Consider the following 57296-nt stretch of genomic DNA (forward strand, 5'->3'; position numbering starts at 1 on the left):
GTTTCTCGGCGGCCGGCAGGTCGAGGGTCGCGTTGCCCTTGGCGTCGGTGGTCAATTCGGTGCTGGTCAGCTCCACCGGGAATTGCCCGAGGTATTGCAGTTCGTTGTCGACCATCGACAGTTGCTGGGCGCGCAGGCTCAGGCTCAACTTGGCGTTGGCCACCGGTTTGCCGTCCGGGTACAGCAGCACCAGGCTGCCCTTCACCGGTTCGCCGGTGCGGTAATCCTGCTTGGCCAGGTTCAGCGAGATTTCGAAGTGCGGCTTGATGTATTCGGCCACGCGGAACGCACTGCTGTAGGCCTGATCCTTGTAGCTGAAACGCAGTTCATAACCGCCCGCCACCGCATTGTCCGGCAACTGGTATCGGCCTTGGGTGCCGGCCTTGGAATCCAGTTTCAGTGCCAGCGATTGCAGCGCCGTGCCGGTGGCATCGAGCACGGTTACGTTGACGTCGGCCGCAGTCGGTGCGACGGAATCCCGGGCGTTCTTGAACTCGCGCCCGACGATTTTCAACGACACCCAATCCCCCGGCCGGTATAGCGGCCGGTCGGTGAAGGCGTAAAGTTTGGTGTCGTAGATTTCGCTGTCGTAATAGAAGTTCTCGGAGACAAACACCCCGCCCTCTTCATCCTCGCCGATCACGAACGAACGCTCCGGGCTGACGTGTTTCAGGCGCAGCAAACCATCGCTATCGGTGGCGCCGCTGCTCATTACGCCGAGGCCATCGGTCCACAACACATTCACTTTCGGCACCGAACTGCCTTCGTGTTTGCGCGCGGCCCAGACCACCAGTTCATCACCGGCGATTTTGCTCACGGCCACGGTGTTCGAGACGAAGACCATGGTGGTCGCGCGGTACTTGCCGATCAGCGCTTCCACCAGGTACAGACCCGGTTTCAGGTTACCCAACGGGATGTAGACGTTACCCGGCGCGACGCTGACGAACTCACTGGAAGAGCCGGCCAGGTTCACGCCTTCAGGCGGCTGGATCGGTTTGGCTTGCCACAGCGGATAGCGGAATTGACTGACCACCGGCAGGCCCGGGATCAGGGCGAATTGCGGCTGTGCGTCGTAAGGCGTTGGCGCAGCAATCGCGGTGCCCATCTTCAGTTCCGGTACTTCCTCGGTGACTTGCTGACGGGACTCGTAGGAAAACGCCCGTTGCATCACGCGACGGGATTTGCGGTACCAGTTGTCCCACAGGTACGCGAGGGTATTCGACAGCCCTTCACCCTTGAACTGGCCATCGCTGACCACACGGTGCAGGTTCTTCTGGCGCTTGAGGAAATCCAGCGGCTTGTCGATGCGGTACACGCGAATGTCGGCACCGCCATAAGGCTCCATGCGGAAACGGCGATAGTCACGGCCCGGCGCTTCGAGGCGCACCATCGCCTGTTCGTCACTGGCGAAACTGCTGTCGGCCAGCAGGAAAAAGCTTTCACCGGCCACCGGCGTATAGCCGCTCGGCTCGACGGTGTCTTCGGCGTTGACCGCCGAAAACGGCAGCACCAAAACCAACAGCAGAGGCAAAAAACGCAACATGCGGGCACCGATCATTGGGAGAGAAAATTCAGTCGATAGACGCCGATGAAGTTGGGGTTGGCTGCGTCGGGTATCCATCGGGTGTCCTTCCATGTCATGAGTTGCTGCAGGCTCGCGGATCGCATGCCGTTGTCAGTGGGGGTGGTGGTGCCGGTGTGATAGGCAATGTAGCGGCCCATCCAGATCATCAGGTGCTGGTCGTCGCCCTGATCGAAAAACATCAGGTCGCCGGGCCGGGCTTGCGCCACGTCTCGACTCACCAGATGGCTGTTGAACTGAATCAGCTTGATCGCGTTGACGTACGGCCCGACCTTGCCGCCGCCCTGTTGCCACTGCTGGGCGAGACCGCGTTGCGCCTCGCTCAACTGCAGTTCCGGTGGCAGGTAACGATTGGACAGGCCGTTGTTGCGCAGCCATTTATCGTCGTGGACTTTCAACGCTTCGTTGGCAGCGAACCGCACCAGCCCCGCGCAGTCCTGCTGATACCAGCGCGGGCTCGGGCCTTGGGTCAGTTGTTCCTGGGCGATGCGCACGAACCAGGCGCGGAACACCTGGGATTGCTGCGGATCCAGTGGCGCGGCCTCAGTGGCAAAGGCGCGACTGCCCAGCAACAGCGCCAGCAGGCCGAGGCCGCGGATGAGTGCGGTCACAGGGCTTTCCATTCCAGTGGCAGCCATTGCCAATGGCCATCGGGCTCGCTGCCTTCAGGCAAGGTCAGGGCGTATTTGCCGTAACCGCCGAGCTTGCGCAGTTTCGGGATCAGGTAGGTTTGCGCGGCGTTGTAAAACACCGGTTCCATGTCCTGCGGCAGGCTGTCGAGGGTTTCCTGTTGCATCAGTTGCGCCATCGCATCCGGGCCGAAATACACCGGCATCAACAGGTCTTTCGGCACCACGTCGGCCATCGGCGGGAAGCGCTTGTCGAGGGTGCCGAGGGCCTTGTCCACGAGTTTGTCGTCGAGGGAAAACAGCAGCGTCGAGCCGTGACGGGCCAGACTGACTTTCATGAAGGCCTTGCCGGAGATCGCGTCCGGATCTTCAGCGTCCTTGGCTTTGTAGGGACCGAAGTTGGAGCTGACCTGCCGCTGCCACTGGTGAGTCGGGCCGTCCTGTTTCTCGATCACCGGGAACGCGTGCTCTTCGACGTTGGGCTCATAGGCGCCGACCATCGAACCGAACAAACTGCCGAGGTCGCCATCGAGTTTGGCGCTGTCCTTGTCATTCAGGCTGGCCACCAGCAACGGCGTGTAGAGACGCGAATCGGCGTACCAGCACAGGCCCGCCGCACCGGCCATGTGTTCGGTCAACGCTTGGGCCACCGGCTCTTCGGCGCCGAGTTTCACCAGCAACGGTTTCTGCTGTTCAGCGGCCAGCGGCAAGGCCACGCAGGCACTGGCGCCCATCGGCATGGCTTGCCAGATCGGTTTGAAATCGAAGTCCGGCTGATCGTCCAGTTCATCCATCGCAAGGAAGCTGTGCCAGCCCTTGTCGTCCATGTCGAAACGCAGCCCGGCGAAATTCGGGATAAAGCGCTGGTAACCCATGGCCAACACGCTCGAATTGACCGACAGGCGTTGCTTCACTTCCGGCGCGCGCGGTGGCAGGCCGAATGCTTCGGGGAACAGTTTGTCGCCGTTGAGCAACGCGGCGATGGCCGTGGTCGAGACACTGCCGCGCTCGTCGCTCGGGCCGCTGCTCGGGTCGTAGAGTTTGACGGGATTGGACAGTACCACCAGTTTGTCGCCGTGGGAGGCGAACACCAGCGCTTTGTTGTTGTAGGTGAGCTGATACAGCGCCACGTCGTCGGCGCCGACTTTCACCACACTGAGCTGGGTCAGCTGCGAATCGTCCAGCGCCACTTTGGCCAGCGGTTCCAGCACTTTGGCCAGACCACCGCGATCCATCACCAACAGGAAATCCTTGAGCCGACCATCCGCCCCGCGCCACAGCGCCACGTCGGCCGGTTGATCGAAAAGTTGCTCGATCAGGCTGTCCTGCAGTTTCAGGTCATGTTCGTAGATGATCCGCCGCAGACTGCCGATCAAGCCGAGGCGATCAACGTGCGCTTCGTAATAGAAGACGAAATCTTCGGTCAGGGTTTCCTTGAGGAACGGCACCGCCAGCAGATCCTTGGGCAATTGGCTCAGGGAATGGGTTTCGAGCAGACCGTCCGGCCGGCTCATGCCCAGTTTGTCGCTGGCCAATTGCGCTGGCGGAGCCTTGGGTTTGTGCATGAACCACCCCAACCCGCCCGCGACGCCGGCGACCAGGGCCAGGCCGACCAGCAGCGCCGGCCAGCGGCGAGGAGTTTTGGCGGCCGGTGTTTGCGCAGCCGGAGATACAGTGTTATCGCTCATGTTCACAACGCCCAATTCATCCGTGGTGCGGGATGCTTAATAGTTGAAAGTCTTGACCAGCAACAGGTCACCGATGGCCCGCAGGGGCACGATGAAGGTCTCGCGTTTTTCGTCGACGGTGTTTTCGTTGAGTACCAGGTTGATTTGCGAGGTGATGACCTCGTTCTGGTTGCTGGTCTCATCGAAGTTATAGCCTTCGCTGCCGAAGTTGCCCCAATAGTTCACGTAAACCAGATAGGTGCCATGCAGCGGCGCGGTCATGGTGAACATTTCCGGGCCGGGACCATCGACGCCATCCGGGTCGAGGCCGCCGCCATTGGTCAACGCCGTGTGGGCGAAAAACGCATGCTGGCCGTCGGGGGTGATGATGTGCAGGTCGAGCTCGGCTTTCGGGTCGTCCCAACCGAGCACCACGCGAATCCGTGCCGGCGTGCGCAGGTCATTGGCTTCATAGAATTGAACGCGCTTGAGCGACTTGCCTTCGGCACTGCGCACTTCGACGCTGTTGGAACCCGCGCCAAAGGCATACGGCCGGGCGAAACGCCCTTCGTCGTCGGTGTACAGGTTCAGTGGATTGCCGTTGACGGCGAGGGTGTGCGGCCCGCGTTGCGTGCCTATCGCCTTGAGCTGGCCTTCGATCATCGTGCGATTGCGCTGCACACCGCGGTCGATGGGCGGCGTGGGATAGGCGACCTGCGGGTTTTCGCTGCGGTCGAGCAGGCCGTTATAGCGCCAGCCGCCGACCGGCTCCGACAGCTCAGCCGTCGGCTCGGCCCAGGCGGCGCTCGCGCAGGCCAGCCCCATCAACAGTATAAGAAGTGAACGCATGTGACGCCTCCTGCCATGCATAACGAAACCTTGCGCCCGATCCTCGGCGCGTTACAGATCCAAATACTGCGTTTCGTCAGAAAGACCCGTGACTATTGGGTCGTAGAAGGCGCGAAGGTTAGCGATTCGGCAGTTTTTTAACAATCGTATACCTCTTGATTTGCTGTAGGCATCACGAAGAAGTGGGGACGTGAGCCGAATAGCGACCTTATTCGGCTCACAAGATGAGCCGAATAAGGCTATTATTCGGCTCATTCACTCTGGAGTTACCCGTGGTCATGGCACCTCACTGGATTTGGCAACAGCCCGACTGGCCGAATTTCACCTGGCAATCCGAACGCCTGACGCCGCTATTGCGTGAGTGCGTACAGGCGCAAGGCCGGTTGATGGGCATGGCCAGTTCCGTGGATCGCTCACTCAGCGCACAGAACGAACTGGACGCGCTGTTACAAAACATCGTGACGTCTTCAGCCATCGAGGGTGAACAGCTCAACGTGGACTCGGTCCGCTCATCACTGGCGCGGCGCCTGGGCCTGGAGGTGGTCGATGGCGATAAAGTCAGCCAACGCAGCGAAGGGCTGGCGCAGTTAATGCTCGACGCCACTCAGCGCTTCGCACAACCGCTGACACTGCCGCGGTTGCTGGAGTGGCATACATGGCTGTTTCCCGATCAGGACATGAATGTTGCCGCCCGTTCGATCCATATCGGCGAGCTGCGTGGCGATGAGCCCATGCAGGTGGTGTCCGGGCGACTGGACAAACCGACCATTCACTACGAAGCACCGCCACGCCTTGGGCTTGAACAGCAGCTCGATACGTTTCTTGCCTGGTTTGCAGCCAGCCAGAAGCAGGACGGGCTCGATCCCTTGTTGCGGGCCGGCATCGCGCACTTCTGGTTCATCACCCTGCACCCCTTTGACGACGGCAATGGTCGCCTCACGCGAACCCTTACCGATCTCGCCCTGGCTCAGGGAGAGGCGCAGGCGATCCGCTTCTACGCCATGTCAGCGAGCATTCTGGACGACCGCTCCAGCTATTACCGAGTGCTGGAAACCAGCCAGAAAAGCGCCACGGACATCACCGAGTGGCTGCAATGGTTTCTGCAAACCCTGCTGCGCAGCTTGCAGCAGGCCATGACGCGGATCGAAGCGGTACTGGGCAAGGCGCGCTTCTGGCAGGCGAATCGGGACGCAAAACTGTCAGCCGAGCAGATCAAGGTACTGAATCGCATGCTGAACGGTGGGAAGCGAGGCTTCGCGGACGGGATCAGCGCGGCTCAATATCAAGCCGTGGCGAAAGTATCGAAAGCCACCGCCACCCGCCATTTGGCAGAGTTGCTGGAGAAGGGTTGCCTGCAACGCCTGCCCGGTGGCGGGCGTAGTACTCGCTATCAGGTCAGCTATCCGGATGACTCAGCATAATTAAGCCATAGGGTGAGCTTTAGCAGCTGGCGAAGCCTGCGTCCGGCTGCTACAAAGAGCTCGGTGCAGGTGATCCGGTTGCCGCCGGTGCTGTGGCCGAAATGCCCGGCCCATTTGCCCATAACCCCCATGTCTGCTAGTGTCGCGCCGGTTTAACGTCAACCGGAAATAGCCGCCATGGCCCGCAAAAAAGCTGCACTGGATTTCGAACAATCTCTCGCTGACCTGCAAACGCTGGTAGAGCGTCTGGAGAACGGCGAACTGTCGCTGGAAGACTCGCTGACGGCTTTCGAGCAAGGCATCGGTCTGACCCGCGATTGCCAGGCGGCGCTGGCCCAGGCCGAGCAAAAGGTTCAAGTGCTGCTCGAGCGTGATGGCGAGCTGGCCGAGGAACCCTTCGACGCGGATCAGCCAGAATGATTGCAGCGTATTCGGCGACCAGCCAGGCCCGTGTCAACGCGGCACTGGAAACCCTGTTCAACGCACCCAGCCCCGAGCTCGCCCGTCTCTATGAAGCCATGCGCTACAGCGTGATGAATGGCGGCAAACGTGTACGTCCGTTACTGGCTTACGCGGCTTGCGAAGCGCTGGGCGGCAAGGCCGAGCAAGCCAACGGCGCGGCCTGCGCAGTGGAGCTGATTCACGCGTATTCCCTGGTACACGACGATTTACCGGCCATGGACGACGACGATCTGCGTCGCGGCCAGCCGACGACTCACAAGAAATTCGATGAAGCCTGCGCCATCCTCGCCGGTGACGGCTTGCAGAGCCTGGCGTTCAGCGCCCTGCTCGACTCGCGCCTGAACGCAGCTGACGCCGAGATCCGCCTGCAGATGGTCAGCGCCCTGGCCGTCGCGGCAGGCCCGGCGGGCATGGTCGGCGGGCAAGCCATCGACCTCGGTTCGGTCGGCCTCAAGCTCGATCAAAAAGCCCTTGAGTACATGCACCGGCACAAGACCGGCGCGCTGATTGAAGTCAGCGTTAAACTCGGCGCCCTGGCCAGCGGCCGTGCCGAGAAGGACGAACTGAAAGCGTTGCAGACTTATGCACAGGCCATTGGCCTCGCTTTTCAGGTGCAGGACGACATTCTTGACGTCGAAAGCGATACCGAAACCCTCGGCAAACGCCAGGGCGCGGACATCGCTCGCGACAAACCAACCTACCCGGCCCTGCTCGGCCTCGACGCGGCCAAGGCTTACGCCCTGGAACTGCGCGATCAGGCCCTGCACGCGCTGCGACCGTTTGACGCGGCCGCCGAGCCTTTGCGCGACCTCGCCCGCTATATCGTCGACCGGCGTAGCTGACAGCGTATCGGCCAAGTTAAAAGCAACGCGTGGGCAGGGGGCGATGCATCAGGTAAACTGCCGCATCTTTTATACCTATAACGATTCGCCTGATGCCCACGACGTTTCATGAGATTCCCCGCAAGCGCCCGACCACGCCCCTGCTCGACCGTGCCAACACGCCGGACGGTCTGCGCCGGTTAGGCGAAGCCGAGCTGGAAACCCTGGCCGATGAGTTGCGCCTGGAATTGCTCTACACGGTCGGTCAGACCGGCGGGCATTTCGGTGCCGGCCTGGGCGTCATCGAGCTGACCATCGCGCTGCATTACGTCTTCGACACCCCGGACGACCGGCTGGTGTGGGACGTGGGTCATCAGGCTTATCCGCATAAAATCCTCACCGGCCGTCGCGAGCGCATGGGCACCCTGCGCCAGAAGGACGGTGTTGCGGCCTTCCCGCGTCGTTCCGAGAGCGAGTACGACACCTTTGGCGTCGGCCACTCCAGCACTTCGATCAGCGCAGCGCTGGGCATGGCCATTGCCGCCCGCCTGCAAAACAGTGATCGCAAAGCCATTGCCGTGATCGGCGACGGCGCGCTGACCGCCGGCATGGCCTTCGAAGCGCTGAACCACGCGCCGGAAGTGAACGCCAACATGCTGGTGATCCTCAACGACAACGACATGTCGATCTCGCGCAATGTCGGCGGCCTGTCGAATTATCTGGCGAAGATCCTTTCCAGCCGCACTTACGCCAGCATGCGTGAAGGCAGCAAAAAGGTCCTGTCGCGCCTGCCCGGGGCCTGGGAAATCGCCCGGCGCACTGAAGAATACGCAAAAGGCATGCTGGTTCCCGGCACGCTGTTCGAAGAACTGGGCTGGAACTACATCGGTCCTATCGACGGCCATGACCTGCCGACCCTGATCGCGACGCTGCGCAACATGCGCGACCTGAAAGGCCCGCAGTTCCTGCACGTCGTCACCAAGAAAGGCAAAGGCTTCGCTCCGGCGGAAGTCGATCCGATCGGCTACCACGCCATCACCAAGCTCGAACCGCTGGACGCTCCGGCCGCCGCCCCGAAAAAGGCCAGCGGACCGAAGTATTCCGGTGTGTTCGGTGAATGGCTGTGCGACATGGCCGCGTCTGATCCGCGTCTGGTAGGCATCACCCCGGCGATGAAAGAAGGCTCCGACCTGGTGGCGTTCAGCGAGCGTTTCCCGCTGCGCTATTTCGACGTGGCGATTGCCGAGCAACACGCGGTGACCTTCGCCGCCGGCATGGCCTGCGAAGGCGCGAAACCGGTGGTGGCGATTTATTCGACGTTCCTGCAACGCGGTTACGACCAACTGATTCATGACGTCGCGGTGCAGAACCTCGACGTGCTGTTCGCCATCGACCGCGCCGGCCTGGTGGGCGAAGACGGCCCGACTCACGCGGGTAGCTTCGACCTGTCGTTCCTGCGCTGCATCCCCGGCATGCTGGTGATGACCCCGAGCGATGAAAACGAACTGCGCAAAATGCTCACCACCGGTCACCTCTACAACGGCCCGGCGGCGGTGCGTTATCCGCGCGGCGCGGGTCCGAATGCGACCATCGAGAAAGACCTGCAACCGATCGAAATCGGCAAAGGCATTGTTCGTCGTCAGGGCAGCAAAGTCGCCTTCCTGGTGTTCGGCGTGCAATTGGCCGAGGCGCTGAAAGTCGCCGAGACGCTGGACGCGACGGTGGTCGACATGCGTTTTGTCAAACCGCTGGATGAAGCGCTGGTTCGCGACATCGCTGGCAGCCACGAGCTGCTGGTGACCGTCGAAGAAAACGCAATCATGGGCGGTGCTGGCGGCGCGGTCAGCGAATTCCTCGCCCGCGAGAACATCCTCAAGTCGATCCTGCACCTGGGCTTGCCGGACCTCTATGTCGAACACGCCAAGCCTGCACAGATGCTGGCCGAGTGCGGGCTGGACGAGGCAGGGATCGAAGCGGCGGTGCGCGAGCGCCTGCAACTGCTCAAGATTTAACCTGCTGGATACACGCAATCCCCTGTGGGAGCGAGCCTGCTCGCGATGACGGACTGACAGTCAACAATTCCCTGACTGACACACCGTCATCGCGAGCAGGCTCGCTCCCACATTGGTTTTTTGTGATCTTCACATTTTGTTCGCTACAACGCGCCACAACGGACTGCCGATGAAACTCTCCCCCCTCGCCCTGACGCTGACCCTGCTGCCGGCCGGCCAACTGCTGGCCGACTCCTTCGAACGCGATCAAGCGTTGAAACTGCCCGACGTACTGATCACCGCCAACCGTCAGGTCGAAGCGCGCAACGACAGCAGCGCCGCCAACACGGTGTTCACCCGAGAAGACATCGACCGCCTGCAACCGAACAGCATCACTGACCTGCTCAGCCGGGTGCCGGGCGTGCAAGTCGCGCAAACCGGTGGGCGCGGCAGTCTGCCAGGGGTTTACATCCGCGGCACCCAGTCAGCGCAAAGCCTGGTGCTGGTGGACGGTCAGCGCATCGGCAACTCGACCTCAGGCGACAGCAACCTGCAGCACATCAACATCGAACAGGTCGAGCGCGTGGAAGTGCTGCGCGGCTCCCGTTCGGTGATTTATGGCAGCGATGCGATTGGCGGGGTGATTCAGATTTTCACCCGCCGTGGCGACGAGCAAGGTCTGCAACCGCGGTTGCACGTGGGATTTGGCAGCAACCAGACCTGGGAGCGCAGTCTTGGGCTGTCCGGCGGCGATGACAAAACCCGCTTCAACCTCGGCACCAGCCTCAATGAAACCGCCGGGATCAATCGCACGCACCAGTCGTACCCCAGCGACAGCGATCACGATGAATACCGCAACCAATCGGTCAGTTTCAGCATCAGTCACGCGCTCACCGATGACCTGGAAATCGGCGCCAACGTGCTGGATAACCGGGGTAAAAGCGAGTTCGACAACCCGTTTGGCCGCTTCGACTCCACCACCTTCGAGTCCGTGCAGCAACAGCCTTACAGCGATTTCGAGGTGAGCAGCGTCAGCAGTTACCTCGATGCGCGGGTTAACGACATCTGGAAAACTCGCGTCGAGTTCGGCCACAGCGAAAACCGCGAGAAGACCCTCGACAAGCTCAGCGATGAACGCAGCGTCTTCAACACCTACCGCGACTCAGTGAACTGGCAGAACGACCTGACGCTCAACGACCGCAATAGCCTGCTTCTGGGCGGCGACTGGTACGAAGACCGGATCAACAGCACTACAGCGTTCGATGAAGACAGTCGCTGGAACCGTGCGGCGTTTGTCCAGCATCACTATCGGGCGGACAGTTTTTCCACTGAGCTGGGCTTGCGCCACGACGAGAACCAACAGTTTGGCGGCCAGAACAGTTGGAGTGGCACCCTCACTGTGCCGGTGAATCCGGACAACGACGTGCTGCTGACCTACAGCGAAGGCTTTCGAGCGCCGACGTTCAACGACTTGTACTACCCGGACTTCAGCAACCCGGATTTGAAACCCGAAACGTCGAAAAGCTATGAACTGCAATGGCGCAGCCAGCTAACCGAAAACAGTCGCCTGGAAGCGTCGCTGTACCGCACTGACCTTGAAGACGCGATTATTTTTGGCAGCAACTCGCGGCCAGAGAACGTGGCGTCGGCGCGGATCAACGGTTTCGAAGCCGCACTGAAACAGGAACTGTTCGGCTGGCAAAGCAACCTTGGCGTGGCGATCATCGACCCGCGCGACCGCGATACCGGCCATACCCTGGCGCGTCGTGCACGGCGGACATTGAGCCTGGACCTGGATCGACAATTTGATCGCCTGGGCCTTGGTGCGAGCTGGCAAGCAGTCAGCAGCAGCTATGACGACCTGAACAATCAACAGCCGTTGGGTGGATACGCCTTGTTAGGGTTGCGCAGTAGCTGGGAGCTCGACCGTGAAATCAAGCTTGAGCTGAAGCTCGATAACCTGCTGGATAAAGGCTATAGCCGGGCGCTGTATAGCCATGACGGCAGTGAATATGGGTATCGCGAGGAAGGTCGGGCGTTGATGTTCGGGGTGACCTGGACACCGGAAATCTGATCTGAAGTCAGTGGTGTCAAGGCTTGCCCATGATGGCCGCGCCTCGGTCTCAGCGGTCCGGTGCGATAAGCTGGCAAAGCTTCGCAGTGGCCTCGACCATCTGCCCACTCGGCCGCTCCAGCCCCTTGTCCGACACCAGCAGCAATTGCCCCCGCGTCACCGCCGCCACCTGCGGCCACGCCTTCCACGCGTCGAGCTGGGCCTGATCACTGGCCAGAATCACCTCGGGATTGCGCTGCAACACCGCCTCGACACTGACCTGCGGCGCCGGCAATGTCTGGTCGGCAAACACATTGCGCGCCCCACACACTTCCAGCGCATCACTGATGATCTGCCCCCCCCCCACGGTGTACAGCGGCCGATCCCAGACCTGATAAAACACCCGCAGAGGCTCGTCCCGCCGATAACGCTGGCGCAGGTTATCCAGTTTTTGCCGCAGGTCAGTCGCCAACGTCACGCCCCGTTCGGGCCGGCCGAGTTGCGTGGCGATGGCTTCGATTTGTGCAGCGAGTTGGTCGAGCGTGTGGGGTTCGGCGACGTAGGTGGGAATGTTCAAGTGCTTGAGCTGCTCACGCTGCGCGGGGCCAACACTGCCCGGCCAGAGCAGCAGCAAATCGGGTTTGAGACTGAGCAAACGCTCCATGTCCAACTGACCATAGCGGCCAACGGAAGGAAGGTCTTGCAGTTCGGCCGGGCGTTCACCAGCATCCAGCACCCCGACCAGCAGGTCGGCTGAGCCCAGTTCAACCACGATTTCAGAGAGGGACGGCGCCAGACTGACGACCCGTTCGACGGCAACCGCCGAGCCGCTGGCGGCCAATAGCAATACCGCCAGCCAGGCCCGGCGCATCAGCCGAGTTGACGCGGAATACGGTAGAGGTAGAACAGCACCGTGGTCGACAGCGCCAGCAACACCAACGGCACGGCTTCGAGGCCGACGAACACCGCCAGCGCGCCAATCCAGGCCGGCAATGCAGCCGCCAGGAACGCGGTACGTCGCTTGGCGGCCAGGACGATCCAGGCGGCGGGTTCTTCGGGCGTATCGAGGGCTTTTTGCGTCGCGATCAGGGCGTGCTTGTAGCCACCGAAAAACTTCAGGCTGACAAACATCGACGCCACACCTGCGATGAACAACGGCATCGCCAGCACCGGCAGGATCGCCTCGCCTTGGCCGAACACGCCATTGATCACGAACAACGGCAACAAGGCCAGCGCCAGGTATTGCCACCAACTGAACGACAACCGCCGCCGAACCTGACCGCGGGTCACGCCCGATCCGCCTCGCCCTGATGCTCGTTGCCCATCATGTGGTCGAGCTTGCTGGCCTTGGTCGCCAGGTAGAGTTTGTTGTGCGGGTTGTGACCGGTGTGCAGCGGCACGCGCTCGGCGACCACTATCCCCATGTCGGTCAAGGCTTTGACCTTACGCGGGTTGTTGGTCATCAGACGCAGGGATTTCACGCCCAGGTGCTCAAGCATCGGCAGGCACATGGCGTAATCACGCTGGTCGGCAGCAAAGCCCAGGCGCTCGTTGGCTTCAACGGTGTCGGCACCGCCGTCCTGTAACTCATAGGCGCGGATCTTGTTCAGCAGGCCAATGCCACGGCCCTCCTGACGCAAGTACAGCAACACGCCACGGCCTTCACGGGCGATGGCCTGCAACGCGGCTTCAAGTTGCGAGCCGCAGTCGCAACGCTGGCTGAACAAGGCATCACCCGTCAGGCATTCGGAGTGCAACCGGCCGAGTACCGGGGCACCGTCGGCGAACTCACCCAGACTCAGCACGACGTGCTCGCGCCCGTTTTCTTCATCGAGAAAGCCGTGCATGGTGAATTGCGCAAAAGGCGTTGGCAGCTTGGAAGCGGCGACGAAAACGACAGGCACCGGTGTGCTCCTGATCAATAAGTACTGGAGATTCGCAGACGCGGCATTGTAACAGCAGGTTCCTACAGACGCTTAGGCTGAATTATGGGGCATAACGATCAAAATGTTAGATCTCAGGCCACTGACGCCAGCGGCTACAGGGTCCGTGTTCAGTTCGCGTCGAACGGGTAAGGCTGCTTCCAGCGTTCGAAGATGGGTTTCAGTGAACCGTTTTTAACCAACAGGTCCATGCGCTGGTCGAACAAGGCCATCAACGTTCGGGCCTTGGGCGTATTGGCGAAGCACAAGTACAGCGGCAATTCAGCGATATGGGTGCGACGGAACTGGGCAGGATCCTTGGCCCGTTTGACGATGTAATCAATCTCGGTCAGCGCGTCGATGTAAAAGTCGGCGCGGTTGTGCATCAGCATCGACAAAATGCCAGTGCGTCGTACGACCTCGTTGTAACGCCGCACATTAGGCAGGTATTTCTGGTATTCGTAACCGCGAACCCAGGCCAGACGATAGTTGCCGAGGGTCTGCGGGTTCGGTGCCGGATTACTCGCCAGGCCCAAGGCATAGATGTGATCGGTGTCGTAATTCCAGCGTGGATAAAGCACATCGCTGGCCTCGTCACGGTAAGCACCGACACAGGCATCCACTTCACCGCGCTGGGCCAGGCCCACGGCGCGGGTGTACGGCTCGGTACGGAAGTCGAGTTTGACCCCGGCCGGTTCGAAGATGGCCCGCATCACGTCCCAGCCCAGGCCATGCCCGTCAGCGGCGGTGTAGTCTTCCCATTCTTCGCTGGCCAGATGGATCACGGACGGCGTCGGCGCGGCGTCCCCCGCCTGGGCGAGTGAGCAAAGCATTGCGAAAATCACCGCCAACCAGCGCCGAACCATCCAAGTCCCCTGCTTCGCCCGTCAGGCGAGAATCCTTACCAACCCTTGCATCGCCAACCACGCAAATACACCGGCCAGCACGTCGTCGAGCATGATCCCGACGCCGCCATGGACATGCCGGTCGATCCAGCGAATCGGCCACGGCTTGAGAATGTCAAAGAAGCGGAACATCAGGAAACCCGCCAGCAACCAGTACCAACCTTCCGGCACCAGCCACAGGGTGATCCACATCCCGACCATTTCATCCCAGACGATGCCCTCGTGGTCATGCACGCGCAAATCGTCGGCCACCTTGCCGCACAGCCAGAAGCCGAACAGCATGGTGATGCCCAGCATCAGCCAGTAGGCCCAATCGGGCATCATTTGCCACAACGGGATAAAGGGTAGCGCAACTAACGAACCCCAGGTGCCCGGTGCCTTCGGAAGGGTTCCCGAGCCGAAGCCGAACGCCAGGAAATGCCAGGGATTGCGCCAGACCGAAGGCGGTACGAACTCCGCCGGGACCTGTTTGGGATGATCTGTCACGGTGTCTCCCGAAAATGTTGATAGCCCCGGGTTTGCGGGGTGATGTCTTGTCCATCGGCATCCAGCAGCGCCACGCCCTGCCCCGTCACGACACACCCGACCACATGGATTGGCCAGCCTTCTGCCAGCAATGCCGGCAACTCGACGGACGGTAGGGTGAAGGCGAGCACATAATCATCGCCGCCGCTGAGGGCTGCGGTTTCGGCAGCGGATTGTCCGAGAAAGGCCACTAACGCAGCCGACACGGGCAGCTTACTCCGCTCAAGCTGAATGCCGACCTTCGACGCCAGCGCGATGTGACCGCAGTCGGCGAGCAGGCCGTCGGAGATGTCCAGCGCCGAGGTGGCCTTACCACGCAGAGCCTGACCCAGCGCCAGTTGCGGCTGCGGTGACCAGTAATGCGCCAGCAGCGGCTCGGCAACGGCGGCGTCAGCCATTCGCTGCCCCAACACCAGTGGCAAAGCCCCGGCCGCATTGCCCAACTCGCCACCCACGCACAACAAATCGCCGGGCTGCGCGCCGCTACGGGTCAGCGCCTGAGCGGCCGGCACACGACCGAACACGGTCATGGTCAGGCTCAGCGGCCCTCGGGTGGTATCGCCGCCCACCAGCGCCACGCCGCAGCGTCGCGCCATCAGGTTCAAACCACGGGAGTACGCCTCCAGCCAATCGGCGGTCACCGTCGGCAAGGTCAGGGCAAGGGTAAAGGCAATGGGGGTGGCGCCCATGGCAGCCAGGTCACTGACGGCCACAGCCAGCGAGCGCTGACCGAGCAAAAACGGGTCGCAGGGGTCTGCGAAATGCACACCGGCCACCAGGGTGTCGGTGGAAATGGCCAACTGCTCCCCGGGGGGAACAGCCAGCAAGGCGCAGTCATCGCCGATCCCGAGGGCAACGCCTTCGCCGCCTTGCGCACAGGGCGCGGCGGCGAAAAAATTGCGGATCAGCTCAAACTCGCCCATCGCGATATCAAGCGCAAATCAGCGCTTGAACGCCTTCACTTCAGCTTCACGCAGACGTGGGGCCAGCTTGTCGAGTACACCGTTGACGAACTTGTGGCCGTCGGTGGAACCGAAGACTTTCGCCAGCTCGATACCTTCGTTGATCACAACGCGGTAAGGAACGTCGACACGCTCCAGCAGTTCCCAGGTGGACAGGCGCAGAACGGCCAGTTCAACCGGATCCAGCTCTTCGATGGTGATGTCCAGGCAAGGCGTCAGGGCTGCATCGATCTTGTCCTTCTTCGCCGGAACCCCGTGAAGGATTTCGCGGAAGTAGGCACCGTCGACATCACTGAAATCGTTATCGACCCGGAACTGCGCTTCGATCTCGCTCAAAGACTGCTTGGCCATGTGCCATTGGTACAGCGCCTGGGTCGCGAGCTGACGGGCTTCGCGACGCTTGACGCTTTTCGATGGCTTGCCGGCATCCGCAGGCTTTGGATCGCGCGGGTTGAAACGATCGCTATCGTCGCTAATCACTTGGCCTCCAACTGCGCCAGCAGGCTGACCATTTCCAGAGCGGACAGGGCTGCTTCGGCACCTTTGTTACCGGCCTTGGTGCCGGAACGTTCGATGGCTTGCTCGATGGAGTCAACGGTCAGCACGCCGAAAGCGACCGGAACGCCGAACTCCATGGACACCTGGGCCAGGCCCTTGGTGCATTCGCCTGCCACGTATTCGAAGTGCGGAGTGCCGCCACGAATGACCGCGCCCAGGGCGATGATTGCCGCGTACTCGCCTTTTTGAGCGACTTTCTGCGCAACCAGCGGAATTTCGAAGGCGCCAGGTGCGCGGATGATGGTGATGTCGCTTTCGCTTACGCCGTGGCGAACCAGGGCATCCACTGCACCGCTGACCAGACTTTCAACGACGAAGCTGTTGAAACGGCCCACTACCAAAGCGTAGCGGCCTTTAGGGGCGATGAAGGTACCTTCGATGGTCTTCAGGGTCATTCGTTAGATCTCTTAAAGAGCCGGGACGCGCTTTCTACGCGTCCCTCAGTGATTTGTTAGCCGCGAATCAAAGACTGGAAACAACCGGTCATTATTCGGAGGGCACGTATTCTACAACTTCCAGATCGAAACCGGATATCGCATTAAATTTCATTGGCGCACTCATCAGGCGCATTTTGCGTACGCCCAGGTCCCGAAGGATCTGCGAACCGGCACCGACGATGCTGTAGGTGGTCGGTTTTTTCACGGCCGCCTGGTCGGCGGTTTCGCGAATGTGCGCCAGCAACACGTCGCCATCGAGCGGGTGACCGAGCAACAGCACCACACCGCTGCCAGCCTCGGCAACCGCAGCCATGGCGGCGCGCAGGCTCCAGCGGCCGGGTTGCTTGACCATCAGCAGGTCGCGCAGCGGGTCCATGTTGTGCACGCGAACCAGGGTCGGTTCTTCGGCACACACATTGCCCAGCGTCAGGGCCATGTGCACGTCGCCTTCCACGGAATCACGATAGGTCACCAGGTTGAATTGGCCCAGTTCGCTGTCCAGTGGCTGCTCGGCAATCCGCTGAACGGTACGTTCGTGGATCATCCGGTAGTGAATCAGGTCGGCGATGGTGCCGATCTTGATGCCGTGTTCAGCGGCGAAAGCTTCCAGTTCAGCGCGACGGGACATGGTGCCGTCGTCGTTCATCACTTCGCAGATCACACCGCTCGGCTCGAAACCGGCCATGCGTGCCAGGTCGCAAGCGGCTTCAGTATGGCCTGCGCGAGCCAGGGTGCCGCCGGCCTGGGCCATCAGCGGGAAGATGTGGCCGGGGCTGACGATGTCTTCAGCCTTGGCGTCTTTGGCTGCGGCCGCTTGCACGGTGCGTGCGCGGTCGGCGGCGGAGATGCCGGTGGTCACGCCTTCAGCCGCTTCGATCGACACGGTGAACTTGGTGCCGAAGCCGGAACCGTTGCGTGGCGCCATCAATGGCAGCTTCAGCAGTTCGCAGCGCTCGCGGCTCATCGGCATGCAGATCAGGCCACGGGCGTGCTTGGCCATGAAGTTGATGTGCTCGGGCTTGCAGCACTCGGCGGCCATGATCAGGTCGCCTTCGTTCTCGCGGTCTTCGTCATCCATGAGGATGACCATCTTGCCTTGGCGGATGTCTTCAACCAGTTCTTCGATGCTATTGAGCGCCACAAGGCACCCCCTTGAGTCAGGATTTGAGGTAGCCGTTGGCGGCCAGAAAGCTTTCGGTAATGGTGCTGCCGGCAGTCGACTCTGCGGCCTTGTCACCCAGCAACAGACGCTCCAGATAACGCGCCAGCAAGTCGACTTCCAGGTTTACCCGGCGACCTGGCTGGTACGACGCCATGATGGTTTCGCTCAGGGTGTGCGGAATGATCGTCAGCATGAACTCGGCGCCATCGACCGCGTTCACGGTCAGGCTGGTGCCGTCGACAGTAATCGAGCCTTTATGGGCGATGTACTTGGCCAGTTCTTTCGGCGCGCGGATGCGGAATTCCACGGCACGCGCGTTTTCGGTACGGGCAACCACTTCGCCCACGCCATCGACATGACCGCTGACCAGATGCCCGCCGAGGCGAGTGGTCGGGGTCAGGGCTTTTTCCAGGTTCACCGGACTGCCGCTCTTGAGGTCGTTCATGGCGGTGCAGTCGAGGGTTTCGCGGCTGACGTCGGCGGCAAAGCCGTTGCCCGGCAGTTCTACCGCGGTCAGGCACACGCCGTTGACCGCGATGCTGTCGCCCAGTTTGACGTCGCTCAGGTCGAGCTTGCCGGTTTCTACGTGGACCCGCACATCACCGCCCTTTGGGGTCAATGCACGAATACTGCCGATGGATTCGATGATGCCGGTAAACATGAGGTTCTCCTCGAGAACAAAGCCAGCGCTGTAGCGATGGCCGGGAATTATACGCTCGCTACTGGCGAAGGAATGGCAGTGACCCGCCAGTCATCGCCAACCGCGCGAATTTCGGTGATTTTAAGTTCGGGAGCATCCTTCATTTGCGCGAGCGGCCAGTCGAGCAGCGGCCGCGCCGAAGAACCGAGGAACTTGCCGGCGATGAAAATCTGGAATTCATCCACCAGGCCTTGCTGCGCGAAAGCACCGGCCAGACGCGGCCCGGCTTCGACCAGCACCTCGTTGACGTCACGGGCGGCGAGCACGACCAGCAGTTGGCGCAGATCAACCTGACCGTCAACGCCAGGCACGATCAGGCATTCAGGGCCATTGGCGTACTGCTCCTCTACCGCAACGCAAGTGGCGACCAACGCCGGGCCAGCCTTGAAAAACGGCGCATTCAGCGGCACCCGCAGGCGACCGTCGACCAACACGCGCAGCGGCGGACGGCTCATGGCCAAAGCGGTTTGCTCCGCATCCAGGCCTAATTCGTCAGCGCGCACGGTCAACCGGGCGTTGTCCGCCAGCACCGTGTCGGCGCCGGTCAGCACGACGCTGGCCTGGGCGCGCAGGCGTTGCACCGCCGAACGCGCGGCCGGACCGGTGATCCATTGGCTTTCGCCACTTTCCATCGCGGTGCGGCCGTCCAGGCTCATGGCCAACTTGACGCGCACGAACGGCAAGCCGTGTTCCATGCGTTTGAGGAAGCCCTGATTGAGCTTGCGCGCCTCGCCTTCCAGCACGCCGCTTTCGGTGGCAATTCCGGCCTGGGCCAGGCGTTGCAGACCGCGACCCGCGACTTCCGGGTTCGGGTCCTGCATCGCCGCGACCACCCGGGCGACCCCGGCATTCACCAGCGCATCGGCGCAGGGCGGCGTGCGGCCGTGGTGGCTGCAGGGCTCAAGGGTTACGTAGGCCGTAGCGCCACGGGCCTTGTCGCCCGCGGCGCGCAGGGCATGGACTTCGGCATGCGGCTCGCCGGCGCGCACGTGCCAGCCTTCGCCGACAATCTGCCCGTCCCGCACAATCACGCAGCCCACCCGAGGGTTGGGGTGCGTCGTGTAATGACCCTTGCGCGCCAGTTCCAGCGCGCGGGCCATGTAATGAGCGTCGAGGATGGCGTGTTCGGCGGGCGTATTCATTCTTTCACCGGCTCACGGGCCAGGCGATCGATCTCTTCGCGGAACTCGTTGAGGTCCTGGAAGCGGCGATACACCGAAGCGAAGCGGATATAGGCGACTTCGTCGAGCTTCTGCAGCTCGGCCATCACCAGTTCACCGACCACGAGGGATTTGACCTCGCGCTCGCCGGTGGCGCGCAGTTTGTGTTTGATGTGTACCAGCGACGATTCGAGGCGCTCGACACTCACCGGGCGCTTCTCCAGCGCTCGCTGCATGCCGGCACGCAGTTTTTCTTCGTCGAAGGGCTGACGGCTGCCGTCGGTTTTGATCAGGCGCGGCAACACCAGTTCGGCGGTCTCGAACGTCGTGAAACGCTCGCCGCAGGCCAGGCATTCACGCCGGCGGCGCACCTGTTCGCCCTCGGCGACCAGACGCGAGTCGATGACCTTGGTGTCGTTGGCACCGCAGAAGGGACAGTGCATGGTGGCAGGCAACAAAAAAAGGGAGGGCCATGGTAGCGCATCCCGGTGGCAAGACAAGCCATAGGGTTTACGGTATACAGACGCCTATAGAGCTTGATCCATGGATTTCACCTTGCTGGAGCCGTAAATGTCCTTAAGACCGCTCGTTTTGCTCAGTCTTTTCAGCCTGCTGGTGGCCTGCAGCAGCGATGCGCCCAAGCCCCAGCCACCGACGCCAGGGCCCGCCCCGCAGGCAGCGCAGAAAAAAGCCCAGGAGTCGGCCAATCTTGGGCCGCTGCCCGCGTACCAGCGTGAATTGAGCGGCACCTTGCAAGGCGTGCCGGCCGGCGCCGAAGTCGAACTGGCGCTGCTGGTGATCGATGAAAAGGATCGCCCACAGCAATTGCTTGCCAGTTCCACCTTGATCGGCACCAATCAAGCGCTGCCGTTTCACCTGCGCTTCAACCCGGATTCATTCCCGGTCGGTGCCCGCGTTGAACTGCGCGGCCGCGCCAGCCAGTCCGGTCAGCTGATTCTGCATCTGCCGTCGCAGTTCATTTCCCAGCCCACCACCCAGGCCCTGGGTCAGCTGCAATTCGTCAAAGCGCCATGATTGCACCGCTCGACCTGCAACAGGCCTTGGGTGAACTGCTCGGTGATGCGCAGCTTGTGCCTGTGGCATTGCCCGAGACCGACCTGAAACTCTGGCTGATCGACGGCGACAACATGGACCGCGCGTTCAGCCCCGAAGAAACCCGACGGATCCTGCATGAACCGCCCTACTGGAGTTTCTGCTGGGCCAGTGGTCTGGCGGTGGCGCGTTATCTGGCCGAATTCCCGCAGTGGGTCAAAGGCAAGAGAGTCCTGGATTTCGGTGCCGGTTCGGGGGTGGCGGGGATTGCCGCCGTGAAGGCCGGCGCGCTGGAAGTGGTGGCCTGTGACCTCGACCCGCTGGCGATTGCCGCGTGCCGGGCGAATGCCGAACTCAATGACGTACCGCTCACCTACTCGACCGACTTTTTCGCCGAGGCCGACCGGTTTGATCTGATTCTGGTCGCCGACGTGCTCTACGACCGGGCGAACCTGCCATTGCTCGATGAGTTTTTGACCCGTGGCAAGGAGGCACTGGTGGCGGATTCGCGGGTCCGGGATTTTCGTCACCCGTTGTATCAGCGCATTGAAATGCTGGAAGCGATGACCCTGCCGGATCTGGCTGAACCTGAAGAGTTTCGGCATGTGAGCCTGTACCACGCCACCCGGACATGATCGCTCCCACGCTCTGCCTGGGAACGATCAGTGCTCCGACTTCCGGCCACCCCCCGCCAAGCCGTATAGTTGCCCCATTCACGCTTCCAAGAGATCCCCCATGAGTCAGGAAACGCCGTACATCTTCGACGCCACGACTGCTGATTTCGACCAGTCGGTGATCGAGAACTCTTTCCACAAGCCGGTGCTGGTGGATTTCTGGGCCGAATGGTGTGCGCCCTGCAAAGTGCTGATGCCATTGCTGCAGACCATTGCCGAAAGCTATCAGGGCGAATTGCTGCTGGCCAAGGTCAACTGCGACCTGGAACAAGACATCGTCGCCCGTTTCGGCATTCGCAGCCTGCCCACCGTGGTGCTGTTCAAGGACGGTCAACCGGTCGACGGCTTTGCCGGTGCGCAACCGGAATCCGCCGTGCGGGCGATGCTTGAGCCCCACGTTCAGATGCCGCCACCGGCAGCGGCCGACCCGTTCGAACAGGCCCAGGCGTTGTTTGACGGAAGCCGTTTCGCCGACGCCGAAGCCGTGCTCAAAGTGCTGTTGGGCGAAGACAACACCAACGCCAAGGCACTGATCCTCTACGCCCGCTGTCTCACCGAGCGCGGTGAATTGGCTGAAGCGCAAACCGTGCTCGACGCGGTCAAGAGCGATGAACACAAAGCGGCGCTGGCCGGTGCCAAGGCGCAGATCCAGTTTCTCGGTCAGGCCAAGGATTTGCCGGATGCGGCAGACCTGAAAGCGCGCCTGGCGAAAGACCCGCAGGACGATGAAGCGGTGTATCAACTGGCGATTCAGCAACTGGCTCGCCAGCAATACGACGCGGCGCTGGATGCATTGCTCAAGCTGTTCATCCGCAATCGCAGCTACAGCGAAGGTCTGCCACACAAGACCTTGCTGCAGGTGTTCGAACTGCTGGGCAATGACCATCCGCTGGTGACCACGTACCGCCGCAAGCTGTTTGCTGCGCTGTACTAAGCCGGTTCGATCCAGCGATAGAGCGGCGTATCCCCGCCGCTCGACACCTTCACATCGGCGCTATGGCGCAAGCGCACCAACAGGCGCTTGCCCGACACCGCGCTACCCGTCAGCCCTTCCAGCTGATCGAGCAAATCCGGCCCGCTCAATTGCCCGGCCTTGCGCAGCAGGTCCTTGGCGATCTGCCACAACGCCTCATCCTGAGTCACCGGTTTGGCCGGGGCGACACTGGCCTCGGGCTTGCTCACCTGCAACTGCGCGCCGAGCTTCGCCCAGTCACCGTCATCCATCTCCAGCGTCAAATCCACCGGCCAGTCGCCGATGCTCCCGCGAATTCGCAACATAGGTCTGCTCCTGCACATTTCTGACCGGCATGCTCCCATGGGACTTGTGCAACGCCAAGCAGGCGGTCAAACTCTTCGCACTTACGTTATAAGATTACATAACAAATTATTCATTTTACTTTTCGGAGACCCGCCATGCGCCGTCTGCTGCTCGCTTTGCCGTTTGCCTTGTTGCCGTTGGCCGTCGCCCACGCCGCCGATGAACATGATCATGAGCACGGCAGCCTTGGCGCCCATGAACATGGCGTCGGTCGCTTGAACGCAGCGCTGGACGGCCAGACCCTGGAGCTGGAACTGGAAAGCCCGGCGATGAACCTGGTGGGCTTCGAACACGCAGCCACCACGGATGCCGACAAAGCCAAGGTCGCCGCCGTCCGCGCCCAGCTGGAAAAACCGCTGGCGTTGTTTAATCTGCCGAAAGCCGCTGGCTGTGTGGTCGCCATGCAGGAACTGGAGAGCCCGCTGTTCGGTGACAAGCCGGACGCCGACGATGATCACGATGAAGATGCCAAGGACGAACATCACCACGATCACAGCGAAATCCACGCACACTATCAATTCACCTGTGCAGCGCCCGGCGCCCTGAAAACCCTGGACCTGGCGACTATTTTCAACACGTTCCCGGCCACCCAGAAAATTCAGGTACAACTGATCGGCCCGAGCGGGCAGCAAGGTGTTGAAGTGACCGCCAAGGCGCCCGCCCTGAAATTCTAAATCCACCGAAGATCCCTGTGGGAGCGAGCTTGCTCGCGATGAGGCCATAACATTCAACATCTGCATTAACTGTTACACCGCCCTCGCGAGCAAGCTCGCTCACACAGGTAAATCAACACCCATGAAATCGGCGCTATGACCCAAGCACTCATCGAACTGTCCGACCTGGGCTTCAGCTGGCCCGGTCACCCGCCGTTGCTGGATATCCCGGCGTTTCGCCTGGAGCCTGGCGAAACCCTGTTCCTCAAAGGCCCCAGCGGCAGTGGCAAAACCACCCTGCTCGGCCTGCTCGGTGGCGTGCAGAAACCTGATCGCGGCAGCATTCGCCTGCTTGGCCAGGAATTGACCGAACTCGGTGCCGGTGCCCGCGACCGCTTCCGCGTCGACCACACCGGCTACATCTTCCAGCAATTCAATTTGCTGCCGTTCCTGTCGGTGCGCGAGAACGTTGAACTGCCCTGCCACTTCTCCAAATTACGCGCCGAACGGGCGAAACAGCGCCACGGCAGTGTCGATCAGGCCGCGGCCACCCTCCTCGCCCATTTGGGCCTGAAGGATGAAAGCATCCTCAGCCGCCGCGCCGACTCGCTGTCCATCGGTCAACAACAACGCGTGGCCGCTGCACGAGCGCTGATTGGTCAGCCAGAACTGGTCATCGCCGATGAACCAACGTCGGCGCTGGACTACGACGCTCGGGAAAACTTCATTCGCCTGTTGTTCGCCGAATGCCGTGAAGCCGGGTCGAGCCTGTTGTTTGTCAGCCATGACCAGAGCCTGGCGCCGCTGTTCGATCGCAACCTGTCGCTGGCCGAACTCAATCGCGCCGCCACCCCGTCCGAGGTCTGAGATGTATTTGTTTCGTCTAGCCATGGCCAGTCTGGCTAACCGGCGCTTCACCGCGATTCTCACCGCGTTCGCCATCGCCCTGTCGGTGTGCCTGCTGTTGGCGGTGGAGCGCGTGCGCACCGAAGCCAAAGCCAGTTTCGCCAGCACCATCAGCGGCACCGACCTGATCGTCGGCGCGCGTTCGGGGTCGGTGAACCTGTTGCTGTACTCGGTGTTCCGGATTGGCAACGCCACCAATAACATCCGCTGGGACAGCTTCGAACACTTCGCCAACAACCCGAAAGTGAAGTGGGCGATTCCGATGTCCCTCGGCGATTCCCATCGCGGCTATCGGGTGATGGGCACCACCGAGGCCTACTTCGAGCATTACCAGTACGGCCATCAGCAACACCTGGAACTGGCCGACGGCCGCGCCTTCGCCACCGATCCTTTCGAAGTGGTACTCGGTGCCGAAGTCGCCGACGCGCTGCACTACAAACTCGGCGACAAACTGGTGCTGTCCCACGGCGTGGCGGTGATCAGCCTGGTCAAGCACGACGACAAACCGTTCACCGTGGTCGGCATCCTCAAGCGCACCGGCACCCCGGTGGACCGCACGTTGCACATCAGCCTCGGCGGCATGGAGGCGATTCACATCGACTGGCACAACGGCGTGCCGGCCCGAGGCGAAGGCCGGATCAGTGCCGATCAGGCGCGCAACATGGACCTCACGCCGCAAGCGATCACCGCATTCATGCTCGGCCTCAACAGCAAGATTTCGACGTTCGCGGTGCAACGCGAGATCAACGAATTCCGCGGTGAACCGATGCTGGCGATCCTCCCCGGCGTGGCACTGCAAGAGTTGTGGAGCCTGATGAGCACGGCGGAAAAAGCCTTGTTCGTGGTCTCGCTGTTCGTGGTGCTGACCGGGTTGATCGGCATGCTCACGGCGATTCTCACCAGCCTGAATGAACGTCGGCGGGAGATGGCGATTCTGCGTTCGGTGGGGGCCCGACCGTGGCACATCGCAACGTTGCTGGTGCTGGAGGCATTTGCGTTGGCGTTGGCCGGCGTGATTGCCGGCGTGGCGTTGCTGTATGTGTGTATCGCCGCCGCCCAGGGCTACGTGCAAGCCAATTACGGCTTGTACCTGCCGCTGGCGTGGCCGAGCGAGTATGAATGGACGCTGCTCGGTGGCATCCTGATCGCCGCTTTGCTGATGGGCAGCGTGCCGGCCTGGCGCGCGTATCGCCAATCGTTGGCCGATGGCCTGTCGATCCGACTATGAGGACGTTGAACATGCCCCGCGCCGTACTAGCGCTGCTAATGCTGGTCGCCTTGCCCCTGTGGGCGGCTGAGCCGAAAGACCTGACCTGGTCAGAAATGATCCCGCCGGACGCCGCGCCGGAAGTGCCGAATATGACGCCGCTGCACGACTTGTCGCAGATGAGCAGCACCCTGGCGGCCGAGTCGGCACCCGCCGCCAAGCAGGACATGCCGAATGCGCCGGTGGTGAAGAGCCTGGATGGCCAGAACATTCGCCTGCCGGGCTACATCGTGCCGCTGGAAGTCAGTGAAGACGGGCGGACCACGGACTTTCTGTTAGTGCCGTATTTCGGCGCCTGCATCCACGTGCCGCCACCGCCGTCGAACCAGATCGTGCATGTGAAAAGCGAAGTCGGCGTGAAGCTGGATGAGCTGTATCAGCCGTACTGGATCGAGGGGGCGATGCAGGTCAAGGCGTCCACCAGCGAGCTGGCGGATGCCGGGTATCAGATGGAGGCGGACAAGATTTATGTGTATGAACTGCCGGAGTGAATCCGGTGGTCATGTGTGATCTGACAGATCGCTATCGCGAGCAGGCTCACTCCTACAGGGATCACCTAAATCCTGTAAGAGTGAGCCTGCTCGCGAGGGGGCCCTCAGAGCCAACACAAAAACCAACCCCATCACCGTTTCATTGAGCTGAATCAAAAGACCGTATTAGAGCGCTTTGTACCATTGGACATCGAAAATTTTTAACGTCCTTTGGAGCCCTCCATGCACAAGTCCTTGCTCAGCGCTTCGCTGTTTGCCTTAGCGCTCACAGCCCCGCTCGCCCATGCCTTCGAGGCTGGCGACATCCTCATTCGTGCCGGTGCCATCACCGTCAACCCGAAAGCCGACAGCTCCAGCGTCAAGGTCGACCAAGGCCCGCTGGCCGGTACCAACCTGGGTGGCAAAGCCACCATGGACAGCGACACGCAGCTGGGCCTGAACTTCGCGTACATGATTGACGCCCACTGGGGTATCGAGCTGCTGGCGGCTACCCCGTTCGAGCATGAGGTGAAACTCAAAGGCACTTCTTTGGGTTCCGCGGCCAACGGTAAACTCGGCACCCTGAAACACCTGCCGCCAACCTTGAGCGTCGTGTACTACCCGCTCGACTCGAAGTCGGATTTCCAGCCGTACCTCGGCGCCGGTATCAACTACACCGTGATCTATGACGAACACGTCGGCAGCGAAGCCCAGGCCAAGGGCTTCAGCAATTTCGAGGCTGAAAACTCATGGGGCCTGGCGTTTCAGGTTGGTGCTGACTACATGATCACCGACAACATCCTGCTCAACGCCCAAATGCGCTACATCGACATCGACACCCGCGCGACCGTCGAAAACGACTCGCTGGCGCCTGGCACACGTGCCAAGGTCAATGTTGACGTAGACCCATTCGTTTACATGGTTGGCCTGGGTTACAAGTTCTAAGCCCCCATAAAAAAAGGCGCCTCAACCGGCGCCTTTTTTGTGGCTATAAAAAACTCAGCGTCCCAGCAGTCGTGCCAAACCAACACTCATCGGTGTCTGCCCGCAAAAGCTGAAGCGCTGCAGCAAACGCTGGTTGTTCGCCCGGGAATGGCGGATGTCGCCAGAACGCGCCGGGCCGTAGCTGATCGGCGGCAACTCGCCCACCACCGCTTCCAGCGCCTGGAGCATTTGCTTGAGGCTGGTCGCCTGGTTCCAGCCGACATTCACCGCGCCGACTTCAACCTGTGGTTTTTCGATGGCTTGCACCAGCAGGTCCACCAGATCCTCGACGTAGACGAAGTCGCGCGTTTGTTCGCCATCGCCGAACACGGTGATCGGCAGGCCTTTCTGTGCCCGCTCGCTGAAAATGCTGATCACCCCGGAATACGGCGAGGACGGGTCCTGTCGGGGGCCGAAGATGTTGAAGAAGCGGAAGATCACCGGTTCCAGTGCATGCTGGCGCCGGTAGAAATCGAAGTAGTACTCGCTCGCCAGTTTGTCCGACGCGTACGGCGTCAACGGCGCTTTGGCGGTGTCTTCATCGATCGACTCACCTTCGCCATTGTTGCCATAAACCGCCGCACTGGAGGCGAACAGCACGCGCTTGACGCCAGCCTGGCGCATGGCTTCGCAGACATTCAGCGAACTGATGAAGTTGCTCTGGTGCGTCTTCACCGGATCATCCACCGAGGCCTGTACCGACGCCACCGCGGCCAGGTGCGCCACCGCGCTGCAACCGAGCATCGCCTGAGCCACCAGCGCAGCATCGGCGACGTCGCCGACGATCAATTCAAGGTGGGGGTTATCCAGTGGCAGGTTGCTGCGTTTGCCAGTGGACAGGTCATCGAGAATGCGCACCGAATGGCCCTTGGCGAGCAAGGCGTCGGTCAGGTGCGAGCCGATGAAACCGGCGCCGCCGGTGATTAAAACGGGTCCGTCAGCCATGGCGATAAAACCTGTCCAGTAAGCCCGGGAGCGCGGCGCGCCAGGCGCGAGGCTTGATCCCGAACGTGTGCAAAATTTTCTTGCAGGCCAGCACTGCGTGCTGCGGCTCTTCGGCGGCATCCGGACGCGCGGCGTGAGCCTGGGCGGTCGGTGCTTCGATGGCCAGCGGATGCAGACTGCGTGCTTCGGTCAGGATGGCCTGCCCCAGTGCCAGCGGCGTGGTCGCCTCATGCCCGGCGTAATGATAGGTGCCCCACAGCGGCGCTGCACAATCGAGTTGCTTGAGCACCGAGATGATGACCCGGGCCGCGTCGTCGACCGGGGTCGGGTTGCCCCGGCGGTCATCGGCCAGCAGCAGTTCGTCGGGGGTTTCGGCCCGCGCAAGGAAACGCCCGAGCGTGCCTTCAGGGCTGTCATCGAGCAGCCAGCCGAAACGCAGCAAGACGTGCTGCGGGCAGGTCGCGCGAACGCTTTGTTCGATGCGCCACAGCGCCTGACCGCGTAGCCCCAGCGGCACCGGTTCGTCTTTTTCGCTGTAGGCGGTGGCGCGGGAGCCATCGAACACTCGATAGCTCGAAGGTTGCAGCAGCACGATGTTGTGATGCTGGCACAGTTCGGCCAGACGCTCGACCGCGCGCTCCTGCCCGGCCAGACGCCCTTCGCTGACCGTCTCCGCCTGAAACCAGTCGAAGTAGTAGGCGAGGTTGATCAGCGCGTCCGGGCGGGTGTCGTCGAGCAGTTGCGTCAGGCTCGCGGCATCCCAGCCGTCTTGCGGGGGGCGGGGGGCGAGGAAACCGATGTCTTCCTCCGCACCGAGGCGAATCAGCGCCTGCCCAAGGGCATTTCCGCCGCCCAGTAACATAAGGCGCATTCGCATAGAGTCAGCAGGCCCAGTCTGATTGGAACGATGGCTTTATCGACACGGCCCGCGGGCAATGCCGTTGATAGTTGCCGGAATCGTTGCATTTTGCGGGTTTAGTGCGCAACCGTCATCCGTAAAGTGTAGATCCTCCGGATTTGTGGTGCGGCTACTGGCCCTATCGCGGGCAAGCCCGCTCCCACAGGTTTATCGGATGGTCACAGAATATTGGCTCAACACATAACCTTGTGGGAGCGGGCTTGCCCGCGATAGGGCCCTGAAGTACAGCGCAGATCCCGAGCGGTACTTGCAACTTCATTTCCCCACCCGCATAACTGACTTCATGAATCTGCCAATCCCCATGGACAGCGCCCTGGCAGGCTTCCACCCTGCCGTCAGCGCCTGGTTCAGCAGCACCTTCCCGACGGTCACCGCCGCCCAGGCCCGGGCGTGGCCGTTGATTCGTCAGCGCCGCTCGACCCTGATCGCTGCGCCCACCGGCTCCGGTAAAACCCTTACCGCCTTCCTCGCCGTCATCGACGACCTGGTTCACCGCGGCCTGGAAACCGACGACGGGCTGCCAGACGAAACCCTGGTGGTCTATGTCTCGCCGCTCAAGGCCTTGTCCAACGACATCCAGATCAACCTGCAAAACCCGTTGGCTGGAATCACCACGCAATTACGGGCGATGGGCTTGCCCGAACTGCAGATCAACACCGCTGTGCGCACCGGCGACACCCCGCAAAAAGACCGCTCGGCCATGCGCAAGACCGCGCCGCACATTCTGGTGACCACCTCGGAATCCCTTTACGTGCTGCTCGGCTCCGATTCTGGCCGGCAGATGCTCGGCACCACGCGCACCGTGATCGTCGATGAAATTCACGCCATCGCCGCGAGCAAACGTGGCAGCCATTTGGCCCTGAGCCTTGAACGGTTACAGGCGCTGTGTGCAGAACCGCTGATGCGCATCGGCCTGTCCGCCACGCAAAAACCCATCGAAGCAGTGTCGCGTTTTCTGGTGGGCCGCGACCGTCCCTGCGCCATCGTCGACATCGGCCACGCCCGCCCACGGGACCTGGACATCGAAGTACCGCCCGTGCCGTTATCGGCGGTCATGGCCAATGACGTCTGGGAACAGGTCTACGACCGCCTCGCCGCCCTCGCCCGCGAACACCGGACCACGCTGATTTTCGTCAATACCCGGCGCCTCGCCGAGCGTCTGAGCCGGCACCTGAGCGAACGCCTCGGCAAAGACGCGGTGGCCGCGCACCACGGCAGTCTGGCCAAAGAGTTTCGCCTGGACGCCGAACAACGGCTCAAGCGCGGCGACCTGCAAGTGCTGATCGCCACCGCTTCGCTGGAGTTGGGCATCGACATCGGCGACGTCGATCTGGTGTGCCAAATTGCCTCGCCGCGCTCGATTTCCGGGTTCCTGCAAAGAGTGGGTCGCTCCGGACACCAGGTCGGCGGTACGCCCAAGGGCCGCTTGTTCGCCACCACCCGCGACGACCTGATCGAATGCGCCGCGCTGCTCGATTGCGTGCGGCGCGGCGAACTCGACACGCTGCAGATTCCTACCGCGCCGCTGGACGTACTCGCGCAGCAAATCATCGCCGAAGTCAGTTGCCAGGAATGGTCGGAACAGGCATTGCTGGAGACATTCCGCAACGCCTCGCCGTATGCCGGACTCGACGAAAAACATTATCAGGCGCTGCTGCACATGCTCGCCGAGGGTTACAACGGGCGTCAGGGCATCCGCAGCGCTTACCTGCACCGTGATGCAGTCACCCGCACCCTGCGCGGCCGCCGGGGCGCCAAACTGACGGCCGTGACCAGCGGAGGCACCATTCCGGACAACGCCGACTACAGCGTGTTGCTGGAACCCCAAGGACTGAACATCGGCAGCGTCAACGAAGACTTTGCGGTGGAAAGCATCGCCGGGGATGTGTTCCAGCTGGGCAATACCTCCTACCGGATCCTGCGGGTCGAAACCGGCAAGGTCCGGGTCGAAGACGCTCAGGGCCAGCCGCCGACCATTCCTTTCTGGCTCGGCGAAGCGCCGGGGCGCAGCGCGGAACTGTCATTTGCCGTTGCGCGCTTGCAAGCGCACCTCGACGACCTGCTCGGCGCCACACCGGGCAACCTGCAACCGGCCCTCGACTGGCTGACCGACACCCTCGGCCTGAATCTCGCCAGCGCCGAGCAACTGGTGGATTACCTCGCCCGCGCACGCCTGACGCTCGGCGCCCTGCCGTCACAAGACACACTGCTGATGGAGCGGTTTTTCGACGAGTCCGGCGGCACGCAACTGATCATCCACACCCCGTTCGGCAGCCGCATCAACCGTGCCTGGGGCCTGGCCCTGCGCAAGCGTTTCTGCCGCACGTTCAACTTCGAATTGCAGGCTGCCGCCAGCGAAGACGCGATCGTGCTGTCGCTGTCCACCAGCCACAGTTTTGAACTCGACGACGTCTGGCGTTACCTGCACAGCAACAGCGCCGAGCACATCCTGATTCAAGCGGTCCTCGACGCGCCGTTGTTCGGCGTGCGCTGGCGCTGGAATACCGGTGTCGCCCTGGCCCTGCCGCGCTACAGCGGCGGACGCAAAGTGCCGCCGCAGATCCAGCGAATAAAAAGCGAAAACCTGATCGCCAGCGTCTTCCCCGATCAGATTGCCTGTGTGGAAAACCTCGCCGGCGAGCGCGAAATTCCCGACCATCCGTTGGTGGAACAGACCCTCGACGATTGCCTGCACGAGGCGATGGACAGCGAAGGCTGGCTGACTCTGTTGCGGCGCATGGAACGGGGTGACGTGCGGCTGATCAGTCGCGACTTGCCGGCGCCCTCCCCACTGGCAGCGGAAATCCTCAGCGCACGGCCCTACACCTTTCTCGACGATGCGCCATTGGAAGAGCGCCGCACGCAAGCCGTGCTCAACCGGCGCTGGACCGACCCACAGTCAACCGATGACCTCGGCGCGCTGGATACCGAAGCGATTCAAGCGGTACGCGATGAGGCCTGGCCGACACCCACCGGCGTCGATGAAATGCACGAGGCGTTGATGAGCCTTGCGTGCATCACCGACACAGAAGCGCAGGCCAATGCGCACTGGCTCGATTGGCTGAACGCCCTGGCCGACAGCGGGCGCGCCAGCCGCTTGCAGATCAACGCCAGGCAATCGTTGTGGCTGGCCCTGGAGCGGTTGACTTGCTGGCAGGCGATTTATCCACAGGCGATTTTGTTGCCTGAACTGCAAGCGTTGCCCGGTTTCGATGAGGTTTGGGCGCCAGAAGAAGCCATCGTTGAAGTGATCCGCGCTCGGCTCAGCGCATTCGGGCCGTTACCACTGGGCGCGATTGCCGAACCGCTTGGAGTGGCGGCCAATCATGTCACTCAGGCCTTGGCGCAACTGGAACGCGAAGGCTATGTGTTGCGCGGCCGGTTCACGCCCGGCACGGGTCATGAGGAATGGTGCGAGCGGCATCTACTGGCGCGCATTCACCGCTACACCGTCAAGCGTTTGCGCCGGGAAATCGAGCCGGTGGCGTTACAGGACTTCATGCGTTTTCTGTTCGACTGGCAGCACCTGTCGGTCTCGACTCAGGGCCAAGGCAGCGCGGTTTTGCCGGCGATTATCAGTCAGTTCGAAGGCTACCCCGCCGCTGCATCGGCCTGGGACAGCGACATCCTGCCGGCGCGGATCAAAGATTATTCACCAGGCTGGCTGGACGATCTTTGCCGCAGCGGAAAACTGGTCTGGACACGCCTGACCGCTCCCAACAAAAGCGCCAGCACGGCGCTGCGCAGCACGCCGATTCTGTTGCTGCCGCGCAGCCAGGTCGGCTTGTGGAGTAGCTTGACCGAGCAGACAGCGGTCAGCGAACTGTCGCCCAAAACACAAAAGGTTCACGAAGCGCTCAGCCAGCACGGCGCGCTGTTTTTCGATGAGCTGATTCACGAAGCCCATCTGCTGCGCTCGGAACTGGAAATCGCCTTGCAGGAACTGGTCGGCGCCGGACTGGTGAATGCCGACAGCTTCGCTGGCTTGCGGGCGCTGATCACCCCGGCCAGCAAACGCCAGAATCGCAGCAGCCGACGCGGGCGCGGGGCATTTGTCGGCGGCATGGACGATGCCGGGCGCTGGGCGCTGTTACGCCGCGGGCCTGCCACGCCGGTTGTGGAGAACCAGCGCCCAGCGCCCACGCCTGTCGAGACACTGGAACACATCGCCATGACCTTGCTGCGACGCTATGGCGTGGTGTTCTGGCGTTTGCTGGAACGAGAGGCGGATTGGCTGCCGAGCTGGCGCGAATTGCTGCGTACCTTTCATCGGCTGGAGGCACGGGGCGAGATACGCGGCGGGCGGTTTGTCAGTGGTTTGGCCGGCGAACAATTTGCGTTGCCCGAAGCTATTCCCCTATTGCGCGAAGTACGTCGTCGGCCGCATGACGGAAGCTTGATTGCAGTGTGCGGGGTTGATCCGCTGAACCTGGCCGGGACGCTGTTACCGGGAGCGAAGGTGCCGGCGTTGGCGAGTAATCGGTTGGTGTACCGCGATGGGTTGCCGGCGGCGGCGGAGATTGCCGGCACGCAGCATTATTGGCTGGAGCTGGATCAGGTATCGAGTGCTGAGTTACACAACAAACTGATCCGGCATTGATGGTGTCCGGGCGGTCCTCATCGCGAGCAAGCTCGCTCCCACATTGGATGTGCGTCGTTCATACAACCTGTGGGAGCGAGCTTGCTCGCGATAGGGCCATCAGCGTCAACACAAATCACTGAGTTCTAGGCTGATCCGGCAGCAACACCGCCGAATGCTCCTGCGCCAATTCGTCATCCCCATCCATCTGCCGCTGCGGCATAAAAACCTGCTGTGGATAAGTCTGCGCGAAATGCACCCAAGGACTGTTATCCACAAGCTTTTTCAATCGCTGGTTAAACGCCCGGCTCACCGCATATTGCCCCCCCGACACGGTACGGAACTGCGCCGTCAGCACCACGCCATTGAGGTCCATTTTGTCGACCCCGAAGACGTCGAGCGGCCCTTGCAGGTTGTACTTGAGAAACGGGTCGTCGCTGATCGAATGCCCGGCCTCACGGATCAACTCGATCGCCTTGTCGACGTCGGTGTCATAGGTGAACTGCACCGAGAAGAACGCGTAAGCAAATTGCCGGGATTGATTGGTCACTGCCTTGATCTGGCCGAACGGCACCGAGTGCACAAAACCCTTGCCGTCACGCAGGCGCAAGGTGCGGATGGTCAGGCCTTCGACCGTGCCCGCATGCCCGGAATCGAGCACCACCCAATCACCGATCGACAAGGTGTCTTCGATGATGATGAACAGCCCGGTGATGACGTCCTGCACCAGTTGCTGGGAACCGAAACCGATGGCCAGCCCCACCACCCCGGCACCGGCCAGGAACGGCGCGACGTTGATCCCCAGGTTGGCCATGGTGGTGATCGCACAGATCACCACCAGCAGGATTTTCATCGCATTGCGCAGCAGCGGCAGGATGGTTTTCACCCGCGTGCTTGGCTGGCGTGCGGAGCGTTTGTTGACCGGTGGTTTCAGGGCTTCCTGAATCGCCGTGTCGAGCACCACCCAGACCATCCAGGTCACGAGGAAGATCAGGCCGATGCGGCTCAGCGAATCACTGATCGCGCGTCCGACCGTGTTGCTCATCGCGAATTCCAGGAGTGACACGCCCCAGATACGCCCCAGGATGTCGATGAACACAATCGCCATGCTGATCCGCAGCAAGGCGTGTGAAAGGCTCAGAAATCGCTCTTTATAGGCATTGCTGCGGCGCGCCGCTTGCTCGCTGCGGGACTTGAACAAGTGATGCAACGTCGTGCTGAGAAACACCGTGGCGATCAACAACACGGTGGTGAACAGCGCGCTGCGCAGCACCTGCTGATTGTCATCGCTGATGCTGATCAGGTTCATGACCGAGACCATCACCATCAACAGAATCGGCCAATACCACAGCCCCGAAAAAATCCGCAGCGTCTCGCGCAATGCCGGCTGCTTGAGGCGCTGCGCCAACGGCAGAATGCGGATCAGGTGCGCGACCGGGCGGCGCATCTTGATCACCAGCAGACCAAAGGAAATCGAGGCCCCAAGCCCGGTCAATACCGCGATGCTGCTGGTCAGGTTGCTGCCCAATTGGTGGGCGATCTGCGGGCTGGTCAAGGCATCGCTGAGCGCGACCAGAAAACCGATGCCAAACAGCGGGCGCGGGGTGTAATCGCGGAGAATCTGCACCGCCCGGCGCTTGTGCCCGGTGTTGAACAGGACCACCAATGTGAGCACCAGCGAGGCGGCGAAAATGCCGCTGCTGGTGGCGTAGGCGAAACACAGCGCCAGCGCCCGACCGGCAGACACCGGCAGGTAGTGGCTGACGACAATCGTCAACGGCAGGCTGATCAGCGCCGGCAGGCTGAATGGCAACAGATAACCGAGCACGGCCTGGCCGCGTTCACGGGTGAGCAGCAAGCGGTGCTCGCTCAGTCGCGTGGCGAGCATTCCACCGAGCAGCCAGAGCATCGCAAAAACGCTCATCCATACACCGGACAAAATCAGGAAATCCCCCATCACGCTCCAACTGGAACGCGCCGAGGGATGATTGACCAGTTGATCCACTTCGTCCGCCGCTCGGTCTGCGCGCAATCGCCAGGCGTCGACCAGGTCTTCGTTGAGATCAAGTTTGCTCTCGACCTCATCGATGCTCGAACTGATTGCCCCGAGCAAACCGCCCTGGACCAGTGGCTCCGGCTGAGCCGGTGGCGTCGCGGCGGTGCTGGTCGCCGGCAGGCCCGGCAGCGTTGCCGCTTGCAGCCCGAGGCTGCATGTGAACAGAAGTAGCGCCAGCGGTATCGCAGTTTTGAACTTGAGCAAAACGGGGAGCTCCGTCGAAAAAGTCTGTAAGAACCTGATCGGAAAATAGCGGGTAAGTTCGGTTTTGGCCGCGGGATAAAGGACGGGGCCATTCCCTGTGGGAGCAAGCTCACTCCCGCGAATAACTGTAGAGCACTGTCGATATTTGACCTTAACGCAAATATCAAATGCTCCCTCCTGTATTTTTCCGCACAACCGGAACCCCGACACTGCGCTCCATTCACTCAAACCCACCGGAGTTGCAGTCATGCCCATTGCCTTGCTCGCGCTGACCCTCAGCGCCTTCGCCATCGGGACGACCGAGTTCGTCATCGTTGGCCTGTTACCCACCATCGGCGCCGACCTTGGCGTCAGCCTGCCGTCCGCCGGCCTGCTGGTCAGCCTCTATGCCCTGGGCGTGGCCATCGGCGCCCCGGTACTGACGGCCCTGACCGGCAAAGTCCCGCGCAAAATGCTGCTGCTGTCGCTGATGGTGCTGTTTACCCTCGGCAACTTGCTGGCCTGGCAAGCGCCGAGCTACGAGTCGTTGATCATTGCGCGGATCGTCACTGGCCTGGCCCACGGGGTGTTTTTCTCGATTGGCTCGACCATCGCCACCAGCCTGGTGCCCAAGGAAAAAGCCGCCAGTGCGATTGCCATCATGTTCACCGGCCTGACCGTGGCGCTGGTCACCGGTGTGCCGCTGGGGACGTTCATCGGTCAGCATTTCGGCTGGCGTGAAACCTTCCTCGCGGTGTCGGCCTTGGGCGTAATCGCCTTCATTGGCAGCCTGATCTACGTGCCGAAAAACATCGCCCACAGCAAACCCGCTTCACTGTTGCAGCAATTGCAGGTGCTCAAGCAACCGCGCCTGCTGCTGGTGTACGCCATGACGGCGGTGGGTTATGGCGGTTCGTTCATCGCGTTCACCTTCCTGGCGCCGATTCTCCAGGACATTTCCGGCTTTAGTGCCGGCACGGTGAGCCTGGTGCTGCTGGTCTACGGCGTTTCGGTGGCGGTGGGGAACATCTGGGGCGGCAAACTGGCGGACACGCGTGGCCCGATCAGCGCGCTGAAAATCATCTTCGCCTTGCTCGCGGCGGTGCTGTTCATGTTGACGTTTACTGCCGGCAATCCATGGCTGGCGCTGGTCACGGTGCTGGTGTGGGGCGCCGTCGCGTTCGGCAACGTGCCGGGCCTGCAAGTGTATGTGGTGCGTCAGGCCGAACATCACACGCCGCAGGCGGTGGATGTCGCCTCGGGGTTGAACATTGCGGCGTTCAACCTCGGTATTGCAGGAGGTGCGTGGGGTGGTGGTTTGATTGTTGCGCACCTGGGGTTGATTCATACCGCGTGGATCGGTGGCCTGGTGGTGTTGGTGGCATTGGCGCTGACGGCGTGGAGCGGTCGGCTTGATCGGTTGGGGCCGGTGTATCAAGGTTCAACCCGAATCGTCGCCGGGCACTGATTTAACCTGAAGGAGTGAGCCTGCTCGCGATAGCGGTGAATCAGTCGCTGTGAATGTTGACTGACACTCCGTCATCGCGAGCAGGCTCACTCCTACATTGGATATGTGTGTGCCGTACCGTCCGTAGTCCCGTCGAAACTTTCTCTCCCGCCCGGCAGTCATCCAAAGACAGGGCTGTCCGAGGACCATCAGACGGGAGGCGACATGGCGGCGATTCATATCGGCATTTCAGGCTGGCGTTATGCGCCTTGGCGGGGGAGTTTCTACCCAAAGGGGCTGACCCAGAAACGCGAATTGCAATTCGCGTCGCGGGCAGTCAACAGTATTGAAATCAATGGATCGTTTTACGCCTTGCAACGGCCGGAACGTTACGCCGAGTGGTACGCCGACACCCCGCCGGGTTTCGTCTTCAGCGTCAAAGGCCCGCGTTTCATTACCCACATCAAACGCCTGCGGGATGTCCATCATCCACTGGCAAACTTTTTCGCCTCCGGGGTGCTGGAGCTCAAGGAAAAGCTTGGGCCGATCCTCTGGCAATTCCCGCCCAACTTCAAATTCGACGCCGATGTGTTCGAAAGCTTCCTCGAACAATTACCCCACGACACCCAGCAGGCAGCCACCCTCGCCCGCCAGCACGATTCGCACCTGAACGGCCACGCCAGCCTCACGGCGCACAAGAAAAAACCTGTACGGCATGCCGTGGAAATCAGGAACGAAAGCTTTGTCGACCCGGCGTTCATCCGTCTGCTCAAACGCTACAACGCCGCGCTGGTGATTGCCGATACGGCGGGTAAATGGCCGTACCGCGAAGACCTCACCAGCGATTTCGTCTACCTGCGCCTGCACGGTGCCGAAGAGCTCTACGCCAGCGGCTACCCCCCGCAGGCGCTGAAACGCTGGGCCGACCGGATCGACGCCTGGGTACATGGCCAGCAACCGTCGGACGCGCAATTGATCGCACCTCGGCAGAAACCCAAGGCCCGCAAATCCCGCGAGGTGTTCTGTTATTTCGATAACGACATCAAGGTCCGTGCGCCCTTCGATGCGCGGCGCCTGCTCGAGCGCTTCCACCTCGACAACGAACTCGCCACCGCCCCCGGTGAGCCGGCAGCGGAAGGCGTGCTGCCATGAACATTCCCGAGCCGCTCGACGCAGCGGATGAGCCGTCCGCCCTCCTGACCGCCGTGCGCCGCTTCACGGTGCTGACGGTCAATACGCACAAAGGTTTTACCGCGCTGAACCGGCGTTTCATCCTGCCGGAGTTGCGTGAAGCGGTGCGCAGCGTGTCCGCCGACGTGGTGTTTTTGCAGGAAGTCCATGGCGCCCATGAGCAGCATCCGATGCGCTACAGCAACTGGCCGGCGATGCCGCAGTACGAATTCCTCGCCGACACGTTGTGGCCGCAGTTCGCCTATGGCCGCAACGCGGTCTACCCGGCGGGCGATCACGGCAATGCGCTGCTGTCGAAATTCCAGATCATTCGCCATGACAACCTGGACGTGTCGATCAGCGGCCATGAAAACCGCGGCCTTCTGCATTGCGTGCTACGCCTGCCCGGTGACGGTCAGGAAATCCACGCCATCTGCGTGCACCTGGGGCTGCGCGAAGCCCATCGCACTGAACAGCTAAAACTGTTGAGCCGACGCCTCGCAGAGTTGCCCGACGATGCGCCGGTGATCGTGGCCGGGGACTTCAATGACTGGCGTCAGCGCGCCGATGTGCTGCTCAAGCCGTGTGGCCTGCGTGAAGTGTTCGCCGAACATCACGGCAAACCGGCGCGCAGTTTTCCGGCGCGAATGCCGGCGCTTCGACTGGACCGCATCTACGTGCGCAACCTCAAGGCCAGTCGTCCGCAGGTGTTGGCGGCGCGCCCCTGGTCACACCTTTCCGACCACGCACCGCTGTCGGTGGAGATCGAACTATGAGCATCCCGTCGATGGAAGAAACCCGCGCGGAACACCTGTCCACAACCCCGACCACCCGTGAGCCCGGCGTGGTCAATGTCGACTACGGCTGGCAAGGCAACAACCGGGTCGAGTTGCTGGAAAACGGTGAAGCGTATTTCCCGAGAGTGTTCGAGGCCATGCGTCAGGCCACCACGGAAATCCTCCTGGAAACCTTCATCGTGTTCGAGGACAAGGTCGGCAACGAGCTGCAGCAAGTGCTGATCGACGCGGCCCAGCGCGGCGTGCGGGTCACCGCCAGTCTCGACGGCTTTGGCTGCGGCGAATTGAGCACCGGGTTCCTGGCGGCGTTGAGCCAGGCCGGCGTACACATCCAGATATTCGATCCGGCGCCAAAGCATCTGGGCATTCGCACCAACTGGTTCCGTCGGCTGCACCGCAAGATCGTGGTGGTCGACGGCACGATTGCCTTCATCGGCGGGATCAATTTTTCCGCCGACCATCTGGGCGACTTCGGCCCCGAGGCCAAACAGGATTACTCGGTTGAAGTGCAAGGCCCGGCGGTGGCCGACATTCATCACTTTGCGCTGCTGCAATGCGGGCGCCCGGCCCGTGCCAAATACTGGTGGCAACGACGCCGGCAGCGGCGCTCGGAATTGGCCTTCAACGATCATGACGGTCAGGTTCGGCTGGTGTACCGCGACAATGGCGACCATCGCTCCGACATCGAGGAGGTTTACCGGCTGGTGTTGCGCAGCGCCAAGCGTCGGGTGGTGATCGCCAACGCCTACTTCTTTCCCGGTTATCGCTTGCTGCGCGAGATCCGCAACGCGGCGCGCCGTGGTGTCGATGTGCGGCTGATCCTGCAAGGGCAGCCGGACATGCTGGTGGCCAAGCTCGCGGCGCGCATGACCTATGACTATCTGCTCAAGTCAGGCGTGCAGATTCACGAGTATTGCGAGCGGCCGCTGCACGGCAAAGTCGCATTGGTGGATGAGGACTGGAGCACCGTCGGTTCGAGCAACCTCGACCCGTTGAGCCTGTCCATGAACCTGGAAGCCAATGTGTTGATCCGCGACCGTGCGTTCAATCGCACGCTGTTCGAACGCCTTGAACACCTGAGCGACAACCACTGCAAAGCCATGTCCGTCGACAACGCCCCGCGCGGACGCATCTGGCACATGACGGTCGGCTTCCTGGTGTTTCACTTCCTGCGGCATTTCCCCGCGTGGGCAGGTTGGCTGCCGGCCCACAAGCCGCGCCTGAAGCCCTTCAGCCAGCCGACCGGGAGCGATCACCATGTCCCGCGCTGAAGCTCATTCGACCCCACACATCGGGCACCCGGCGAAATCGCGCTGGAGCCGCTGGAAACGGCCATTGACCCTGCTGTTTTTCCTGGCGCTGATTGTCCTGCTGACGATGCTCGCCCAGCGTCTCGAATGGAACGAAGTCTTCGACACCCTGGCCGATTTCAAGGTACGCACGCTGGTCATCGCCTCGGGGCTGACGCTGTTGAGCTTTCTGGTGTACGCCTGTTTCGACCTGATCGGCCGCACCTACATTCGCCAGGACCTGACGTGGAAACAGATCCTGCCGGTGGGGATCATCAGCTATGCGTTCAACCTTAATCTGAGTGCATGGGTGGGTGGCATCGCCATGCGCTATCGGCTGTATTCACGGTTGGGTGTGAGCAAGGGCAACATCGCGAAAATCCTCGGCTTGAGCCTCGCGACCAACTGGTTTGGCTACATGGTGATTGCTGGCGTCGTGTTCAGCAGCGGCCTGGTGCGCATGCCGCCCGGCTGGAAACTCAGCAGCGATGCATTGCAAGGCGTCGGTGTGGTGCTGCTGTTGGTGAGTGCCGGTTACCTGGTCGCCTGCCGGTTTTCCAAGCGTCGGGAATGGGCGATTCGCGGGGTGGAAATCAACCTGCCATCGCTGCGCATGGCGGTGCTGCAACTGGCACTGGGGGCGCTGAACTGGTCGTTGATGGCGGCGGTGATTTTTACTTTGTTGCCGAGCAAGCTGGACTATCCGCTGGTGCTGGGTGTGCTGCTGATCAGCGCCATCGCCGGGGTCATCACGCATATCCCGGCAGGGCTTGGGGTGCTGGAGGCGGTGTTTGTGGCGCTGCTGCAACATGAGGTTTCGCGGGGGAGCCTGGTGGCGGGGTTGCTGGCGTATCGGGCGATTTATTTCATCTTGCCGTTATTGATTACATTGGTGATGTATCTGGTGGTGGAGGCCAAGGCCAAGTCGTTGCGGATCTCGAAGAAACCTTCTTGAGTATGGGGGGAGTCGGATGCCGCCATCGCGAGCAGACTCACTCTTACATTTTGGATCGCGGTCTACCTGTAGGGTGGGCCTGCTCGCGATGACGGTCTCCAAAACAGCGAAGATTTCTCAGCGGGATTGAATAATGCTCAACCGCTCACCCACCACCATCTCGGTAATCCAGTCCACCAGAATCGAGGTATACGCCTGCTGCGAAACCGGGTCGCTCAAGGCGTGATCGGCGCCGTCGATAATCCGGTGGGTCAGCGAGTGGGTCTGCTGACACGCCGCGCGGTAACTCATGATGGCTGCGTGGGGCACATAGTCGTCAGTCTCGGATTCAACCAGCAGCACATCACCGGTGAATTGCGAGCAGGCATGCAGTGCCCGGTTGCTGTCGGCGCGGATCAACGTGCTGCGGTAATCGCGCAGATCGGTCTTGTCCAGCTCACGCTTGGGTGTGTGCCACTGATCGTCGCGATACAGCGCCGGCACCCGCAGCGCCAGCCAACGCACCGGACGTAATGACGTCAGTATCGCGGCCAGGTAACCGCCATAACTGGTGCCGACCACGGCGATGGCCGAGGTGTCGAGCGCCGGGTGCGCGAGCAGCCGGTCATACGCCGCCAGCAGGTCGCGCAAATTGTCTTCACGGGTGACGCGCGTCAGCGGGATTCCGGTGCCGCCGGTGTGACCGCGCAAGTCGAACGTCAGGCACACGCACCCCAGACCGGCGATGCCTTTGGCCCGCTCCAGATCCCGCTCCTGGCTACCGCCCCAACCGTGCACGAACAGCACGCCGGGAACCTTGGATTTGGGGCTGAGAAAAGTCCCGCTCATCTGTTCATCGTCGATGTCGATCTGAATGGTTTCACTTCTAGCCGTCATAGGATTTGACCGTTACGTACTTGAGAAGAAAGTCACTGTTTTCTGCGGGGCCGCGGTACACCTCGATGGCGTCCGCCGGCAGCGGTTGATCGATGTAGGTTTCGACGGATGACACACGAATCGCGCGCATCCGCGGATCATTGACGAAGCTCTGCAACGCGGCCACTTCCGCGCTGCTGGCACCGCCCATGCGCCAGGACTGCTCCAGCACACCGCTACGTGGCTTGCCGTTACTGTCCAGCCCCTGAGCAATGTCGTAGTTGCGCCGTGACGCATAGAAACCGGGATAGGCCTCATCGGCGGCGCTGTCAAACACTTGCGCTTGGCGGATCGCCAATCGCACGTCATCCGGCAACGGCAGCTTGAGCAGGTCCTCGTAATAACCCGGCACCACCAGCAGGTTGGAGCCGCCGTACACCCGCTCGCCCTGCCCGTCTTCGATCAAGTATTGATCACCGCAGTAACTCAGCACGGTGTCGCCGATAAAACTCTGGCCGACACTGTGGGTAATCACGTCACTCAGGTCCTGCTCCAACACTACGCCTTCGGCGAACAGCTTGCTGGCATCAGGTCTGGCGAGAATGGCGTCGAACTGGTCGAGGCTTTCAATCACTTCCTGTCCCCGTCCGGCGCAGGCATGCACCGGCTTGAGCCGGATCGGGCCGTTGTAGAGCAACTGTTCGGCGGCGGGCCGCGCATCGTCGAGGGAGAACACGCTGAGGCCATCCAGCACCACGTTGCGCACGCGTTCGGAAAACAGCGGTGACCAGCCTGGTGGGGCATAAGCATTCTTGTTGAGCAAACCATGGCTGATGGCTTTGGTGCAGATGAAATCGTGGTCGACGTAGCCGCCCCACAAATCTTCCGGCCCTTTGACGCCCATTTGCCGGGCGGCAGCGGCGCCTACCAGGGTCTGGGTCGGCAGCAGGTAGAGATCCCGGCCGTCATGCAATTTCTGATCAAAACTGCCGCCGTACTTAAGGCCCAGAATCTGCGCCAGCCAACGGGCCAGGGCGCGATTGGTTTCGACTTCATGCTGTGGCGCATCGGGGCCCACGGAATGGGCGACCACCAGTTTTTTGCGGCTTGTTGGGGTCATGCGTCCCCCTTCAAATGGCGATTGATGAGTGTTGAGGGAACGGTGCAGAGATCAGGCCAAGCGGTGGGCGCCGCAAACAACTGTTAAATCAGATAGTTGTGAAAAGGGTAATGGCATCAGGCCTGTTTTATTCTGCACGACAGTCGATTCACCTCCTGCATTTTGCACGATAGCCCTGTGGGAGCCGAGCTTGCTCGCGATGGCGATGTATCAGACACATCAGTGTTGAATGTTATGGCGCAATCGCGAGCAAACTCGGCTCCCACAGGCTATGCAGTGATCTGGCTACCGTGGAGTTGCGGCCATCGGCGACACACCAAACCGCGTTCGATAATCACTCGGCGCCAGCCCGGTAATTTTCTTGAACGTCGCCCGAAACGCACTCGGGTCCTGATACCCCACGGTCCAGGCAATGTGATCAATGGTGCCGTTGGTAAACTCGAGCATTTCCCGGGCCTTGCCGACCCGCAGGTGCTGGCAGTATTCGGTCGGTTTGAGCCCGGTCGCCGCGCGGAAGCGACGCAGGAACGTGCGCTCCTCCAGCCCGGCCCGCTCGGCCATGGCGGTCAGCGACACATCGGTCGCCCCGGTACTTTGCAGCCAATGCTGGACCTTGAGAATCGAGGCGTCGCCATGACTGAGAATCGGTGCAAAGTTGCTGCCGCACTCGCTCGCGCTGTCACTGTGTTCCACCACCAGAAAGCGTGCGGTGCCGGTCGCAATGCTCGGCCCCAGCAAACGGTCCACCAGGCGCAGCCCCAACTCGGACCAGGCCATCAGTCCGGCCGTGGTGATCAAGTCGCCGTCGTCGACAATCGGCGTATCAGCCTTGAGCTTGATCGCCGGGTAACGCTCGGCGAAGGCTTTGGCCGAGGTCCAGTGCGCGGTGGCGCTGCGGCCATCGAGCAGGCCGCTTTCAGCCAAAAGAATCGAGCCCACGCAGACGCCACCGAGGGTCGCGCCGTTCGCGTGCTGCTGACGAACCCACTGGAGCAATGCCTGCGGCACCTGACCGGCGTAAAAACTGGCGATCGACGGCGGGATCAACACCGCCACCAAGGCTGAGTCCGGCGCCGGATGGCTGTCGTAGACCCGAACCGGGGCCTGATCGCCCTCAACCTGCCAATGGCTGACCCGCAACAGCGGCAACCGCGCCGACTGATGCTCGGCGGCGATTCTGTTAGCCACGTCGAACAGGTCCGTCAGCCCATGCACCGCCGCCATCTGCGCGCCGGGATAAATCAGCACGCCCAGTTCGGCGATTGCCCTTTCTGCGTCCATTGTCAGTTTTCCCCCTTCTATTGTCGGTGCGGCCAATCCTCGGACGGCCCGCCAGGCCCAATACTTCGTTCCACACCCAACAAGCATTTCAAGGAAACACTTATGGCCAAGCAAGCGCTCATCGTAGTTGATATCCAAAACGACTACTTCCCACAAGGCAAGTGGCCGCTGGTCGGCGCTGACGCCGCGGCAGATAACGCCGTTCGTGTACTCAAGGCCTTTCGTGAGGCTGGTGATTCAGTGGTGCACATTCGCCATGAATTCACCTCCGAAGAGGCTCCGTTCTTTACCCCCGGTTCCGAAGGCGCAAAGCTGCACCCCAACGTGCTCAACCTCGCCAATGAGCCCGTGGTCCTCAAGCACTTCGTCAACTCGTTCCGCGAAACCGAGCTGAAATCGATCCTCGATGAACAAGGGATCAAGGAGTTGGTGGTGGTCGGTAGCATGAGCCACATGTGCATCGATGGCATCACCCGCGCGGCGGCGGATTTTGGCTACAACGTCACGGTGATTCATGACGCCTGTGCCACCCGTGACCTGGAATTCAACGGCCTGACCGTGCCGGCCGCCCATGTTCACGCGGCGTTCATGTCGGCTTTGGGCTTTGCCTACGCCAACGTGGTGTCCACCGATGAGTTCCTGCGTGATTAAACGCGGTAAATGTGATCATCCCAACCTTCATTAACGGTCGGGAAACACTTTGAAATACCACAGGGCCCGCCATGCAGCGGGCCTTTTGGCGCGTGGCAGAAAAAACTCACGCGTGAGTCATTGATGACGTTTAGGATTGGGCGTAGGGTTTCTCACGCGTGAGATTTTCACAACGGAGTCACTGCCATGCAAAGCCGCTCGAAACCGTCCGCGAAAAAACCATCGAGCTTCTACATGAAGCAGATGCGCGCAGGCCTGGCAGCCGCCGGTTATGTGAAACACGAATCTTGGGTGCTTCCCGAAAACCGAAGCTTGCTCAAGCAGATGGAGCAACAGCTACGCCAACCGATTCTGGCTGGCTCATTCATGTCGGAGAATTACATGAGCGCAGGCAACAACTGGAACATCGATAGCCTCTACAACGCCCTCAAGGCCCTTGATGAGGTGGCTTCGCAAGAGATCACGCTCTCCCTGATCCAGAGCGCCGAACCCAGCCTGAAGCTGGAGATGAACGAGTTTGGCGGACTGCCGATTCACATCGCCGTGGCAGGTGAGCAAATCATCGTCGACACCGTTCTGGTCGACGTCGAGTCCATCCGCGACGTGCCAGCCTTCAACGATGCCGTGCTGCGCAGCCGGGAAATGTTCCCGCTGTCCTCGATCGGTATCGAGTCCATGCCCAACGGCCAGGTCGTTTACAACATGTTTGGCGCGCTGAGTTCCGACTCCAGCCTGACCAACGTGGTGACCGAGGTGAAAACCCTCGTCGACAACGTTCAGCGTGCCATCGAAGCCTTCGAACGCTTCTTCAAGTAATTATCAGGAAAGGAAGATCCAATGACTCAGTCCATCTGGAGCAAGTTGTTCACCGCACTGCGCGGCGGCGCCACTGAAGTGGGCGAAGCCATCGTCGACCAGCAGGCCCTGCGCATCCTCGACCAGGAAATTCGCGATGCTGACAGCGCGCTGGCCAACGCCAAGCGTGAACTGGTCACCATCATGGCCAAGCACAAACTGTCGGCCGACCGCGTCAGCGAGTACAACGCCAAAATCAAGGACCTGGAATCCAAGGCTGTTGCCGCCCTGAACGCCGGCCGTGAAGACTTGGCGATGGAAGTCGCCGAAGCGATTTCGACCCTGACCAATGAGCTCGATGTCGAGCAAAAGCAGGCCACCGAATTCGGCGGTTACGCGGAAAACATGCGCAAAGACATCACCAAGGCCGAAAACCGCATCAAGAGCCTGCGCCAGCAAGTGGACATGGCCAAGGCCCGCGAAAGCGTGCAGAAAGCCCAGGTCAGCGCCTCTATCGCCAGCGGCGGCGCCAACGGCAAGCTGGAAACTGCCGTCGGCACCCTGAACCGTTTGCAGGCCAAGCAGCAACAACGTGCCGCTGAACTGCAAGCTCAGGACGAACTGGCCGACGCATCGACCGGTACCGACCTGGAACGCAAACTGCGCGAAGCCGGCATCACGCCGAACGAAGGCAGCGCCAACGCGATCCTGGAACGCCTGAAGCAAAAATCGGCCGAGTAAAGCGGTCGGGGCAACACCAAACACCTTGTGGGAGCGAGCTTGCTCGCGATGGCGGTATGTCATTCAACATCAATGTTGGCTGACCCACCGCCATCGCGAACAAGCTCGCTCCCACAGGTGGGTTACCTTAACTGACTGAACTCATCGCCCTTATTTTTTGTAGAACCGAGGTCAAGGATGGATGCCCTGAAGGGTTTCAAGCTAATCGCCAGCCTGGCCATCTTCATGGTCGCGCTGCAAGTGATCAACGCGGCGACCGGCTACAGCCTTATGGCATTCGGCCTGATCCCGCGAACCGTGCATGGACTGCTCGGCATCGTCACTTCACCTTTTTTACATGCGTCCTTCTCGCACCTGAGCGCCAACCTTGTGGCCTTTTTGGTTCTGGGAACGCTGGTGATGGTCGAAGGGCTCAATCGGTTCATGGCGGTCAGCGCCATCATTATTCTGCTGGGCGGCTCGCTGGTCTGGCTGTTCGGTTTTGCAGGTGTACACATTGGTGCCAGCGGCTGGGTGTTCGGGCTGTGGGCGTACATTCTGTCGCGCGCCTGGTTCCAGAAGAGCTGGGGCAATGTACTCACGGCGGGCGTCGTGGCGCTGTTGTATGGCGGCCTGGTCTTTGGCTTCCTGCCTCGCCGGGGCATTTCCTTCGAAGGGCATCTGTTCGGGGCCTTCGCCGGATTTATCGCAGCCAAAGTACTGTTATCTGCACCGCGCAGCAGGTTTAATGCCGCCCGGTAAGCGCACTTGAGCACTCGAATGCCAACGCGACTCTATCGCCAGGAACGAGTACCCCCCACGGAGCCAGGGACCCCATGTCGATTTTTTTGTTAGTGCGCATGTATGCTTCGTCCCTCTTCCACCGATTCGGCTGGGCGGGCCTATTGATTGCATTGGGCGTACACCTGAGCACAGCCTGGCTGGGCCTGGTGTTTCTGGGCGAACACCACCTCACCGCCCCCGCCACGTTCACCTACTTCTATCTCACCACCACGCTGACCGTGGGCTATGGCGATCTCGCGCCACAGACATCGGCCGGGCGAATTTTCGTGGCGACCTGGGTCATGCTCGGCGGCATTGCGCTGCTGACGGCAGCCATCGGCAAAACCACCAGCAGTGTTATCGATGCATGGAGAAAAGGCATGAAGGGTAAAGGCGATTTCACCGGCAAGGTCGGCCATACCGTGCTCATCGGCTGGGAAGGCGCGTCCAGCGAACGGGTCATTGAACTGTTGCTGGCGGACGAAACCTCGAACGACAACCTGATCGTCATTTGCGATTGCACCCTCGAAGAAAACCCCCTGCCGGGCAAGGCGGACTTCATCAAAGGTGAAAGCCTGTCTTCCGCGGCATTGTTACTGCGTGCCGGTGTTCCCGGCGCCGAACGCGTGCTGGTGCGTACCTCGTCAGACGATTTGACCCTGGCCACCGTGCTGGCGATCAATCAACTGAACCCGGTCGGGCATGTGGTCGCACACTTCAATGAAAGTGAAATCGCCGCGCTCGCCAGCGCCTACGCCCCCAGCCTGGAATGCACTTCAAGTATGGCCATCGAGATGTTGGTGCGCGCCTCCCAGGACCCCGGCTCGTCAGTGGTCATCAACGAATTGCTGTGCGTGGGTGAAGGCGCCACTCAATACCTGATGAAACTGCCCGACACCTATGAGGCGACTTTTGGCGATCTGTACGCGCAAATGAAACAGCGCCACAACGCCACGCTCATTGGCTATCGCGCCCAAGGCGCGCAGCAACCTTCAATCAACCCGCCCTGTGCCACGCGCGTTCAGGGCGGCGAACTCTTTTACATTGCCTCCACTCGCCTGAAGGAGATCTCCAATGGGATGGTTTAAACAGTTGATGGGGCTTGAGGCTCCGAACACGAACACAAACACCCCGTCGAAATGGACTGCCAACGCAACGCCGTCACCCGTCACTGGCCCATTGGGCCTGGCCTTGGGCAAAGAGGTGATGTTCGACACGACGCTGAAGTTGTTGCTCGACGGCAACTCCACGGTGACGATCCCGGGCTCCCAGCAAATCTGGAGCAACGGCACCATTGATCTCGGGCAGTCGACCTGGCTGTCGCGTTATTACATGAACGAGGAAGAGTATTGGCTGCAAGTGCACACCACCGGCGATATCGCCGGCCAGGTCGAGTCGGTGATCCTGTTCAATTACCTCAGTTACATCACCATCAGCAGCGAAGCAGAGCTGCGACGGCTGGCCGGCCCGCAAAGCCTGATCGGGTTGCCGACCTACACCCATAACGGCGTCGAATACACCCGCGAATGGGGCACCGAGAACGGTCAGACGGAATTGGTCGAACTGAGCGAACAGCTGAAAAACCCGGAAGACAGCTACAGCATCGAGCACCGTTCGATGCTGTACGCCCGCGAAACCGGCTTGACCGATCGCCGGGAATTCCTGCTGTTTTCCGTCGAAGAAGACGCCGAAGGCACCATCAGCTTGAGCACGTCGCTGGGCGTCTCGCTGTACACCACCGACCTGAATACTTTTTAACAAGGAAGCCGTCCATGCTAGAAGCACTCTCCATCTCGCTGAACCCGGCAGCCGTGCTCGGGTTTGTGTCTTACATCCTCGGCGCCGCCGTGTTGTTCGCACTGTTCCAGTTCATCTACACCCGCATCACACCGCACAAAGAGTTCGAACTGATCCGTTCGGGCAACGTGGCGGCTGCGATTGCACTGGGTGGCGCGATCATTGGCTTCGCCATTCCAGCGAGCAATGTGATTGCCTACTCGATCAGCCTGCTCGACTTCGTCGTCTGGGCAGTCATTGCCGCATTCGTGCAACTGCTGGCGTTCCTGATGACCAGCCTGGTGCTCAAAGGCACCTCGGAACGCATCAAGAAAGGTGAAATCGCGGCGGGCATTTATGTCGCGGCAGTGGCCATCAGCGTGGGCATGTTGAACGCCGCGTGCATGACCCCTTCCCAGAACTGATTGCGCAGCGGAGATCCTGATGAAACGAAGCAAGTACGTTCAGCTCTCGCTGGCCGCATCGGTCGCCATGGCAATATCCGGTTGCGGGCCAACGGAAAAAACCTACGCGGTGCAGAAGAAGTACAACTTCCAGTCCGTCCAGCAATGCGCCGATGAAAAGCTCCCGGTAGACGTCTGCTCAGACGCCTACATGACCGCCATGGCCGAACATCGCCGCATTGCGCCGGTGTACGACAACCAGGCCGATTGCGATGCCGACTTCGTCGCCGACTGGTGCCAGCAGGAGTCGACCGGCAAGTTCATTCCCCGGCTCGGCGGCTTCGAGCTGACTGCCGATGGCCAGGTGACGCAGTCCCAGGTCGACGCCGCCAAGGCGCAATTGCCGGCTTCGGAAGCCAACACCGGCGGTTCGGGCTTCTCCACCAGCAGCCTGCTGACCGGGCTGTTGATCGGCAACATGCTGAGCAACAACCGCAACAGCTATTACTCGCAGCCGGTGTACCGCTACCGCGACGATCGCGGTAACTACGGCAATTCAACACTCAGTCAGCGCGTCGCCAACGGTTCAACGTTTGGCCGCTCCAACCAGGCGCGATCCGGCAGCAGTTACAGCTCCACCATCAGCAAATCGGCCAGCAAGCCGGTTTCTTCCGTTGCCTCGTCGACGTCGCGTGGCGGCTTTGGCAGCAAGGCCAGTGCGCGCAGCGGCTGGGGCGGCGGGTCGAGCAGTTAAGGAAACCGGGCCATGAAGAAAATCCATTGCGCAGAGCGTCATGACTGGAAACAGACCGCCGAAGGTCTCGGCTTTCTGTTTCACACCATCGACGACGAACCCTACTGGGACGAGCGCGCGTATTACCAGTTCACGCTCAAGCAGATCGAAAAGGATCTGGAAGACCCGACCACCGAGATCCATGAGATGTGCATGGACATGGTCGCCCGGGTGGTGCAAAACGAGGAATTGCTCGAGCGCCTGAGTATTCCTCCGGCGTTCTACGACATGATTCGCACGTCATGGCTCGAAGGCCACCCGCACCTGTATGGGCGCATGGATTTTTCCTACAACGGCACCGGGCCGGCCAAGTTGCTGGAACTCAACTACGACACGCCGACCAGCCTGTATGAGGCCGCTGCGTTTCAATGGGGCTGGCTGGAACAATGCATCGAGCGTGGTCTGGTGCCCAAGCAGGCCGACCAGTTCAACAGCATCGACACCAAACTGCATCAGGCTTTTGCCCAGTTGCAGTTGAAGCAGCCGTTCTATTTCGCCTCGATGAAACACTCGGTCGAAGACAAGGGCACCACCGATTACCTGCGGCTGGTCGCGGAAAAGGTCGGCATCGAATCACGGCACATCGACATCGAAGACATCGGCCTGACCAGTGACGGACGCTTCGTCGATCTTGAGGATCGCTGGATTCCTCATCTGTTCAAGTTGCACGCCTGGGAATTCATCTTCCACGAGCCCTTCGGTGCCGCAATTGCCCAGTGTGATACGCAGTTTTTTGAGCCCGCGTGGAAATCCATTATTTCCAACAAGGGCATCCTGCCGTTGCTGTGGGAATTCAATAAAGGTCACCCGAACCTGCTCGCGGCGCATCTGGACACGGATCCGAACAAAGCCGTGCCCAAGGGCTGGGTGCGCAAACCGTTCTTCTCCCGCGAAGGCGCCAACATCGAGCTGCAAACGGCCGACGGTCTGATCGTGAAAGAGGACGGCCCCTACACCGACGCGCCGTTTATCCTTCAGGAATTTGCGCCGCTGCCTAAATTTGGCGACAGCTACACGCTGATCGGTTCTTGGGTGATTGGCGATCAGGCGGCCGGGATTGGCGTGCGGGAAGACAACAGCTTGATCACCAAGGATTCGAGCCGCTTTTTGCCACACCTGATCCTCGACTGAGCATCAAATCGCTCATCAAACGCCCGATACCGTGTATCGGGCGCCAGGTTGAAACAGGCGTAAACCAGACTCCGGATCCGACAACGACAAGACATACGCCTGAAAAGCCGGATAATGGCGGCCAATTCGTCTAGCCCGTTATTCTGGTAATCCCCCATGGAAATCAAGGTCAACTTTCTCGACAACCTTCGGCTTGAAGCAAAGTTCGATGACTTCACCGTGGTCGCCGATCAACCGATTCGCTACAAGGGCGATGGTTCGGCACCGGGTCCGTTCGATTACTTTCTGGCTTCATCGGCGTTGTGTGCGGCCTATTTCGTGAAGTTGTACTGCGACACTCGCAGTATTCCCACCGAAAACATCCGCCTGTCGCAGAACAACATTGTTGACCCGGAAAACCGCTATAACCAGATTTTCAAGATTCAGGTCGAGTTGCCGGCGGACATCTCCGACAAGGACCGCCAGGGCATCCTGCGCTCCATCGACCGTTGCACCGTTAAAAAAGTGGTGCAAGCCGGGCCTGAGTTTGTGATCGAAGAAGTGGACAACCTCGACGCCGATGCCCAGGCGTTGTTGATGCCGGCCTCCAATTCCGAGGCGCACACCTATATCGCGGGCAAGGATCTGCCGCTGGAACAAACCATCGCCAACATGTCGGCCATTCTGGCGGACCTGGGCATGAAGATTGAAATCGCTTCGTGGCGCAATATCGTGCCCAACGTGTGGTCGCTGCACATCCGCGATGCACACTCGCCGATGTGTTTCACCAACGGCAAAGGCGCCACCAAAGAAAGCGCGTTGGCGTCGGCGCTGGGCGAGTTTATCGAACGTCTGAACTGCAACTTCTTCTACAACGACCAGTTCTGGGGCGAAGACATCGCCAACGCGCCGTTTGTGCATTACCCGGACGAGCGCTGGTTCAAGCCTGGCCGCAAGGACGCGCTGCCCACGGAAATTCTCGACGAATACTGCCTGAAGATTTACAACCGCGACGGCGAACTGCGCGGCTCCCATCTGATCGACACCAACTCGGGCAATGAAGAGCGCGGCATCTGTTCGCTGCCGTATGTTCGTCAGTCGGACGGCGAGGTGGTGTATTTCCCGTCCAACCTGATTGAAAACCTGTTCCTGAGCAACGGCATGAGCGCCGGCAACACGCTGGCCGAAGCCCAGGTACAGTGCCTGTCGGAGATCTTCGAGCGCGCGGTCAAACGCGAAATCATCGAAGGCGAATTTGCCCTGCCGGATGTGCCGGCCGAGGTGTTGGCGAAGTACCCCGGCATACTGGCTGGTATTCAGGCGCTGGAAGAGCAAGGCTTCCCGGTGCTGGTGAAAGATGCGTCCCTGGGCGGTGAATTCCCGGTGATGTGCGTCACGCTGATGAACCCACGCACCGGCGGCGTGTTCGCCTCGTTCGGCGCGCACCCGAGCCTGGAAGTGGCACTGGAACGCAGCCTCACCGAATTGTTGCAGGGCCGCAGTTTCGAAGGCCTCAATGACCTGCCGCAGCCGACGTTTGAAGGGCATGCGGTGACCGAGCCGAACAACTTCGTCGAGCACTTTATCGACTCCAGCGGTGTGGTGTCGTGGCGCTTCTTCAGCTCCAAGTCGGATTACGAATTCGTCGAGTGGGACTTCTCCGGCCAGGGTGAAAACTCGAATGCCGAGGAAGCCGCGACCTTGTTCGGCATCCTCAAAGGCATGGGCAAAGAAGTGTACATGGCGGTCTACGAGCATATCGGCGCAACGGCATGCCGCATCCTGGTGCCGGACTATTCGGAAATCTATCCGGCGGATGATCTGATCTGGGATAACACCAACAAAGCCTTATTCTTCCGCGCCGATATCCTCAACCTGCATCAACTGGACGAAGAAGAATTGCAATCGCTGGTTGAGCGTCTGGTGGAAAGTGAACTGGACGACTACACCGACATTACCTCCTTGATCGGCATCGAGTTCGACGACAACACGGCGTGGGGTCAGCTGACGATCCTGGAGTTGAAACTGCTGATCTATCTCGCCTTGGAGCAATATGAAGAGGCGAAAGAGGCGGTAGAAATGTTCCTGCAGTACAACGACAACACGGTTGAACGTGGTTTGTTCTACCAGGCCGTCAATGTGGTGCTGGAAATGAAGCTGGACGAAGACCTGGAACTGGAAGACTACGAGGCCAATTTCCGCCGGATGTTTGGCAACGAGCGTACCGACGCAGCCATCGGTTCGGTGGACGGCAGCGTGCGCTTCCATGGCTTGACGCCGACCAACATGAAACTGGAGGGGCTCGACAGGCACCTGCGGTTGATCGAAAGCTACAAGAAACTGCACTCGGCACGGGCCAACGTCACCGCGTTATCCCGTTAATAGCGCCCATAAAAAAAGCGAAGCCAGATGGCTTCGCTTTTTTTGTTACTGACTGGATCGCCGCTTTTTAGAACGGGATATCGTCGTCAAAGCTGTCGAAATCCGGAGCCGGCTGAGGCGCGGCCTGCTGCTGTGGAGCCGGACGCGATTGTTGCGGTGCCGACGACTGCTGCGGACGTGGAGCCTGCTGGCGTGGAGCCGGGGCGGACTGCTGGTAGTTGTTGCCCCCGCCTTGTTGGTCGCCCTGTTGTGGACGGCCGCCCAGCAGTTGCATGGTGCCTTGCATGTCGACCACGATTTCAGTGGTGTAACGCTTGATACCGTCTTTTTCCCACTCGCGGGTCTGCAGCTTGCCTTCGATGTACACCTGCGAACCTTTCCGCAGGTATTCGCCGGCGATTTCCGCAACCTTGCCGAACATCGACACACGGTGCCATTCGGTCTTCTCGACCTTCTGACCGGTTTGCTTGTCGGTCCATTGTTCGCTGGTCGCCAGACTCAGGTTGGTCACGGCGTTACCGTTAGGCAAGTAGCGAACTTCGGGATCCTGGCCGCAAGTGCCGACCAATATGACTTTGTTAACCCCACGGGCCATAACGTTCTCCTAGGCTACGCACGCTGCCTCGGGCGGGTTGTTCACCAGGCGCTCGAGGGTGGTGCGATCCAATAGTTCGGTGTCCAATTTGATGTAAATCGCCGCTTCGTCTGCGACGATCACTGCATCTGTTACCCCTACGACAGCCTTCAGGCGCTCGACCAGACCCGCTTCGCGGATCGCCTCGGGCGACAGCGGCAAGCGCAGACTCGTCACGTAGGGAGGTTCGCGCATGGTAACAGCAAAGGCCAGCCAGAGGGCAGCCAGACCGGCGCATCCCAGGAACACAATCGACAGACCGCCATGCTGGAACATCCAGCCGCCGAGAATACCGCCGAGCGCCGAACCGAGGAACTGACTGGTGGAATAAACCCCCATCGCCGTGCCTTTGCCGCCTGCCGGTGAAACCTTGCTGATCAGCGAAGGCAACGAAGCTTCCAGCAGATTGAACGCGGTGAAAAACACCACCGTCCCGATCACCAGAGCCCGCAAGCTATCGCCGAACTGCCAGAAGAATAGCTCAGTGAGCATCAGCGTCAGCACCGCGCCCAATAAAACTCGTTTCATTTTGCGTTTCTTCTCGCCGTAGATAATGAACGGGATCATGGCGAAGAAGGAGATCAGCAGCGCGGTGAGGTAGACCCACCAGTGCTGTTCTTTAGGCAGGCCGGCTTTTTCGACCAGTGCCAGGGGCAAGGCAACGAAGCTCGACATCAACATCGCGTGCAACACAAAAATGCCGAGGTCCAGGCGCAGCAGGTCCGGGTGCTTGAGCGTCGGGATCAGCGCCTGGCGCGCGACACCGGACTCGCGGTGCTGCAACGGCCCGGTGGATTTTGGCACCATGAACATCACGATCACGATGCCGAACAGCGCCATGCCGCCGGTGGCGAGGAACAATCCGGACAGGCCGAAGGCACGGGTCAGCAACGGTCCTACGACCATGGCGACCGCGAACGACAGACCAATCGTCATGCCGATCATGGCCATGGCTTTGGTCCGATGCTGCTCGCGGGTCAGGTCTGACAGCAAGGCCATGACGGCGGCGGAAATCGCCCCGGCGCCCTGCAGGATTCGTCCAGCGATAACGCCCCAGATCGAATCGGCATTGGCCGCCAGCACGCTGCCGAGGGCGAAGACGATCAGCCCCAGGTAAATCACCGGACGACGACCGATGCGGTCGGAAATGAAACCGAAAGGAATCTGGAAGATCGCCTGGGTCAGGCCGTAAGCGCCAATCGCCAGCCCGATGAGGGCCGGTGTCGCGCCTGCCAGATCCATCCCATAGGTCGCCAGAACCGGCAACACCATGAACATGCCAAGCATACGGAAGGCGAACACCAGGGCCAGCCCGCTTGCTGCGCGGGTCTCGCTGCCACTCATGCGTTCGCTGTGGGGATCGTGCATGGAAAAACCTCATGTGAACCGGCCGCGATTCTACCAGTCCCATCGATTGACAGGGTATATCGCGACGCTTTGACGCGCTCCGCTGACAGACTCTTCATGTAAGACATCAACCCGCTCGTTTGATAGTGTGCATCCATCCAGTATTTGGCCGTATACTCCTACGTTTTCGACGCCCGCCAAGCGAGGCCACTTTGGACAAGATCCTGATTCGTGGGGCCCGGACCCACAACCTGAAGAACATCGACCTGACCCTGCCACGGGACAAGCTGATCGTCATCACCGGCCTGTCCGGGTCGGGCAAATCGTCCCTGGCATTCGACACGCTGTACGCCGAAGGCCAGCGTCGCTATGTCGAATCGCTGTCGGCCTATGCCCGGCAGTTTCTGTCGATGATGGAAAAGCCTGACGTCGACACCATCGAAGGTTTGTCGCCCGCCATTTCGATCGAACAGAAGTCGACCTCGCACAACCCGCGTTCGACGGTCGGCACCATCACCGAAATCTACGATTACCTGCGCCTGCTGTATGCACGCGTGGGTATTCCGCGCTGCCCGGATCACGACATTCCGCTGGAAGCGCAGACCGTCAGCCAGATGGTCGACCTGGTCCTCGCCCAACCGGAAGGCAGCAAACTGATGCTGCTGGCGCCGGTGATCCGCGAGCGCAAGGGCGAACATCTGTCGGTGTTCGAAGAATTGCGCGCGCAAGGCTTTGTGCGGGCCCGGGTCAATGGCCGGCTCTGCGAACTGGACGAGCTGCCGAAGCTGGATAAACAGAAGAAGCACTCGATCGATGTCGTGGTCGACCGCTTCAAGGTCCGCGCCGATCTGCAACAGCGTCTGGCCGAATCGTTCGAGACCGCGCTGAAGCTGGCGGACGGCATCGCACTGGTAGCGCCAATGGACGACGAGCCGGGTGAAGAAATAATCTTCTCCGCCCGCTTCGCCTGCCCGATTTGCGGCCATGCCATCAGCGAGCTGGAACCCAAGCTGTTCTCCTTCAACAACCCGGCCGGCGCTTGCCCGACCTGCGATGGCCTGGGCGTGAAGCAGTTTTTCGACATCAAGCGCCTGGTCAACGGCGAGCTGACACTGGCCGAGGGCGCGATTCGCGGCTGGGACAGGCGCAACGTCTATTACTTCCAGATGCTCGG

The 57296-nt window shown here is 60.9% G+C and carries 55 protein-coding genes (2 of these 55 running past the window's edge); 30 read left to right on the plus strand and 25 right to left on the minus strand.

Annotation, left to right across the window (positions count from 1 at the left end; all coding sequences use genetic code 11):
• The 4 genes in view from D882_RS01000000131175 to D882_RS0116840 are tightly spaced (at most 36 nt apart) and all read right to left on the minus strand, a layout consistent with a single transcriptional unit that may run on beyond the window.
• Positions 1 to 1558, minus strand: the 5' portion of a protein-coding gene (locus D882_RS01000000131175) for an alpha-2-macroglobulin (RefSeq protein ID WP_032833559.1). The gene continues 3008 nt to the left of window position 1, outside the view; 1558 of the gene's 4566 nt are visible here — the first part of the coding sequence; it begins with the start codon at positions 1556 to 1558; the stop codon falls past the left edge of the window.
• A complete protein-coding gene (locus D882_RS0116830; protein WP_032833560.1) occupies positions 1555 to 2205 on the minus strand; it encodes a DUF1175 domain-containing protein in 651 nt (216 codons plus the stop codon). The genes D882_RS01000000131175 and D882_RS0116830 overlap by 4 nt, the downstream gene beginning before the upstream one ends.
• The gene (locus D882_RS0116835) at positions 2190 to 3899 is read right to left on the minus strand and encodes a DUF2138 domain-containing protein (protein ID WP_027924327.1); all 1710 of its coding nucleotides are present in this window, start codon (positions 3897 to 3899) and stop codon (positions 2190 to 2192) included. The genes D882_RS0116830 and D882_RS0116835 overlap by 16 nt, the downstream gene beginning before the upstream one ends.
• Positions 3900 to 3935: 36 nt before the next feature.
• Positions 3936 to 4727 carry a YfaP family protein gene (locus D882_RS0116840; protein WP_027924328.1) on the minus strand — a complete coding sequence of 264 codons (792 nt, stop codon included), beginning with the start codon at positions 4725 to 4727 and terminating at the stop codon, positions 3936 to 3938.
• A 278-nt stretch (positions 4728 to 5005) separates the two neighbouring features.
• Here D882_RS0116840 and D882_RS0116845 point away from each other — a divergent pair, with 278 nt between their 5' ends.
• The 5 genes from D882_RS0116845 to D882_RS0116865 all read left to right on the plus strand — a co-directional run bounded on the left by D882_RS0116845 (position 5006) and on the right by D882_RS0116865 (position 11496).
• Positions 5006 to 6148, plus strand: coding sequence for a Fic family protein (locus D882_RS0116845; RefSeq protein WP_027924329.1), 1143 nt, complete (start codon positions 5006 to 5008; stop codon positions 6146 to 6148).
• A 177-nt stretch (positions 6149 to 6325) separates the two neighbouring features.
• Positions 6326 to 6568, plus strand: coding sequence for an exodeoxyribonuclease VII small subunit (locus D882_RS0116850; RefSeq protein WP_007894317.1), 243 nt, complete (start codon positions 6326 to 6328; stop codon positions 6566 to 6568).
• Positions 6565 to 7452: a (2E,6E)-farnesyl diphosphate synthase gene (gene ispA, locus D882_RS0116855; protein ID WP_027924330.1), complete on the plus strand. Its 888-nt coding sequence runs from the start codon at positions 6565 to 6567 to the stop codon at positions 7450 to 7452. Before D882_RS0116850 ends, ispA begins: the two co-directional genes overlap by 4 nt.
• Positions 7453 to 7544: 92 nt before the next feature.
• A complete protein-coding gene (gene dxs / locus D882_RS0116860; RefSeq protein WP_027924331.1) occupies positions 7545 to 9443 on the plus strand; it encodes a 1-deoxy-D-xylulose-5-phosphate synthase in 1899 nt (632 codons plus the stop codon).
• A 169-nt stretch (positions 9444 to 9612) separates the two neighbouring features.
• Positions 9613 to 11496, plus strand: a complete 1884-nt coding sequence (locus D882_RS0116865; protein ID WP_027924332.1) for a TonB-dependent receptor domain-containing protein — start codon at positions 9613 to 9615, stop codon at positions 11494 to 11496.
• 49 nt (positions 11497 to 11545) lie between these two features.
• Here the strand turns inward: D882_RS0116865 and D882_RS0116870 are convergent, their stop codons facing one another.
• From D882_RS0116870 to nrdR, 12 genes are all read right to left on the minus strand, one after another.
• Positions 11546 to 12346 (minus strand): cobalamin-binding protein, encoded by an 801-nt coding sequence (locus D882_RS0116870; RefSeq protein WP_027924333.1) that lies wholly within the window; start codon positions 12344 to 12346, stop codon positions 11546 to 11548.
• Complete coding sequence (locus D882_RS0116875) at positions 12346 to 12765, minus strand: hypothetical protein (protein ID WP_027924334.1); 420 nt, start codon at positions 12763 to 12765, stop codon at positions 12346 to 12348. Before D882_RS0116875 ends, D882_RS0116870 begins: the two co-directional genes overlap by 1 nt.
• Complete coding sequence (gene ribA / locus D882_RS0116880) at positions 12762 to 13379, minus strand: GTP cyclohydrolase II (protein WP_027924335.1); 618 nt, start codon at positions 13377 to 13379, stop codon at positions 12762 to 12764. The genes D882_RS0116875 and ribA overlap by 4 nt, the downstream gene beginning before the upstream one ends.
• 149 nt (positions 13380 to 13528) lie before the next feature.
• Positions 13529 to 14263: an ABC transporter substrate-binding protein gene (locus D882_RS0116885; RefSeq protein ID WP_027924336.1), complete on the minus strand. Its 735-nt coding sequence runs from the start codon at positions 14261 to 14263 to the stop codon at positions 13529 to 13531.
• Between the two features lie 21 nt (positions 14264 to 14284).
• Positions 14285 to 14788, minus strand: coding sequence for a phosphatidylglycerophosphatase A (locus tag D882_RS0116890; protein ID WP_027924337.1), 504 nt, complete (start codon positions 14786 to 14788; stop codon positions 14285 to 14287).
• Positions 14785 to 15750, minus strand: a complete 966-nt coding sequence (gene thiL, locus D882_RS0116895; RefSeq protein ID WP_027924338.1) for a thiamine-phosphate kinase — start codon at positions 15748 to 15750, stop codon at positions 14785 to 14787. The genes D882_RS0116890 and thiL overlap by 4 nt, the downstream gene beginning before the upstream one ends.
• An 18-nt stretch (positions 15751 to 15768) precedes the next feature.
• A complete protein-coding gene (gene nusB, locus D882_RS0116900; RefSeq protein WP_027924339.1) occupies positions 15769 to 16269 on the minus strand; it encodes a transcription antitermination factor NusB in 501 nt (166 codons plus the stop codon).
• Positions 16266 to 16742: a 6,7-dimethyl-8-ribityllumazine synthase gene (ribE, locus tag D882_RS0116905; protein WP_003185938.1), complete on the minus strand. Its 477-nt coding sequence runs from the start codon at positions 16740 to 16742 to the stop codon at positions 16266 to 16268. Before ribE ends, nusB begins: the two co-directional genes overlap by 4 nt.
• Before the next feature lie 91 nt (positions 16743 to 16833).
• Positions 16834 to 17925: a bifunctional 3,4-dihydroxy-2-butanone-4-phosphate synthase/GTP cyclohydrolase II gene (gene ribBA / locus D882_RS0116910; RefSeq protein WP_027924340.1), complete on the minus strand. Its 1092-nt coding sequence runs from the start codon at positions 17923 to 17925 to the stop codon at positions 16834 to 16836.
• Between the two features lie 16 nt (positions 17926 to 17941).
• Positions 17942 to 18607, minus strand: coding sequence for a riboflavin synthase (locus D882_RS0116915; protein WP_027924341.1), 666 nt, complete (start codon positions 18605 to 18607; stop codon positions 17942 to 17944).
• A gap of 47 nt (positions 18608 to 18654) precedes the next feature.
• Positions 18655 to 19788 (minus strand): bifunctional diaminohydroxyphosphoribosylaminopyrimidine deaminase/5-amino-6-(5-phosphoribosylamino)uracil reductase RibD, encoded by a 1134-nt coding sequence (gene ribD / locus D882_RS0116920; protein ID WP_027924342.1) that lies wholly within the window; start codon positions 19786 to 19788, stop codon positions 18655 to 18657.
• Positions 19785 to 20249: a transcriptional regulator NrdR gene (gene nrdR / locus D882_RS0116925; RefSeq protein WP_003228656.1), complete on the minus strand. Its 465-nt coding sequence runs from the start codon at positions 20247 to 20249 to the stop codon at positions 19785 to 19787. Before nrdR ends, ribD begins: the two co-directional genes overlap by 4 nt.
• Before the next feature lie 127 nt (positions 20250 to 20376).
• Here nrdR and D882_RS0116930 point away from each other — a divergent pair, with 127 nt between their 5' ends.
• From D882_RS0116930 to trxA, 3 genes are all read left to right on the plus strand, one after another.
• Complete coding sequence (locus D882_RS0116930; RefSeq protein ID WP_027924343.1) at positions 20377 to 20841, plus strand: YbaY family lipoprotein; 465 nt, start codon at positions 20377 to 20379, stop codon at positions 20839 to 20841.
• Positions 20838 to 21494 carry a methyltransferase gene (locus D882_RS0116935; protein WP_027924344.1) on the plus strand — a complete coding sequence of 219 codons (657 nt, stop codon included), beginning with the start codon at positions 20838 to 20840 and terminating at the stop codon, positions 21492 to 21494. The genes D882_RS0116930 and D882_RS0116935 overlap by 4 nt, the downstream gene beginning before the upstream one ends.
• Before the next feature lie 100 nt (positions 21495 to 21594).
• Positions 21595 to 22467, plus strand: coding sequence for a thioredoxin (gene trxA / locus D882_RS0116940; protein WP_027924345.1), 873 nt, complete (start codon positions 21595 to 21597; stop codon positions 22465 to 22467).
• Here the strand turns inward: trxA and D882_RS0116945 are convergent.
• Positions 22464 to 22811: a hypothetical protein gene (locus D882_RS0116945; RefSeq protein ID WP_027924346.1), complete on the minus strand. Its 348-nt coding sequence runs from the start codon at positions 22809 to 22811 to the stop codon at positions 22464 to 22466. The two genes, trxA and D882_RS0116945, sit on opposite strands and share 4 nt — an antisense overlap.
• Positions 22812 to 22946: 135 nt before the next feature.
• On the opposite strand from D882_RS0116945, the gene D882_RS0116950 reads away from it, so the two are divergent.
• The 5 genes from D882_RS0116950 (at position 22947) to D882_RS0116970 (ending at position 27092) form a co-directional block, all read left to right on the plus strand.
• Positions 22947 to 23525, plus strand: a complete 579-nt coding sequence (locus D882_RS0116950; protein WP_027924347.1) for a DUF2796 domain-containing protein — start codon at positions 22947 to 22949, stop codon at positions 23523 to 23525.
• A gap of 135 nt (positions 23526 to 23660) precedes the next feature.
• Entirely contained in the window at positions 23661 to 24371 is a 711-nt protein-coding gene (locus D882_RS0116955; protein ID WP_027924348.1) for an ABC transporter ATP-binding protein, read from the plus strand.
• 1 nt (position 24372) lies between these two features.
• Positions 24373 to 25638, plus strand: a complete 1266-nt coding sequence (locus D882_RS0116960; protein ID WP_027924349.1) for an ABC transporter permease — start codon at positions 24373 to 24375, stop codon at positions 25636 to 25638.
• 11 nt (positions 25639 to 25649) lie between these two features.
• Positions 25650 to 26168: a DUF3299 domain-containing protein gene (locus D882_RS0116965; protein WP_027924350.1), complete on the plus strand. Its 519-nt coding sequence runs from the start codon at positions 25650 to 25652 to the stop codon at positions 26166 to 26168.
• A gap of 222 nt (positions 26169 to 26390) precedes the next feature.
• Positions 26391 to 27092 carry an OmpW family protein gene (locus D882_RS0116970; RefSeq protein WP_027924351.1) on the plus strand — a complete coding sequence of 234 codons (702 nt, stop codon included), beginning with the start codon at positions 26391 to 26393 and terminating at the stop codon, positions 27090 to 27092.
• A 54-nt stretch (positions 27093 to 27146) separates the two neighbouring features.
• On the opposite strand, the gene D882_RS0116975 is transcribed toward D882_RS0116970, so the two are convergent.
• Together D882_RS0116975 and D882_RS0116980 are read right to left on the minus strand one after the other, a co-directional pair.
• The gene (locus D882_RS0116975; RefSeq protein WP_027924352.1) at positions 27147 to 28076 is read right to left on the minus strand and encodes an NAD-dependent epimerase/dehydratase family protein; all 930 of its coding nucleotides are present in this window, start codon (positions 28074 to 28076) and stop codon (positions 27147 to 27149) included.
• Positions 28069 to 28953 carry a sugar nucleotide-binding protein gene (locus D882_RS0116980; RefSeq protein WP_027924353.1) on the minus strand — a complete coding sequence of 295 codons (885 nt, stop codon included), beginning with the start codon at positions 28951 to 28953 and terminating at the stop codon, positions 28069 to 28071. The genes D882_RS0116975 and D882_RS0116980 overlap by 8 nt, the downstream gene beginning before the upstream one ends.
• Positions 28954 to 29278: 325 nt before the next feature.
• On the opposite strand from D882_RS0116980, the gene D882_RS0116985 reads away from it, so the two are divergent.
• Positions 29279 to 33595, plus strand: coding sequence for a DEAD/DEAH box helicase (locus D882_RS0116985; protein WP_027924354.1), 4317 nt, complete (start codon positions 29279 to 29281; stop codon positions 33593 to 33595).
• 115 nt (positions 33596 to 33710) lie between these two features.
• On the opposite strand, the gene D882_RS0116990 is transcribed toward D882_RS0116985, so the two are convergent.
• Complete coding sequence (locus D882_RS0116990) at positions 33711 to 35834, minus strand: mechanosensitive ion channel family protein (RefSeq protein WP_027924355.1); 2124 nt, start codon at positions 35832 to 35834, stop codon at positions 33711 to 33713.
• Positions 35835 to 36081: 247 nt separating this feature from the next.
• On the opposite strand from D882_RS0116990, the gene D882_RS0116995 reads away from it, so the two are divergent.
• The 5 genes from D882_RS0116995 (at position 36082) to D882_RS0117015 (ending at position 41471) form a co-directional block, all read left to right on the plus strand.
• Positions 36082 to 37281: an MFS transporter gene (locus tag D882_RS0116995; RefSeq protein WP_027924356.1), complete on the plus strand. Its 1200-nt coding sequence runs from the start codon at positions 36082 to 36084 to the stop codon at positions 37279 to 37281.
• Positions 37282 to 37485: 204 nt separating this feature from the next.
• Complete coding sequence (locus tag D882_RS0117000; protein ID WP_027924357.1) at positions 37486 to 38412, plus strand: DUF72 domain-containing protein; 927 nt, start codon at positions 37486 to 37488, stop codon at positions 38410 to 38412.
• Positions 38409 to 39206: an endonuclease/exonuclease/phosphatase family protein gene (locus D882_RS0117005; RefSeq protein WP_027924358.1), complete on the plus strand. Its 798-nt coding sequence runs from the start codon at positions 38409 to 38411 to the stop codon at positions 39204 to 39206. Before D882_RS0117000 ends, D882_RS0117005 begins: the two co-directional genes overlap by 4 nt.
• A complete protein-coding gene (gene clsB, locus D882_RS0117010; RefSeq protein ID WP_027924359.1) occupies positions 39203 to 40498 on the plus strand; it encodes a cardiolipin synthase ClsB in 1296 nt (431 codons plus the stop codon). Before D882_RS0117005 ends, clsB begins: the two co-directional genes overlap by 4 nt.
• Positions 40485 to 41471 (plus strand): lysylphosphatidylglycerol synthase domain-containing protein, encoded by a 987-nt coding sequence (locus D882_RS0117015; protein WP_027924360.1) that lies wholly within the window; start codon positions 40485 to 40487, stop codon positions 41469 to 41471. Before clsB ends, D882_RS0117015 begins: the two co-directional genes overlap by 14 nt.
• Positions 41472 to 41588: 117 nt before the next feature.
• On the opposite strand, the gene D882_RS0117020 is transcribed toward D882_RS0117015, so the two are convergent.
• The 3 genes from D882_RS0117020 to D882_RS0117030 form a co-directional block, all read right to left on the minus strand.
• Entirely contained in the window at positions 41589 to 42347 is a 759-nt protein-coding gene (locus tag D882_RS0117020; RefSeq protein ID WP_027924361.1) for a S9 family peptidase, read from the minus strand.
• Positions 42337 to 43446 carry a DUF3182 family protein gene (locus D882_RS0117025; RefSeq protein WP_027924362.1) on the minus strand — a complete coding sequence of 370 codons (1110 nt, stop codon included), beginning with the start codon at positions 43444 to 43446 and terminating at the stop codon, positions 42337 to 42339. The genes D882_RS0117020 and D882_RS0117025 overlap by 11 nt, the downstream gene beginning before the upstream one ends.
• 285 nt (positions 43447 to 43731) lie before the next feature.
• Positions 43732 to 44727, minus strand: a complete 996-nt coding sequence (locus tag D882_RS0117030) for a GlxA family transcriptional regulator (RefSeq protein ID WP_027924363.1) — start codon at positions 44725 to 44727, stop codon at positions 43732 to 43734.
• Positions 44728 to 44829: 102 nt separating this feature from the next.
• On the opposite strand from D882_RS0117030, the gene D882_RS0117035 reads away from it, so the two are divergent.
• The 10 genes from D882_RS0117035 (at position 44830) to D882_RS0117080 (ending at position 54141) form a co-directional block, all read left to right on the plus strand.
• Complete coding sequence (locus D882_RS0117035) at positions 44830 to 45378, plus strand: cysteine hydrolase family protein (RefSeq protein WP_027924364.1); 549 nt, start codon at positions 44830 to 44832, stop codon at positions 45376 to 45378.
• A 234-nt stretch (positions 45379 to 45612) separates the two neighbouring features.
• A complete protein-coding gene (locus D882_RS0117040; RefSeq protein ID WP_027924365.1) occupies positions 45613 to 46194 on the plus strand; it encodes a YjfI family protein in 582 nt (193 codons plus the stop codon).
• Positions 46195 to 46215: 21 nt separating this feature from the next.
• The gene (locus tag D882_RS0117045; protein ID WP_027924366.1) at positions 46216 to 46914 is read left to right on the plus strand and encodes a PspA/IM30 family protein; all 699 of its coding nucleotides are present in this window, start codon (positions 46216 to 46218) and stop codon (positions 46912 to 46914) included.
• Between the two features lie 177 nt (positions 46915 to 47091).
• Positions 47092 to 47655, plus strand: coding sequence for a rhomboid family intramembrane serine protease (locus tag D882_RS0117050; RefSeq protein WP_027924367.1), 564 nt, complete (start codon positions 47092 to 47094; stop codon positions 47653 to 47655).
• 74 nt (positions 47656 to 47729) lie between these two features.
• On the plus strand, positions 47730 to 48764 hold the full coding sequence (locus tag D882_RS0117055; protein ID WP_027924368.1) for an ion channel: 1035 nt from the start codon (positions 47730 to 47732) through the stop codon (positions 48762 to 48764).
• Complete coding sequence (locus D882_RS0117060; protein WP_027924369.1) at positions 48751 to 49434, plus strand: DUF2491 family protein; 684 nt, start codon at positions 48751 to 48753, stop codon at positions 49432 to 49434. The genes D882_RS0117055 and D882_RS0117060 overlap by 14 nt, the downstream gene beginning before the upstream one ends.
• Before the next feature lie 14 nt (positions 49435 to 49448).
• On the plus strand, positions 49449 to 49877 hold the full coding sequence (locus D882_RS0117065; protein ID WP_027924370.1) for a DUF350 domain-containing protein: 429 nt from the start codon (positions 49449 to 49451) through the stop codon (positions 49875 to 49877).
• Between the two features lie 19 nt (positions 49878 to 49896).
• Entirely contained in the window at positions 49897 to 50610 is a 714-nt protein-coding gene (locus D882_RS0117070; RefSeq protein ID WP_027924371.1) for a DUF1190 domain-containing protein, read from the plus strand.
• Between the two features lie 12 nt (positions 50611 to 50622).
• Positions 50623 to 51780 carry a glutathionylspermidine synthase family protein gene (locus D882_RS0117075; protein ID WP_027924372.1) on the plus strand — a complete coding sequence of 386 codons (1158 nt, stop codon included), beginning with the start codon at positions 50623 to 50625 and terminating at the stop codon, positions 51778 to 51780.
• A gap of 156 nt (positions 51781 to 51936) precedes the next feature.
• The gene (locus D882_RS0117080; protein WP_027924373.1) at positions 51937 to 54141 is read left to right on the plus strand and encodes an OsmC domain/YcaO domain-containing protein; all 2205 of its coding nucleotides are present in this window, start codon (positions 51937 to 51939) and stop codon (positions 54139 to 54141) included.
• A 67-nt stretch (positions 54142 to 54208) separates the two neighbouring features.
• On the opposite strand, the gene D882_RS0117085 is transcribed toward D882_RS0117080, so the two are convergent.
• Positions 54209 to 54736 carry a single-stranded DNA-binding protein gene (locus D882_RS0117085; protein ID WP_017341065.1) on the minus strand — a complete coding sequence of 176 codons (528 nt, stop codon included), beginning with the start codon at positions 54734 to 54736 and terminating at the stop codon, positions 54209 to 54211.
• A 9-nt stretch (positions 54737 to 54745) separates the two neighbouring features.
• Positions 54746 to 56143 carry an MFS transporter gene (locus tag D882_RS0117090; protein WP_027924374.1) on the minus strand — a complete coding sequence of 466 codons (1398 nt, stop codon included), beginning with the start codon at positions 56141 to 56143 and terminating at the stop codon, positions 54746 to 54748.
• A 191-nt stretch (positions 56144 to 56334) separates the two neighbouring features.
• Here D882_RS0117090 and uvrA point away from each other — a divergent pair, with 191 nt between their 5' ends.
• On the plus strand, positions 56335 to 57296 hold the beginning of the coding sequence (uvrA, locus tag D882_RS0117095; RefSeq protein WP_027924375.1) for an excinuclease ABC subunit UvrA. The gene runs 1873 nt beyond the window's last position; 962 of the gene's 2835 nt are visible here — the first part of the coding sequence; its start codon is at positions 56335 to 56337; its stop codon lies beyond the right edge, outside the window.

This window comes from Pseudomonas sp. URMO17WK12:I12, from assembly GCF_000514395.1.
Lineage (GTDB): Bacteria > Pseudomonadota > Gammaproteobacteria > Pseudomonadales > Pseudomonadaceae > Aquipseudomonas > Aquipseudomonas mucoides.

Coding starts and splice junctions, on each gene's coding strand:
- D882_RS0116830 (WP_032833560.1), bottom strand. CDS start 2,205: ATGGAAAGCCCTGTGACCGCACTCATCCGCGGCCTCGGCCTGCTGGCG.
- D882_RS0116835 (WP_027924327.1), bottom strand. CDS start 3,899: ATGAGCGATAACACTGTATCTCCGGCTGCGCAAACACCGGCCGCCAAA.
- D882_RS0116840 (WP_027924328.1), bottom strand. CDS start 4,727: ATGCGTTCACTTCTTATACTGTTGATGGGGCTGGCCTGCGCGAGCGCC.
- D882_RS0116845 (WP_027924329.1), top strand. CDS start 5,006: ATGGCACCTCACTGGATTTGGCAACAGCCCGACTGGCCGAATTTCACC.
- D882_RS0116850 (WP_007894317.1), top strand. CDS start 6,326: ATGGCCCGCAAAAAAGCTGCACTGGATTTCGAACAATCTCTCGCTGAC.
- ispA (WP_027924330.1), top strand. CDS start 6,565: ATGATTGCAGCGTATTCGGCGACCAGCCAGGCCCGTGTCAACGCGGCA.
- dxs (WP_027924331.1), top strand. CDS start 7,545: ATGCCCACGACGTTTCATGAGATTCCCCGCAAGCGCCCGACCACGCCC.
- D882_RS0116865 (WP_027924332.1), top strand. CDS start 9,613: ATGAAACTCTCCCCCCTCGCCCTGACGCTGACCCTGCTGCCGGCCGGC.
- D882_RS0116870 (WP_027924333.1), bottom strand. CDS start 12,346: ATGCGCCGGGCCTGGCTGGCGGTATTGCTATTGGCCGCCAGCGGCTCG.
- D882_RS0116885 (WP_027924336.1), bottom strand. CDS start 14,263: ATGGTTCGGCGCTGGTTGGCGGTGATTTTCGCAATGCTTTGCTCACTC.
- thiL (WP_027924338.1), bottom strand. CDS start 15,750: ATGGGCGAGTTTGAGCTGATCCGCAATTTTTTCGCCGCCGCGCCCTGT.
- ribE (WP_003185938.1), bottom strand. CDS start 16,742: ATGACCCTGAAGACCATCGAAGGTACCTTCATCGCCCCTAAAGGCCGC.
- D882_RS0116915 (WP_027924341.1), bottom strand. CDS start 18,607: ATGTTTACCGGCATCATCGAATCCATCGGCAGTATTCGTGCATTGACC.
- ribD (WP_027924342.1), bottom strand. CDS start 19,788: ATGAATACGCCCGCCGAACACGCCATCCTCGACGCTCATTACATGGCC.
- nrdR (WP_003228656.1), bottom strand. CDS start 20,249: ATGCACTGTCCCTTCTGCGGTGCCAACGACACCAAGGTCATCGACTCG.
- D882_RS0116930 (WP_027924343.1), top strand. CDS start 20,377: ATGTCCTTAAGACCGCTCGTTTTGCTCAGTCTTTTCAGCCTGCTGGTG.
- D882_RS0116935 (WP_027924344.1), top strand. CDS start 20,838: ATGATTGCACCGCTCGACCTGCAACAGGCCTTGGGTGAACTGCTCGGT.
- trxA (WP_027924345.1), top strand. CDS start 21,595: ATGAGTCAGGAAACGCCGTACATCTTCGACGCCACGACTGCTGATTTC.
- D882_RS0116945 (WP_027924346.1), bottom strand. CDS start 22,811: ATGTTGCGAATTCGCGGGAGCATCGGCGACTGGCCGGTGGATTTGACG.
- D882_RS0116950 (WP_027924347.1), top strand. CDS start 22,947: ATGCGCCGTCTGCTGCTCGCTTTGCCGTTTGCCTTGTTGCCGTTGGCC.
- D882_RS0116955 (WP_027924348.1), top strand. CDS start 23,661: ATGACCCAAGCACTCATCGAACTGTCCGACCTGGGCTTCAGCTGGCCC.
- D882_RS0116960 (WP_027924349.1), top strand. CDS start 24,373: ATGTATTTGTTTCGTCTAGCCATGGCCAGTCTGGCTAACCGGCGCTTC.
- D882_RS0116965 (WP_027924350.1), top strand. CDS start 25,650: ATGCCCCGCGCCGTACTAGCGCTGCTAATGCTGGTCGCCTTGCCCCTG.
- D882_RS0116970 (WP_027924351.1), top strand. CDS start 26,391: ATGCACAAGTCCTTGCTCAGCGCTTCGCTGTTTGCCTTAGCGCTCACA.
- D882_RS0116975 (WP_027924352.1), bottom strand. CDS start 28,076: ATGGCTGACGGACCCGTTTTAATCACCGGCGGCGCCGGTTTCATCGGC.
- D882_RS0116980 (WP_027924353.1), bottom strand. CDS start 28,953: ATGCGAATGCGCCTTATGTTACTGGGCGGCGGAAATGCCCTTGGGCAG.
- D882_RS0116985 (WP_027924354.1), top strand. CDS start 29,279: ATGAATCTGCCAATCCCCATGGACAGCGCCCTGGCAGGCTTCCACCCT.
- D882_RS0116995 (WP_027924356.1), top strand. CDS start 36,082: ATGCCCATTGCCTTGCTCGCGCTGACCCTCAGCGCCTTCGCCATCGGG.
- D882_RS0117000 (WP_027924357.1), top strand. CDS start 37,486: ATGGCGGCGATTCATATCGGCATTTCAGGCTGGCGTTATGCGCCTTGG.
- D882_RS0117005 (WP_027924358.1), top strand. CDS start 38,409: ATGAACATTCCCGAGCCGCTCGACGCAGCGGATGAGCCGTCCGCCCTC.
- clsB (WP_027924359.1), top strand. CDS start 39,203: ATGAGCATCCCGTCGATGGAAGAAACCCGCGCGGAACACCTGTCCACA.
- D882_RS0117015 (WP_027924360.1), top strand. CDS start 40,485: ATGTCCCGCGCTGAAGCTCATTCGACCCCACACATCGGGCACCCGGCG.
- D882_RS0117020 (WP_027924361.1), bottom strand. CDS start 42,347: ATGACGGCTAGAAGTGAAACCATTCAGATCGACATCGACGATGAACAG.
- D882_RS0117025 (WP_027924362.1), bottom strand. CDS start 43,446: ATGACCCCAACAAGCCGCAAAAAACTGGTGGTCGCCCATTCCGTGGGC.
- D882_RS0117030 (WP_027924363.1), bottom strand. CDS start 44,727: ATGGACGCAGAAAGGGCAATCGCCGAACTGGGCGTGCTGATTTATCCC.
- D882_RS0117035 (WP_027924364.1), top strand. CDS start 44,830: ATGGCCAAGCAAGCGCTCATCGTAGTTGATATCCAAAACGACTACTTC.
- D882_RS0117040 (WP_027924365.1), top strand. CDS start 45,613: ATGAAGCAGATGCGCGCAGGCCTGGCAGCCGCCGGTTATGTGAAACAC.
- D882_RS0117045 (WP_027924366.1), top strand. CDS start 46,216: ATGACTCAGTCCATCTGGAGCAAGTTGTTCACCGCACTGCGCGGCGGC.
- D882_RS0117050 (WP_027924367.1), top strand. CDS start 47,092: ATGGATGCCCTGAAGGGTTTCAAGCTAATCGCCAGCCTGGCCATCTTC.
- D882_RS0117055 (WP_027924368.1), top strand. CDS start 47,730: ATGTCGATTTTTTTGTTAGTGCGCATGTATGCTTCGTCCCTCTTCCAC.
- D882_RS0117060 (WP_027924369.1), top strand. CDS start 48,751: ATGGGATGGTTTAAACAGTTGATGGGGCTTGAGGCTCCGAACACGAAC.
- D882_RS0117065 (WP_027924370.1), top strand. CDS start 49,449: ATGCTAGAAGCACTCTCCATCTCGCTGAACCCGGCAGCCGTGCTCGGG.
- D882_RS0117070 (WP_027924371.1), top strand. CDS start 49,897: ATGAAACGAAGCAAGTACGTTCAGCTCTCGCTGGCCGCATCGGTCGCC.
- D882_RS0117075 (WP_027924372.1), top strand. CDS start 50,623: ATGAAGAAAATCCATTGCGCAGAGCGTCATGACTGGAAACAGACCGCC.
- D882_RS0117080 (WP_027924373.1), top strand. CDS start 51,937: ATGGAAATCAAGGTCAACTTTCTCGACAACCTTCGGCTTGAAGCAAAG.
- D882_RS0117085 (WP_017341065.1), bottom strand. CDS start 54,736: ATGGCCCGTGGGGTTAACAAAGTCATATTGGTCGGCACTTGCGGCCAG.
- D882_RS0117090 (WP_027924374.1), bottom strand. CDS start 56,143: ATGCACGATCCCCACAGCGAACGCATGAGTGGCAGCGAGACCCGCGCA.